The sequence below is a fragment of the Caballeronia zhejiangensis genome (assembly GCF_000698575.1).
Taxonomy (GTDB): Bacteria; Pseudomonadota; Gammaproteobacteria; order Burkholderiales; family Burkholderiaceae; genus Caballeronia; species Caballeronia zhejiangensis.
The window spans coordinates 57,020-112,776 of record NZ_JFHD01000004.1 but is presented as its reverse complement, the minus strand read 5'-3'; the positions used below and the strand labels follow the sequence as shown (position 1 = coordinate 112,776).

The 55,757-nt window shown below is 64.4% G+C and carries 56 protein-coding genes and 1 tRNA gene (2 of these 57 running past the window's edge); 19 read left to right on the top strand and 38 right to left on the bottom strand.

Annotation, left to right across the window (positions count from 1 at the left end; genetic code table 11):
• The 4 genes from BG60_RS08440 to BG60_RS08425 form a co-directional block, all read right to left on the bottom strand.
• Positions 1–122, bottom strand: partial view of a CobW family GTP-binding protein gene (locus BG60_RS08440; RefSeq protein WP_008345613.1) — the beginning only. Its footprint begins 847 nt before the window's first position; 122 of the gene's 969 nt are visible here — the first part of the coding sequence; the start codon lies at positions 120–122; its stop codon lies beyond the left edge, outside the window.
• A 379-nt stretch (positions 123–501) separates the two neighbouring features.
• Positions 502–1,752 carry an acetamidase/formamidase family protein gene (locus BG60_RS08435; protein ID WP_008345615.1) on the bottom strand — a complete coding sequence of 417 codons (1,251 nt, stop codon included), beginning with the start codon at positions 1,750–1,752 and terminating at the stop codon, positions 502–504.
• Positions 1,753–1,791: 39 nt separating this feature from the next.
• Complete coding sequence (locus BG60_RS08430; protein WP_008345617.1) at positions 1,792–3,375, bottom strand: amino acid ABC transporter permease/ATP-binding protein; 1,584 nt, start codon at positions 3,373–3,375, stop codon at positions 1,792–1,794.
• Between the two features lie 18 nt (positions 3,376–3,393).
• Positions 3,394–4,275, bottom strand: a complete 882-nt coding sequence (locus tag BG60_RS08425; RefSeq protein ID WP_008345619.1) for an ABC transporter substrate-binding protein — start codon at positions 4,273–4,275, stop codon at positions 3,394–3,396.
• Positions 4,276–4,565: 290 nt separating this feature from the next.
• Here BG60_RS08425 and BG60_RS08420 point away from each other — a divergent pair, with 290 nt between their 5' ends.
• Entirely contained in the window at positions 4,566–6,923 is a 2,358-nt protein-coding gene (locus BG60_RS08420) for an acetamidase/formamidase family protein (RefSeq protein WP_034471149.1), read from the top strand.
• Between the two features lie 42 nt (positions 6,924–6,965).
• On the opposite strand, the gene BG60_RS08415 is transcribed toward BG60_RS08420, so the two are convergent.
• Entirely contained in the window at positions 6,966–8,249 is a 1,284-nt protein-coding gene (locus BG60_RS08415; RefSeq protein ID WP_034471102.1) for a sensor domain-containing diguanylate cyclase, read from the bottom strand.
• Between the two features lie 204 nt (positions 8,250–8,453).
• Positions 8,454–9,347 carry a LysR family transcriptional regulator gene (locus tag BG60_RS08410; protein ID WP_008345625.1) on the bottom strand — a complete coding sequence of 298 codons (894 nt, stop codon included), beginning with the start codon at positions 9,345–9,347 and terminating at the stop codon, positions 8,454–8,456.
• A gap of 115 nt (positions 9,348–9,462) precedes the next feature.
• On the opposite strand from BG60_RS08410, the gene BG60_RS08405 reads away from it, so the two are divergent.
• On the top strand, positions 9,463–10,347 hold the full coding sequence (locus tag BG60_RS08405) for an SDR family oxidoreductase (RefSeq protein WP_034471100.1): 885 nt from the start codon (positions 9,463–9,465) through the stop codon (positions 10,345–10,347).
• 22 nt (positions 10,348–10,369) lie between these two features.
• On the opposite strand, the gene BG60_RS08400 is transcribed toward BG60_RS08405, so the two are convergent.
• The 7 genes from BG60_RS08400 to BG60_RS08370 all read right to left on the bottom strand — a co-directional run bounded on the left by BG60_RS08400 (position 10,370) and on the right by BG60_RS08370 (position 17,827).
• Entirely contained in the window at positions 10,370–12,202 is a 1,833-nt protein-coding gene (locus BG60_RS08400; protein ID WP_008345628.1) for a sigma-54 interaction domain-containing protein, read from the bottom strand.
• Positions 12,203–12,285: 83 nt separating this feature from the next.
• Complete coding sequence (locus BG60_RS08395) at positions 12,286–13,419, bottom strand: branched-chain amino acid ABC transporter substrate-binding protein (RefSeq protein ID WP_008345630.1); 1,134 nt, start codon at positions 13,417–13,419, stop codon at positions 12,286–12,288.
• On the bottom strand, positions 13,416–14,135 hold the full coding sequence (locus tag BG60_RS08390) for an HAD family hydrolase (protein ID WP_034471097.1): 720 nt from the start codon (positions 14,133–14,135) through the stop codon (positions 13,416–13,418). Before BG60_RS08390 ends, BG60_RS08395 begins: the two co-directional genes overlap by 4 nt.
• Complete coding sequence (locus BG60_RS08385; protein ID WP_033535650.1) at positions 14,132–14,902, bottom strand: enoyl-CoA hydratase/isomerase family protein; 771 nt, start codon at positions 14,900–14,902, stop codon at positions 14,132–14,134. The genes BG60_RS08390 and BG60_RS08385 overlap by 4 nt, the downstream gene beginning before the upstream one ends.
• Positions 14,899–16,248: a phenylacetate--CoA ligase family protein gene (locus BG60_RS08380; protein WP_008345635.1), complete on the bottom strand. Its 1,350-nt coding sequence runs from the start codon at positions 16,246–16,248 to the stop codon at positions 14,899–14,901. Before BG60_RS08380 ends, BG60_RS08385 begins: the two co-directional genes overlap by 4 nt.
• Positions 16,249–16,272: 24 nt before the next feature.
• On the bottom strand, positions 16,273–16,677 hold the full coding sequence (locus BG60_RS08375; protein WP_008345636.1) for a thioesterase family protein: 405 nt from the start codon (positions 16,675–16,677) through the stop codon (positions 16,273–16,275).
• A 241-nt stretch (positions 16,678–16,918) separates the two neighbouring features.
• Complete coding sequence (locus BG60_RS08370; RefSeq protein ID WP_008345638.1) at positions 16,919–17,827, bottom strand: LysR substrate-binding domain-containing protein; 909 nt, start codon at positions 17,825–17,827, stop codon at positions 16,919–16,921.
• Between the two features lie 102 nt (positions 17,828–17,929).
• Here BG60_RS08370 and BG60_RS08365 point away from each other — a divergent pair, with 102 nt between their 5' ends.
• The 4 genes from BG60_RS08365 to BG60_RS08350 are packed head-to-tail and all read left to right on the top strand — an operon-like array spanning position 17,930 to position 21,657.
• The gene (locus tag BG60_RS08365; RefSeq protein WP_051078950.1) at positions 17,930–19,054 is read left to right on the top strand and encodes an NAD(P)/FAD-dependent oxidoreductase; all 1,125 of its coding nucleotides are present in this window, start codon (positions 17,930–17,932) and stop codon (positions 19,052–19,054) included.
• Between the two features lie 2 nt (positions 19,055–19,056).
• Entirely contained in the window at positions 19,057–19,359 is a 303-nt protein-coding gene (locus BG60_RS08360) for a (2Fe-2S)-binding protein (protein ID WP_008345641.1), read from the top strand.
• Entirely contained in the window at positions 19,356–20,816 is a 1,461-nt protein-coding gene (locus BG60_RS08355) for an NAD(P)/FAD-dependent oxidoreductase (protein ID WP_034471093.1), read from the top strand. Before BG60_RS08360 ends, BG60_RS08355 begins: the two co-directional genes overlap by 4 nt.
• A 46-nt stretch (positions 20,817–20,862) precedes the next feature.
• Positions 20,863–21,657 (top strand): ABC transporter substrate-binding protein, encoded by a 795-nt coding sequence (locus BG60_RS08350; RefSeq protein ID WP_008345645.1) that lies wholly within the window; start codon positions 20,863–20,865, stop codon positions 21,655–21,657.
• A 180-nt stretch (positions 21,658–21,837) separates the two neighbouring features.
• Here BG60_RS08350 and BG60_RS08345 read toward each other — a convergent pair whose 3' ends face one another.
• The gene (locus BG60_RS08345) at positions 21,838–23,934 is read right to left on the bottom strand and encodes a hypothetical protein (RefSeq protein ID WP_033535689.1); all 2,097 of its coding nucleotides are present in this window, start codon (positions 23,932–23,934) and stop codon (positions 21,838–21,840) included.
• A 278-nt stretch (positions 23,935–24,212) separates the two neighbouring features.
• The gene (locus BG60_RS08340; protein ID WP_008345649.1) at positions 24,213–25,589 is read right to left on the bottom strand and encodes a DEAD/DEAH box helicase; all 1,377 of its coding nucleotides are present in this window, start codon (positions 25,587–25,589) and stop codon (positions 24,213–24,215) included.
• Between the two features lie 267 nt (positions 25,590–25,856).
• Here BG60_RS08340 and BG60_RS08335 point away from each other — a divergent pair, with 267 nt between their 5' ends.
• Entirely contained in the window at positions 25,857–27,356 is a 1,500-nt protein-coding gene (locus BG60_RS08335; RefSeq protein WP_008345650.1) for an argininosuccinate lyase, read from the top strand.
• 46 nt (positions 27,357–27,402) lie between these two features.
• Here BG60_RS08335 and BG60_RS08330 read toward each other — a convergent pair whose 3' ends face one another.
• From BG60_RS08330 to BG60_RS08310, 5 genes are all read right to left on the bottom strand, one after another.
• Complete coding sequence (locus BG60_RS08330) at positions 27,403–28,620, bottom strand: GGDEF domain-containing protein (protein WP_034471091.1); 1,218 nt, start codon at positions 28,618–28,620, stop codon at positions 27,403–27,405.
• A 104-nt stretch (positions 28,621–28,724) separates the two neighbouring features.
• Positions 28,725–28,964, bottom strand: coding sequence for a DUF3072 domain-containing protein (locus BG60_RS08325; protein ID WP_008345654.1), 240 nt, complete (start codon positions 28,962–28,964; stop codon positions 28,725–28,727).
• An 81-nt stretch (positions 28,965–29,045) separates the two neighbouring features.
• Positions 29,046–29,118, bottom strand: a tRNA-Lys gene (locus BG60_RS08320).
• 189 nt (positions 29,119–29,307) lie between these two features.
• Positions 29,308–29,715 (bottom strand): Hsp20/alpha crystallin family protein, encoded by a 408-nt coding sequence (locus BG60_RS08315; RefSeq protein ID WP_008345656.1) that lies wholly within the window; start codon positions 29,713–29,715, stop codon positions 29,308–29,310.
• 28 nt (positions 29,716–29,743) lie between these two features.
• On the bottom strand, positions 29,744–30,184 hold the full coding sequence (locus BG60_RS08310) for an Hsp20/alpha crystallin family protein (protein WP_008345658.1): 441 nt from the start codon (positions 30,182–30,184) through the stop codon (positions 29,744–29,746).
• Positions 30,185–30,429: 245 nt separating this feature from the next.
• On the opposite strand from BG60_RS08310, the gene BG60_RS08305 reads away from it, so the two are divergent.
• A complete protein-coding gene (locus BG60_RS08305; RefSeq protein WP_033535688.1) occupies positions 30,430–30,813 on the top strand; it encodes a hypothetical protein in 384 nt (127 codons plus the stop codon).
• Positions 30,814–30,935: 122 nt separating this feature from the next.
• Here the strand turns inward: BG60_RS08305 and BG60_RS08300 are convergent, their stop codons facing one another.
• Positions 30,936–31,565 (bottom strand): CGNR zinc finger domain-containing protein, encoded by a 630-nt coding sequence (locus BG60_RS08300; protein ID WP_008345661.1) that lies wholly within the window; start codon positions 31,563–31,565, stop codon positions 30,936–30,938.
• Positions 31,566–31,709: 144 nt separating this feature from the next.
• Here BG60_RS08300 and BG60_RS08295 point away from each other — a divergent pair, with 144 nt between their 5' ends.
• A complete protein-coding gene (locus tag BG60_RS08295) occupies positions 31,710–32,564 on the top strand; it encodes an alpha/beta fold hydrolase (RefSeq protein WP_034471088.1) in 855 nt (284 codons plus the stop codon).
• A 41-nt stretch (positions 32,565–32,605) separates the two neighbouring features.
• On the opposite strand, the gene BG60_RS08290 is transcribed toward BG60_RS08295, so the two are convergent.
• The 3 genes from BG60_RS08290 to BG60_RS08280 are packed head-to-tail and all read right to left on the bottom strand — an operon-like array spanning position 32,606 to position 34,322.
• Entirely contained in the window at positions 32,606–32,854 is a 249-nt protein-coding gene (locus tag BG60_RS08290) for a pentapeptide MXKDX repeat protein (protein ID WP_008345665.1), read from the bottom strand.
• Between the two features lie 47 nt (positions 32,855–32,901).
• Positions 32,902–33,678 carry a molybdopterin-dependent oxidoreductase gene (locus BG60_RS08285; protein ID WP_008345666.1) on the bottom strand — a complete coding sequence of 259 codons (777 nt, stop codon included), beginning with the start codon at positions 33,676–33,678 and terminating at the stop codon, positions 32,902–32,904.
• 14 nt (positions 33,679–33,692) lie between these two features.
• Positions 33,693–34,322 (bottom strand): cytochrome b/b6 domain-containing protein, encoded by a 630-nt coding sequence (locus tag BG60_RS08280; RefSeq protein WP_008345667.1) that lies wholly within the window; start codon positions 34,320–34,322, stop codon positions 33,693–33,695.
• Positions 34,323–34,687: 365 nt separating this feature from the next.
• Between BG60_RS08280 and BG60_RS08275 the strand changes: the two genes are divergently transcribed.
• The 4 genes from BG60_RS08275 (at position 34,688) to BG60_RS08260 (ending at position 36,478) form a co-directional block, all read left to right on the top strand.
• The gene (locus BG60_RS08275; protein ID WP_033535687.1) at positions 34,688–35,233 is read left to right on the top strand and encodes a sigma-70 family RNA polymerase sigma factor; all 546 of its coding nucleotides are present in this window, start codon (positions 34,688–34,690) and stop codon (positions 35,231–35,233) included.
• Positions 35,230–35,871 (top strand): DUF1109 domain-containing protein, encoded by a 642-nt coding sequence (locus BG60_RS08270; protein WP_008345671.1) that lies wholly within the window; start codon positions 35,230–35,232, stop codon positions 35,869–35,871. The genes BG60_RS08275 and BG60_RS08270 overlap by 4 nt, the downstream gene beginning before the upstream one ends.
• A 113-nt stretch (positions 35,872–35,984) precedes the next feature.
• On the top strand, positions 35,985–36,212 hold the full coding sequence (locus BG60_RS08265; protein WP_008345673.1) for a hypothetical protein: 228 nt from the start codon (positions 35,985–35,987) through the stop codon (positions 36,210–36,212).
• Positions 36,209–36,478 (top strand): hypothetical protein, encoded by a 270-nt coding sequence (locus tag BG60_RS08260; protein ID WP_235366133.1) that lies wholly within the window; start codon positions 36,209–36,211, stop codon positions 36,476–36,478. The genes BG60_RS08265 and BG60_RS08260 overlap by 4 nt, the downstream gene beginning before the upstream one ends.
• A 51-nt stretch (positions 36,479–36,529) precedes the next feature.
• Here BG60_RS08260 and BG60_RS08255 read toward each other — a convergent pair whose 3' ends face one another.
• Positions 36,530–38,947 (bottom strand): glucose/quinate/shikimate family membrane-bound PQQ-dependent dehydrogenase, encoded by a 2,418-nt coding sequence (locus tag BG60_RS08255; RefSeq protein ID WP_008345677.1) that lies wholly within the window; start codon positions 38,945–38,947, stop codon positions 36,530–36,532.
• A 58-nt stretch (positions 38,948–39,005) separates the two neighbouring features.
• Positions 39,006–39,422 (bottom strand): hypothetical protein, encoded by a 417-nt coding sequence (locus tag BG60_RS08250; protein WP_008345679.1) that lies wholly within the window; start codon positions 39,420–39,422, stop codon positions 39,006–39,008.
• A gap of 171 nt (positions 39,423–39,593) precedes the next feature.
• Between BG60_RS08250 and BG60_RS36625 the strand changes: the two genes are divergently transcribed.
• Positions 39,594–39,938 (top strand): ElaB/YgaM/YqjD family protein, encoded by a 345-nt coding sequence (locus tag BG60_RS36625; RefSeq protein ID WP_061164684.1) that lies wholly within the window; start codon positions 39,594–39,596, stop codon positions 39,936–39,938.
• A gap of 34 nt (positions 39,939–39,972) precedes the next feature.
• Positions 39,973–40,164 carry a DUF2934 domain-containing protein gene (locus tag BG60_RS08240; protein WP_008345682.1) on the top strand — a complete coding sequence of 64 codons (192 nt, stop codon included), beginning with the start codon at positions 39,973–39,975 and terminating at the stop codon, positions 40,162–40,164.
• A 25-nt stretch (positions 40,165–40,189) separates the two neighbouring features.
• Here BG60_RS08240 and BG60_RS08235 read toward each other — a convergent pair whose 3' ends face one another.
• From BG60_RS08235 to BG60_RS08200, 8 genes are all read right to left on the bottom strand, one after another.
• Positions 40,190–41,221, bottom strand: coding sequence for an SDR family oxidoreductase (locus BG60_RS08235; protein ID WP_034471084.1), 1,032 nt, complete (start codon positions 41,219–41,221; stop codon positions 40,190–40,192).
• Between the two features lie 55 nt (positions 41,222–41,276).
• A complete protein-coding gene (locus tag BG60_RS08230) occupies positions 41,277–42,167 on the bottom strand; it encodes an MBL fold metallo-hydrolase (protein WP_008345687.1) in 891 nt (296 codons plus the stop codon).
• A gap of 8 nt (positions 42,168–42,175) precedes the next feature.
• Entirely contained in the window at positions 42,176–43,033 is an 858-nt protein-coding gene (gene nadE, locus BG60_RS08225) for an ammonia-dependent NAD(+) synthetase (RefSeq protein WP_008345689.1), read from the bottom strand.
• Positions 43,030–43,545 (bottom strand): CinA family protein, encoded by a 516-nt coding sequence (locus BG60_RS08220; RefSeq protein ID WP_008345691.1) that lies wholly within the window; start codon positions 43,543–43,545, stop codon positions 43,030–43,032. The genes nadE and BG60_RS08220 overlap by 4 nt, the downstream gene beginning before the upstream one ends.
• 157 nt (positions 43,546–43,702) lie before the next feature.
• Positions 43,703–43,924, bottom strand: coding sequence for a hypothetical protein (locus tag BG60_RS08215; RefSeq protein ID WP_008345692.1), 222 nt, complete (start codon positions 43,922–43,924; stop codon positions 43,703–43,705).
• Positions 43,925–43,948: 24 nt separating this feature from the next.
• Entirely contained in the window at positions 43,949–44,446 is a 498-nt protein-coding gene (locus BG60_RS08210) for a YciE/YciF ferroxidase family protein (protein WP_008345694.1), read from the bottom strand.
• A gap of 128 nt (positions 44,447–44,574) precedes the next feature.
• The gene (locus BG60_RS08205; protein ID WP_008345696.1) at positions 44,575–45,537 is read right to left on the bottom strand and encodes an alpha/beta fold hydrolase; all 963 of its coding nucleotides are present in this window, start codon (positions 45,535–45,537) and stop codon (positions 44,575–44,577) included.
• Between the two features lie 149 nt (positions 45,538–45,686).
• The gene (locus BG60_RS08200; protein ID WP_034471082.1) at positions 45,687–46,232 is read right to left on the bottom strand and encodes a DUF4142 domain-containing protein; all 546 of its coding nucleotides are present in this window, start codon (positions 46,230–46,232) and stop codon (positions 45,687–45,689) included.
• Between the two features lie 123 nt (positions 46,233–46,355).
• Here BG60_RS08200 and BG60_RS08195 point away from each other — a divergent pair, with 123 nt between their 5' ends.
• Positions 46,356–46,577 (top strand): DUF2795 domain-containing protein, encoded by a 222-nt coding sequence (locus BG60_RS08195; protein WP_008345700.1) that lies wholly within the window; start codon positions 46,356–46,358, stop codon positions 46,575–46,577.
• Between the two features lie 32 nt (positions 46,578–46,609).
• Here the strand turns inward: BG60_RS08195 and BG60_RS08190 are convergent, their stop codons facing one another.
• Positions 46,610–47,776 carry a mandelate racemase/muconate lactonizing enzyme family protein gene (locus BG60_RS08190; protein ID WP_008345702.1) on the bottom strand — a complete coding sequence of 389 codons (1,167 nt, stop codon included), beginning with the start codon at positions 47,774–47,776 and terminating at the stop codon, positions 46,610–46,612.
• 118 nt (positions 47,777–47,894) lie between these two features.
• On the opposite strand from BG60_RS08190, the gene BG60_RS08185 reads away from it, so the two are divergent.
• On the top strand, positions 47,895–48,857 hold the full coding sequence (locus BG60_RS08185; RefSeq protein WP_008345704.1) for a LysR family transcriptional regulator: 963 nt from the start codon (positions 47,895–47,897) through the stop codon (positions 48,855–48,857).
• Positions 48,858–48,872: 15 nt separating this feature from the next.
• Here BG60_RS08185 and BG60_RS08180 read toward each other — a convergent pair whose 3' ends face one another.
• Positions 48,873–49,907 carry a methyl-accepting chemotaxis protein gene (locus tag BG60_RS08180; protein ID WP_008345706.1) on the bottom strand — a complete coding sequence of 345 codons (1,035 nt, stop codon included), beginning with the start codon at positions 49,905–49,907 and terminating at the stop codon, positions 48,873–48,875.
• Between the two features lie 352 nt (positions 49,908–50,259).
• Between BG60_RS08180 and BG60_RS08175 the strand changes: the two genes are divergently transcribed.
• Complete coding sequence (locus BG60_RS08175) at positions 50,260–50,733, top strand: hypothetical protein (RefSeq protein WP_008345708.1); 474 nt, start codon at positions 50,260–50,262, stop codon at positions 50,731–50,733.
• 7 nt (positions 50,734–50,740) lie between these two features.
• Complete coding sequence (locus tag BG60_RS08170) at positions 50,741–53,050, top strand: M48 family metalloprotease (RefSeq protein ID WP_008345709.1); 2,310 nt, start codon at positions 50,741–50,743, stop codon at positions 53,048–53,050.
• On the opposite strand, the gene scpA is transcribed toward BG60_RS08170, so the two are convergent.
• On the bottom strand, positions 53,043–55,130 hold the full coding sequence (gene scpA / locus BG60_RS08165; protein WP_008345711.1) for a methylmalonyl-CoA mutase: 2,088 nt from the start codon (positions 55,128–55,130) through the stop codon (positions 53,043–53,045). The genes BG60_RS08170 and scpA overlap by 8 nt on opposite strands.
• On the bottom strand, positions 55,127–55,757 hold the 3' portion of the coding sequence (locus BG60_RS08160; protein ID WP_008345713.1) for a Pnap_2097 family protein. The gene runs 194 nt beyond the window's last position; only the last 631 of its 825 coding nucleotides appear in the window; its start codon lies beyond the right edge, outside the window; its stop codon occupies positions 55,127–55,129. The genes scpA and BG60_RS08160 overlap by 4 nt, the downstream gene beginning before the upstream one ends.

Genomic DNA, 55,757 nt, shown 5'->3' with positions numbered 1-55,757 from the left:
TCGTTCACGACGATGCCGATCTGCATCGGCCGCGTGGATTCGAGCAGGTGATTCACAAGCGTGGTCTTGCCGGCTCCAAGGAAACCGGTAATGACAGTGGCAGGCACTTTGGCGGGTCGCATGAGGGTTATCCTTCGCGTGCGTCGATTAGGAACGCCTACCCTTTAGCGGCTTCCGTTCCGATTTCCCGCGCTTGGCCGCCATCGGGCGATACTTGGCGCGGCGTGCATGAGCGCATGTCCGTTCTGTTCCGAAGCGACACGGACGGACAAAAACGCACGTAAGGCGACGAAACACATTGGTGCGCGACGCGCATCGCCGAAGTGCAGGCGATGCCCTCTTCTCGCCCGCCGATACGAACGGACGCGACCCGGCATTCCCTTGGCGAGGGTTTCGTGAACGTTATGGATGGATGGACAGGCCGCTCGCCTCAGTCAGGCAAGCGACGCGCGCGTGCGCGCGGATTGACAGGCTATGGATCGATGTCTTGATTCGCGTCGATCAACGCTTCTTGTAGTTCTTGAACACTTCCTTGCGGATCGAACCGTGTACGCCCCAATTCGCGTCGACCACCTGCGTCACGCCGAAGTCCGCCGCTACCGACATCAGCGCAATGGCTTCGTCTTCGCTCAAACCGTGCACCGTCATCAGCAAGCGGCGCAGCTTGCGAAAGGCATCGCGCATGGCTTTGTCGAGGCTCGCATGCTGCGCCACTTCCACTTGCGCGTTGGTCCCGAGTTCGGCCAGATAGTTGGGGAACGTGAAGCCGTACACCGACCATTGCTGATCCGTTTCGAGCAGCGGATGCGTGAGCCCTTCGAGGAGCGTGCCTTCGAGATCCGCTTTCTTGTGCAGGATGAATTCGAAGTCCCCCGTCAACGATGTTTCGATAGCGGTGCCGCCCAGTTCGCTGTCGCCCTGCGCGGCATGCGGGTCGCCCACCGAGAAAAGCGCGCCTTCGACCGCCACCGGGTAATACATGGTCGCGCCCCGGCCGATGCGCCAGTCGTCGATGTTGCCGCCCGTGTAGCTCGGCGGAATCGAACTGACATAGTCCGCTTCGGCGGGCGCGACGCCCATGGTGCCGAAATGCAGTCGCGCCGGCACGCGGATATCCGGCAAGATGTTTTCGCGCTTCGTCACGAGCCGGTGATCCACCTGCACGCCGGGATAATCGATCGTCGCGTGCACGATGCCATCCGGGTCGGTCTGCGGCGTCCACACATAGTTGTAGACCGCGCGCGCATACGGCTCGCCGGAAGTATCGAGTTCGAAGATGGTCACCACTTCGCGCGGCTTCGGCTCCTCGATCAGATCGTGATACTGAAAGCCCCACGACGCGGCCACGTTCGAGCCGAAGCACTTGCCCGCATGACACGCGCTGCAACTCGGCCGCGGCCTGACGTCGAGGATGCGCACTTCGAGCACGTCCCCGGGTTCGGCGCCTTCGATTGCCACCGGACCGGTGAGCAGATGCACGCCCACGCCTTCGCCAGCGCCGAGGCGGAACGGTCCTTCGGTCGGACCCGCGCCGCGCCGCGAAACGGCCTTGTGCTCGCGCGTCCATTCGAACACGCTCTGCGCGCCCGGATCGCCCGCGATCATGCGCTCGTGGTCGTCGTTCGCGTGATGCGTCAGCGTTTCGATGGTGGCGCGGTCGCCCGACTTGAGCGTGAGGCGCGGTTCTACCCGTTTGCTGAAGTATCCCCAATGCACGGTGGATGATGAAACGGGCAGCGTGTAATGCTTCATTGATTCGTCCTCGGCGAGTGGGTGTGTTATCGATGCGATTCAGTGCACGGTTTCGAGCGTGCTGCCCGCGCCCATCACGTTGAGAAAGCGCGCCGTCAACGGATGATGCGGCCGCGTCAAGACCTGATGCGCGGGTCCGTCCTCCACGACGCTGCCGCCGCTCAGGAACACGACGCGGTCGGCCACTTCATCGGCGAAGCGCAACTGATGCGTCGAAATGATCATCGTCAGGCCATCGTCGAGCGCGAGGCGGCGGATCACTTCGAGCACTTCGCCCACGAGTTCCGGATCGAGCGCGGAAGTCGGCTCGTCGAGCAGCAGCACGCGCGGATTCGGCGCGAGCGCACGCGCAATCGCCACGCGTTGTTGCTGGCCGCCCGACAGATGACGCGGCAACGCATCGGCGCGATGCGCGAGGCCCACGCGTTCGAGCAGGGCATCCGCGCGTCGGTTGGCATCGGCGAGCGTCGCGCCGTGCACCCAGACGAGCGGCAATGCAATGTTCTCGCGCGCCGTCAGATGGCCGAAAAGATTGAACTGCTGGAACACCATGGCGACGCCGAGACTCGCGCGCTCCTTCGCAAGCTCGCGCGGATTCATGCGCCGCCCGTCATCGCGAAAGCCCAGGCGCCGTCCGCCCACGCGTATCTCGCCTTGTTCCCACTGTTCCAGATGATTGATGCAGCGAAGCAGCGTGCTCTTGCCCGAGCCGCTCGGTCCGAGCAACGCGACGACTTCGCCCGAGCGGATGTCGAGATCGAAGCCATTGAGCACCGGCTGCTCGCCGTAGCGCTTGTGTACGCCATTGATCTGCACGGCGGTGCCGTTGCGAGACAGCGCGTCGTAGCGGCGTGCGCGGTCGTCGGGTGTGACGCGAGCCGGGACGAAGACCGGCGGCAGATCGGTCGGGCCTGCGGGCTTCGTCGATACGGGCGTGCTCCGGCGTCGTCCCCAGAAGCCGCCGCGCGAGCTGGCGCGGTCCAGATCGAGCGCGCGTTCGATCATCAGCTGAATGGCGGCGATCGCGCCCGTCAGACACAAATACAAGAGACCCGACGCAAAGAAGATCGAAAAGAAGTCGAACGTCGACGAAGCAAGCTGCGTGCTGCGCAAGGTCAGCTCGCCCACCGAGATGACCGAAGCCAGCGAAGAGTTCTTCAACGCGCTGACGGTTTCGTTGCCGAGCGCGGGAATCATCGAGCGAAGGGCCTGCGGCGCGATGATCCGGCGCATCAGCACGGAAGGCGTCATGCCGAGCGCCTGCCCCGCGAGCGTCTGTCCGCGATCCACGCCGAGCACGCCCGAGCGTAATATCTCCGCGATGAACGGCGCTTCGTTCGCGGCGAGCGCGAGGCCCGCCGCGCCGACGGCGCTCAGCTTGATGCCGATATGCGGCAGGGCGTCGTAGGCGAACACGAGTTGCAGAATCAGCGGCGTGCCGCGAAAAATCACCGTATAGCCGCGCGCGATGGCCGCGAGCGGTCCGATTCGGCTCAGTTGCATGGCGGCAAGGACGAGTCCCAGCACGAGCCCGCCCGCGAGTCCGAGCAAGGTGACGGTGATCGTGAAGCGGATGCCGTCGAGCAGATAAGGCAGGCCGAGATAGTGAAGGAACAGGTCCATATGCCGATGCTTCCGCGCTTACTTGGCAACGACGAGTTGCGGCGTCGCGAGATTCTCGACGCCGAGGCCCCACTTCTTCAGCAGTTCGGACTGCGCGCCGCTCTTCTGAATGGCGACGAGCGCGGCCATCACGGCATCGCGGAAATCGGGCTTGTCCTTCGGCACGCCGATGCCCACGAAGTACGGCAAGGTCACGGCGGTCGCTTTCTCCAGCTTGTCCGGATACGCCTTCACCGCCTGGTCGACCGTGTTCACGTCGTTGATGTACGTATCCGCGCGGCCCGCGAGAATGGCCTGGATGCAGTTGGCGTTGTTGTCGTAGAGCTGCACGGTGGCTTCGGGCTTGCCGACCGCCTTGCATTGCGGCGCCAGTGCCTGAATCAGCGGCACTTCCACATAGCCCGTGTTTTCGGCGGCTGTCGTGCCGCACATCGACGTGTTGATGCCGGTGATCTTCTTCGGATTGCCCTTGGCGACGAGTACGCCGTCGAACACCTTCGAGTACGTGATGAAGTCGGCGGCCTTGGCGCGCTCCTCGGTCGCGTAGATATCGGAGATGACGATATCGGCCTGACCGCTCTGCAAGGTCGTGAGCAGCGCGGCGAAGGTCACGGGCTTGTAGGCCATCGTGAAGCCGAGGCATTGCGCGATCAACTCGCCCAGATCGATATCGAAGCCGATGTACTTGCTCGGATCGTTCGGGTCGAGCGCTTCATAGCCCGGCGTATGCGGATTGATCGCATTGGTGAGTGTCTTGCCCTTGAACTGCGGGTACTTCGCCTGCAACGCGCTGCATTCGGCGGGCGCGGCGGCGTGCGCCTGTCCCGCGAAGGCGAACAACACCGCGCACAGCGCGCCAAGTCCTGCGCGAGATAAACGGCCCACGAGATTCCTTTGCATCGATACGCTCCTGACGGCTGATGACGATTGACTTGCGATGCCCAGAGCGTAGGCGACCGAAATCCCGCGAACTTGACTGGCTGCGCACAACTGCTGGTATTGGCGTGCACGCTCGTCCAAGAACGCATGAGGCCGCGCGTCGGGTGATGCGCGCAAGTGCAGACGTGCGCCGCGATGGCGCATGTATGCACTGTCTTCGATACGCGATGCACCCGCCGCCGTAAGCATCGCGATGGCGCGAAGGTTGCTTTTGAAAAGCGCTTGCTGCTTCGCCTATCGTGGAGTTTTCGTTGAACCTGTCGCGCTTCACCACCGAGTCGTATCCCGAGTTCGAGCGCCGGCATGAATGGAACGCGGCGCTCGCACGTCTCGGATGGCGCGGCAAGATCGAAGGCGGCGAACGCGGTTTGCACGGCACGCTGACATCGCGCGTATCGGCGGGCGGGATCGAGTTCACGACCATCGCCTCGGCCGCGCAGACGCTGCAGATGAGCGCGGATCACGCGGACAGTCTCATGCTCGCGCTGCTGATCGATGGCGACGCCACGCTCGTCGCCGATGGTCTGCGCGAGCGCGTGAGCCCGCATGACATCGTCTATGCCGCGCCGGGCCAGAGCGCGTCGCTGGTTTTCGCGGGACGCTTTCGCGCGTTCATCGTGCGAGCGCCCAGGAGCGCCATCAACGCGCGTCTCATTTCGCCGCTCTCGCTGCGCGTGGCCTTGTTGCCGGGCGCGACGGGCATCGGCCACATCTTCTCGGGCTTTCTGCGTTCGGTCGTGGAAAGCCTCGAAACGCTGAGCGCGGAGGAGTTGCGTCCCACCGAACTCGCGCTCGCCGAAATGCTCGTGGCCTGTCTCGCCGGACAGGAACGCAAAGGTTCGTTCAACGGGCTGACGCCGCCGCAGTCGGCGTTGTTCGCGCGACTGTGCCGCTTCATCGAAACGCATCTCGCCGATTCGACCCTGAGCGTGGCCTCGCTCGCCAAAGACGAACGCGTGTCGCCGCGTTACGTGCAGAAGCTGTTCGAACTCGCCGGACAGAGTTTCTCGACGTATGTGCGCTCGCGCCGCCTCGAACGCTGCCGCGCGGAACTGGCCGATCCGCTCTCGGAGAAAGTCTCCATATCCGACATCTGCTTTCGCTGGGGCTTCAACGATCCGGCGCACTTCAGCCGCGTATTCCGCGAGCGTTATGGCGCATCGCCGCGCACGTTCCGGCACGAAGCGAACCTGGAACTCGCGCGCCATCTCGTGCATTCGCTATCGCGCGGGCTGCCGGTGAACGCCGCGAGTCTGATCGCGCAGGCGCGCAGCGAAGAGACGGGCGACACGCTCGTCGCCGTGCGCGACGAAAGCGATGCCGTGCAAGCGCGGCCTGCGCGGACGGGCGGCAGGCCGCGGCATCATTTGCTGCGCGCAACGGCGAACACGGTGCACTGGGGCTATTTCAGCCACGATCTCAAGCCCGTGCTCGAAGTCGCGAGCGGCGACACGGTGACGGTCGAAGCGCTCACGCAGCATGCGTCGGATGACTGGGACCGCATGATCGCGGGCGATCCCGGCGCGGAGAGCGTGTTCCACTGGACAGCCGAACGCAAGAACGTGGACCGTCGCGGCGCGGGCCCGATGAACGCCTCCATCTATGGACGCGGCGCGGGCGAAGGCTTCGGCGTGCATATCTGCACCGGGCCGATTGCGGTGACAGGCGCGGAACCGGGCGATGTCCTGGAAGTGCGCATCGTCGATATTCATCCGCGCCGCTGCAGGAACCCGAAGTTCCACGGCCGCGCGTTCGGCAGCAACGTCGCGGCGTGGTGGGGCTTTCATTATCGCGAGCTGCTCACCGAACCGAAGCCGCGCGAAGTCGTGACCATCTACGAGATCCACACGGACGAAGCGCGCGACGACAGCGCCTATGCGCGCGCCGTCTACAACTACCGCTGGACGCCGCAGCGCGATCCTTTCGGCGTGCTGCATCCGATCATCGATTATCCGGGCGTGCCGGTGGATCACGCGAGCGTCGTCGAGAATCACGACGTGCTGAAGAACGTGACCATTCCCGTGCGACCGCACTTCGGCGTGATCGGCGTGGCGCCGCAGCAGAACGGTCTGATCGATTCGATTCCGCCTTCGGCCTTCGGCGGCAATCTCGACAACTGGCGCGTCGGTCCAGGTGCGAGCGTGTTTCTGCCGGTCGGCGTGGCCGGGGCGCTCTTGTCGATCGGCGACCCGCACGCGTCGCAGGGCGATTCCGAGTTGTGCGGCACGGCCATCGAATGCTCGCTCACCGGCGACTTCGAACTGATCCTGCACAAGAAGCACACGCTTGCCTCGCAGTCGTTCGCGGACCTCACGTATCCGCTCGTCGAAACCGCCGATGAATGGGTGCTGCACGGCTTCAGCCATCCCGACTATCTGGCCGAGTTCGGCACCAGCGCGCAAAGCGAGGTCTATCAGAAGTCCACGCTGGATCAGGCCATGCGCGATGCCTTCATCAAGACGCGGCGGTTTCTGATGTCCACCAAGGGACTCACCGAAGACGAAGCCATCTCGCTGATGTCGGTGGCGGTGGACTTCGGCGTCACGCAAGTCGTCGATGGCAACTGGGGCGTGCACGCGATCATCCGCAAGGCGCGGTTCACGGATTGAGCGCGGTCCCGCGCTTCGTGCAGGCCGGGCTTCTGCCCGCGTTCATCTGACCTCGACACGGTTACGCCCCGCCGCCTTCGCGTGATACAACGCCCGGTCCGCGCGCCGCATGAGCGCATCCACGTCGCGCTCGCCGGGCTCGCGTGTCACCACGCCGATGCTCACGGTGAAAGGAATCGCCTTGACGCGCCAGACATGCTCGACATCCTGCCGCTCCAGACGCTGGCGCAAGGCGTCCGCGATCCGCGGCGCGGCACTCGCGTCCGCGCCCGGCAGCGCCGCGACGAACTCCTCGCCGCCCCAGCGCGCGAACAGCATGGATTCGAGCGGGATCGACTTTCCGACATTCGCGAGCACGCGCAGCACTTCATCGCCGATATCGTGGCCGTAGTTATCGTTGATCGCCTTGAAGAAATCGATGTCGAGAATGAAGACGGACAGGATCTCGTCGGTCGCGAGCAGCTTTTCGACGAAGTCGATGAACTCGCGTCGGTTCGGCAGACCGGTGAGCGCATCGGTGACGGCCTGTTGCTTCAGCAGTTCCATGAGCCGCGCGCGCTCGGTGATGTCGCGAATGACCGCGGTGAACTCGACCACGCCGCCCACGTCGATCTTGGAGATGGCGATTTCCACCGGAATGATGGTGCCGTCGCGATGCCGCCCGAAAACGCTGTTGCTTTCGTCCATGCGCGGCGCGGTCATCGCGCGCAGGTTCGTCATCGGCGAATTCGCGAACTGCCGCACGTTGTCCGCGTGATGCGCACGCGCGCGCTCCGGCAGCAACATCTCGATGCGCCTCCCGAGCGCTTCTGCCGATGTATAGCCGAACAGATTCTCGGCGGCCCGATTGAACAGCGTGATCTCGTGCCGCTCGTCGATGCTCACGATCGCGTCGTACGCCGAGTCCACGACCGCGCGAAAGCGCGACGCGTCGAATTCGACTTCGCGCGTGAGCGGCTTCTTCGGCGTATCGTCGATGCACGAAATCATGACTTCGTGCACGGCTTCAAGCGCGCCCGGCCCCCTGAGCGGTTCGAGCGTGAGACGCCACGAACGCGCGCCGTCGATGAATCGATGCGTGTGCGTCTGGCCGTCGAAGCACGCCTTCAACTTTTCGATGAGGATCGGATGCGCCTCGGCCGGCATCATGGCATCGACCGCGAGGGGAAGCGCGGGCGTGTCCGCTCGCGAGGCGTCCGTCATGCGCATGAACGCGTCGTTGCAGGTCCTGACGATCAGACCGCCGCGCGCATCGCGGCCCACGATAGCCACGCCGATCGTTGCGCCTTCCGTAATCTCCCGCGATGTGTTGGGCAACCCCGACATACTCCTATCCTGCCGCGCCGTCGTCCGGCACCGATAATCATCCACTTGCGTCGCTGACGCCACCATGCGTTTGTTATCGGCAGCGTGGGCAAAGGCTTGAGGGCGAAGCGTCCGAGCGCGATTCACCGCAGCGCAGCTTGTTGCGGCCGGCTCGAAGACGAACGCAACGGCGAGACCCTCGTATCAGCGCATCGGCTGACGCTCCTACCCGTCGATCAACGCCGCCAATTCCTCCGGAGCGCCGGAGGGAAACGATGCTTTGAGGTGATTCAGGAAAGCGGACACGCGCGCGCTCAGAAAGCGCCTTGAAGGGTAAAGCGCCCACAGCGCGATGTCGGACCCGTCCAGCTCGCCCCACTGTGAAAGTCGACCGGCGGCGATATCGCGGCTGACGAGCGACAGCGGCAGGCACGCGATCCCAACGCCAAGCCGGACCGTGTCGCGCACCATGACGAGCGATGACAGTGTGGCGAATGGCTCGACGAATATGCGCTTTCTCCCCTCGGCGCCGGTGACATCCCAGAACGACGTTTGATCGGCCGCTCCACGGATGACTGCCGGCACGCGCGCTTTTCCCTCGGGCGGCTCCAGTCCGGGCTTCGCCACGACGACGAGCCGGTCGTGCAGGATGATCCGTCCAACCAGATTCTCGTCGGGAGCCGGGTTGACCCGTATAACCAGGTCATAACCTTCTTCGATCATGTCGACCGGGCGATCTTCCGTCGTGACTTCCAATCGAACCTCCGGCCACTTCAGCGCGAACGAGGCGACCAGTTTTCCCATGGCGATTTGCGAGAAAAGCGCGGGTGCGCTGATTCGCAAGCGGCCGCGAGGCTGCTCGCTGCTCGATGCTATCGCTGCGGCACTGGCGTTGAGCTCGGCGAGAAGCGCACCGGTGCGCTCATAGAGCGCCAGTCCTTCCTGCGTGAGCTTTACGCCTCGCGGTCCCCGTTCGAGAAGCCGGATTTGAAGGTCGCTTTCGAGTTCGCTCACCCTTCGCGAAAGCGTCGCCTTCGGACGACCCGCGGCGCGAGCCGCCTCGCCGAAGCTTCCGTAACGAGCGACGAGGTTGAAATCAGCAAGTGCAAGAAGATCCATTCGCGCTATTCCAGCGTTCCATTGGTGAGACACGTCGTCTCTTTATAGCATCTTCCGGACCAGATTTGGATCACGTACCTTTGAGTCATCCCAACCACGCTCAAGGAGCAACACCATGACTATTCTCGTTACCGGCGCCACCGGCCGTGTCGGCCGCCAGGTCGTCGACCAGCTCGTGCGTCGCAATGCCGACGTGCGCGTACTCGTGCGGGATCCGTCGAAGGCCGACTTTCCCAGCGCCGTGAGTGTCGTTCAGGGCGAAATGCTCGACATCGACTCACTTCGCCGCGCGTTCGCCGGCGTGCGCACATTGTTCTTGCTCAACGCGGTCTCGGGCGATGAATTCACGCAGGCGCTGATCGCGCTGAATATCGCCCGCGAGTCCGGCGTCGAACGCGTCGTATATCTGTCGGTGATGCACGCAGAGCGCTTCGTCAATGTGCCGCATTTCGCCGTCAAGTCCGGTGCGGAGCATATGATCGAGGCGATGGGCTTCAGCGCCACTATCCTGCGGCCCGCGTACTTCATGGACAACGAACTCATGATCAAGGACGTGGTCATCGAGCACGGCGTCTACCCGATGCCTATCGGAACGAAGGGCGTCGCAATGGTGAACACCCGCGACATTGCGGAGGTCGCGGCCCTCGAACTGATCCGTCGGGACGAGGCGGCCGCTCACCTTCCACTGGAGGTCATCAACCTTGTCGGGCCTGACACGCTGACCGGCCCCCAACTCGCCGCCATCTGGACCGACGTGCTCGGTCGTCCCGTTGGCTACGGTGGCGACGACCCGACTGGCTTCGAGCAGAATCTGGCGAGCTTCATGCCAAAGTGGATGGCGTACGAGATGCGCCTGATGGCCGAGCGTTACGTCAGCGACGGGATGGTGCCCGAACTCGGCGATGCCGAGCGCCTTGTCGGCATTTTGGGCCGTCCCCTGCACGCCTATCGCGACTTCGCCACCGATCTGGCAGAGGGGCAATCGCAGCGCACCATTTGATTGCCGTGAAAAGCCCGCTCGCTCAACCCAGTTGACGAATCGACCGTTCGACGCGAATGCCGTGCCGCTTCATCTTTGCGTAGAGCGCGGGCTTCGACACCTGCAGGAGCTTGGCGCAATGCGTCACATTGAGGTGGCACGCCTTCAACGCACTTTCGATGGCGAGGCGCTCCGCCTCCTTCAGCGACACCGGCTCGCCATGATGCTCGGCCGACCCATCGCGCGCCGGCGAAACCGATGCGCCGCCCAAAAACGCCGATACATCCGCGACAGGCTCGCCTTCGTTGAAGTTGACGATCTTCTCGACGAGATTCTCGATTTCGCGCACATTGCCCGGCCAGTCATGCGCTTCGAGTTGCCGCAGTGCCCGCTCCGCGATTTCGGGCCTCGGCTTGTGCATGCGCGCGCAATATCGATCGAGGAAGAACGCGGCCATCGCGCGAATGTCCTCGCGACGCTCGCGCAGCGGCGCGATCATGATCTCGATGACATTGCAGCGATAGTACAGATCCTCGCGAAACGTCTTCGCGAGCACCATCGAAGCGAGATCGCGATTGCTCGCGCAGATGATGCGCACGTCGACGGGAATGCCGCGCGTGTCGCCGATGCGCGTGACTTCGCGCTCCTGCAGCACGCGCAAGAGTTTCGCCTGCACGTCGATGGGCAACTCCGAGATTTCGTCGAGGAACACCGTGCCGCCGTCCGCCGATTCGAACTTGCCCGGACGGCCTTCCCGCGCCGCCCCGGTAAAGCTGCCGGGCGCGTGGCCGAAGAGCTCGCTTTCGATCAGCGCATGGGGCAGCGCCGCGCAATTGATCGCGATGAACGGCAGCGCGGCGCGCGCGCTCGCATTGTGGATCGCCTGCGCGAACACTTCCTTGCCGACGCCGCTTTCGCCGGACAACAACACGTTCGACGCGCCGCGCGCCGCCTTCTTCGCTGCATCGACCGCGCGCTTGAGGCCCGCGTTGGAGCCGATCACGTTGTCGAAGGTAAAGCGCGCGTGATTGCCCGCGTAGCGCCCCGCCATCTTGCGCACGCGCCGCATCTCGCGAAACGTGTTCACCACCGACACGACTTCGCCGCAACGATTCTTGATCGGGATAGCGGTATCGAGCAGGTGCAAGTGGCGCGCGGGCGAATCGATGATGAGCTCGCGATCGACGTAACCCACACCTGTCCGATAGATCGGCCCGACGATCGGCTCGAAATCGATCACTTCGTTCAGCGTCTTGCCGATGCTCGTCCGCGGATCGATGCCCAGAATGCGTCCCGCGACCGAATTGACGTGGCGCAACACTTGGCCCTGTCCGATCACCATCAGCCCATCGCCGATATGATCGATGATCGCGCGCTGTTCCTCGACGAGCGTGTCGTAGGCGGCCAGGTCGAACGCGCTTTGCAGCAGCACGTCGAGCGTCGCGCCGAGCAGCGTGATCCAGGGCGCGGGGGTCGCTTCATTCGTCGCTTCATTCGTCGCTTCATCCGCCGCCTTCCGCCAGCGCAACGCGACGAGAAAAACCCGGCGACCATGCGCATCGACACGCAGCGCGAACGCCTGCGCGATCGATGCATCGGCGTCCTGCAGCGCCAGCGTCACGCAGCGGCCGTCCGATGAAACGGTGGCGGCTTCGGCGAGCGCGGCGAGCCCCGCCGAAGGACAGCGCGCGAGGAAGGCATCGAGCGCGGCGTCGCCAATGTGCGCGAGCGGTTCGAGCACATGGCCACTGCGATCGAGCGTGAAGATGCACGCGCCGGCCTCGCGCGCGGCCAGGCGGCGCGCATCGCGCCATCTGGGCGACGCGAGCGCGCTCTCGAGTGTGGCGATGCTGGGATCGAGCGCGACGGTGGCCATATCTACCTGCGATGCGGTGGGTCAACGGCTTCGAATGTAACAGGACAAAATCCCGCCGCCCCGCGCATCGCGGCATCGCGCGCTCAGTCCTTCTGTGCGATCGCCGTGAGCGCCCCGCTGTTCAGCCGGTACACCGTGACAGGCGCATCGATCCAGTCGCCGTTGGAATCGAACTTGACGGGGCCCAGAATGCTGTCGAACGACTGATCGCGCAGCGCCTTCACGAAGACCTCCGGTTTCGCCGATCCCGCCTTGCGCATCGCATCCGCGACGACGAGCGTCGCCGCATAGAACGCGGGCGCGTAGGTATCGACATCGGCGCTGAACGCATTCCTGAACTTCGCGCGGAAGGTCTTGCCCTCGGGCAGCGTGTCGAGCGGCGCGCCGCCTTGCGCGCAGAACATGCGCTTGTCCGCGACGCCCGCCGAGAGCTTGTCGAATTCGGGCGAACAGATGCCGTCGCCGCCGACGAGCGTCGCGCTCAGGCCGAGCTCGCTCATTTGCCGCGCGAGCGTCGCGGCCTGCGCGTAATAGCCGCCGTAGAACACGACCTGCGGATTGCGCGATTTGATCTGCGTGAGAATGGCCTTGAAGTCGGTCGCCTTGTCGGTGCTGTACTCGCGCGCGACGATCTGCAAGCCTTCCTTCTGCGCGGTCTTGATGAACACGTCCGCGACGCCCGTGCCGTAGGCGGTGCGGTCGTCGATGACGGCGGCGCGTTGCGCGCCCAGCACCTTCGACGCATAGACCGCCATGCGCCCGCCCATCACGTTGTCGTTGGTGGCGAGGCGGAACACGTACGGATAGCCGAGATGCGTGAGATCCGGGTTCGACGAGGCGCCCGTCATCATCACGACTTTGGCGTCGTTGTAAATGCGCGCCGCCGGAATGCTAACGCCCGAGTTGTAATGGCCGATGACCGCCGACACGCCATCGTCGACGAGCTTCTGAGCGACGTTCACGCCGACCTTCGGATCGCCCTGATCGTCCATCGAAATCAGCTCGAATTTCACCGGCTTGCCGGCGATCGCGAAGCCCTTCGCGTTCAATTCGTCGATGGCGAGTCGCACGCCCCGCTCGTCGTCCTTGCCGCTCGACGCCGCACTGCCGGTCAGCGGGCCGGCCACGCCGATCTTCACGACTTCCTGCGCATGCGCCGCGCCGCATAGCATCGCCGCGCATGCAATGAACGTGATTGCCGTCTTCATCGGTTTCATCGTGATTCTCCCGTCGCAGTGAGTGTCAGATTCTCAAGAAGGTCCCGTACCGGCGACAAGGTGTCGAACTCGAAATCCGGGCGCGGCTGCCACGCGCCGAGCGTGTCCGCGCCGCGATTGATCCATGCGACCGCCATGCCGAGCGGCTTCGCGCCGTCGATGTCGGCCCAGCTCGCGAGCGAGCAGTGCAACACGTCACGCGCCGGCAGCGCGAGGCGGTCGAGCGCCAGCCTGAAGATCGCCTCGGACGGCTTGTACGCCTGCGCCATCTCGGCCGTCGTCACATGCTCGAAGTAGCGGGTGAGCTGCGTGCGCCGCCACAGGTCGCTGTCCATGTTGGTGATCGGCATCAGCGGATAGCGCGACGCCGCCCAGTCGAGAAACGGCTCGGCGTCCTCATGCGCGGGCGACGCCTCGACGAGATGCGCGAGAAACAGGTCGGTCAGCTCGTCCAGCGCGTGGCCCTTGCGCGCGCCGGGCCAGCGCGCATCGAGCACGGCGGCGAGCGCCTCGCCCGCCACGTCGCGGTAACGCGCATACGCCTGCCCGCGATACAGCCGCACATTGCGAATATCCCAGTCGAGATAGATGTCGAACATCGCGTCGCCGGTCTCGATCGACAGACGCCGCAACACTTCCGCGATGCCGAGCGTGCCGCCGCGATCCACATCGACGAGCGTGCCGAAGTAATCGAACGTCAAGGCTTTGGGGTTCATTGCGCGCGCTCCTTTCTCGTGGCGAACTGCTTGACGCGTTCGGCGGCGTCGGGATCGGCGAAGGCGTCGATCGTCGCGTCGAACTCGAGTTCGAGACTCCGTGCGAGCGATTCGCTCAATTGCGTGGTGACGAGGCGCTTCAGCCGCGCGATGGATCCCGGCGATTGCTCCGCGATGCGCGAGGCCAGCGCGATCGACGTATCGAGCATGGCGTCGCGTGGCACGACGCGATTGACGAGTCCCATCGACATCAGCGATTGCGCGCTTTGCCGCTCGCCGAGCAGCCACAATTCCATTGCGCGTTGATGGCCGAGCGCCTGCGGCAGCAAATGCGTGACGCCGCCCGTGACGAACTGGCCCCACGCCATCTCCGGAAAGAACGCGACGAGATCGTCGGACGCCACGACCATGTCGCAATTGAGCATCCATTCGAAGCCGCCGCCGACGGCAAAGCCATGCACCGCGCCGACGACGGGCTTCGCGTTGAACATCAGATCGCGCGTGATGCGCTGAATGCGCTCGATATGCAGACGAATGCTTGCGTCAGTCGCGCTCTGCTCGCCGAACTCCTTGAGATCGTCGCCCGCGCAGAACGCGCGGCCCGCGCCCGTCAGCACGATGACGCGGCACGAGGCGTCGTCGTTCGCTTCTTGCAGCGCCTCGTGCAGATCGTCGAGCAGCGCGCCGCCGATCGCGTTCATGCGCTCCGGGCGGTCGAGCGTCACCACCCGAAGCGGTCCTTCCGTGCGTGTCCTGACGTAGCTCATGCGGGCTCCCTGTCGATCCAGCGTGTCTTGCCTTCGGTGCGCGGAAAGTGCTCGAACGGGACGATGGTCACAGCCGCGCTCGCGCCGATGCGTTCGCGCACGGCCGCCTCGATGCGCGCGGCGGCATCGTTCCAGCGTGCGACGGGCAAGCCGTTCGCGGCCTCGACCGTCATCGCGATGCGGTCGTATGGCCCCGGCCCTTTCAGCACGATGCGAAACATGCCCGAGGCCCATTGCGGCAACGCCTCGACCGCGAGCCGCACCGCGCCCGGGAACACGTTGACGCCACGCACGTTGAACATGTCGTCGGTGCGGCCCGTCACGCGAAAGCGCCAGGCGCTGCGGCCATCGGGGCCGGCGTCGGTGGCCGTCACCGTGACGACGTCGCGCGTGCGATAACGCACGAGCGGCTGGCACTGCTTGCGCAGATGCGTGCAGACGAGTTCGCCCGTCGTGCCGGCTTCGATCGGCAGACGCGCGAGCGTGTGCGGATCGATGATCTCGGCGAACACCACGTCCGCCGCGTGATACAGCAGATCGGTCGTCCAGTCCGTTTGCCCGCCGAGAATGCTCAGCACTTCCGAAAGGCCGAAGTTCGCATTGCGCACCGCGAAGCCCCACTTCTCCTCCATCGCGGCGCGCAACTCCGGATTGTCGAGACCGGCCTCGCCGCCGAAAAGCCCGAGCTTCAGCCCGAGATCGCGCGGCGCGGGGCCGCCGGTCTCGCGCAGCACCTGCTCGATCAGCGCCGGATAAGACGGCGTGCACGAAATCGCGTCGATGCCGAGATTCAGGATCGAATCGATCAGAAGCCGCGTGTTGCCGACGCCGAACGGCACGACGGTCGCGCCGGCGGCTTCGAGAATCGTGTGATCGGTGAAGCCGCCCGTCCACATGCAGTAGTTGAGGCAGTGCACGACGCGATGCTCCGGGCGCAGTCCCGCCGCCCACATCGAGCGCGCGCCGACGCGGGCGATATCCGCGGCATCGCGCGCGCTGTTGGCGAGGATCAGCGGCCGTCCCGTCGTCCCCGACGTACGATGCAGCCGCGCGATGCCGCTCTCCGTGCACGCGACGTAATCGCCATACGGCGACGCGTTCTCCTGGCTTACGCGCAAGTCGTCCTTCTCGGTGAAGGGCATCTCCTGCAGCGTGTCGAGCGTGATGTCGTCGCGGCCGGCCCAGCGCTCGAGCTTCGTGCGATAGAACGCGGACATCGCGCGCAGATACGGCCAGTGAGACGCCCATAACGCATCCTGATGACGCCGCACTTCGTCGAGCGGGAGCGTCTCGAACGCTTCGTCGAAGTAGACGCCGCGCGCCGGCGAATGAACTGCTACGTTCATGTGTGGTCCTCTGTCGTGTTGGCGTTATTCGGCGCGGCGGCGTTTGGCGGCGCGTGCTTCGATCGCGGACCGCTCGACGATCGCCCGCGCGTGGCTCGCGGTGCCGATCGGCCCGCCCGCATCGGTGGCGACGATGTCGAACCAGTACAGCGCGCCGTCGATGTCGCGGAAGGTCGCGGTCGCGGATACTTCGGCGCCGAGCGGCGTCGGCGCGAGATGGTTGAGATGCGTCGTCACGCCGACGGACAGTTGCCCGTCACCGATGGCGTCGCGCAGCACATCGGCAGAAGCGCGCTCGATCAGCGACAGGAGCGCGGGCGTGGACAGCACGTCGGGGTAGCGCTCGTCCGCGTCGCGCGCGTGGGCGGATGCGAGATCCGCGGATGTGACGGTGTGGGTGAGCGTGGCGGCTCGGCCTCGTTCGATCATGTGCGGCTCCGGGTTGTGTAGCCGCCAATAAGGCAAGGTCCGGGCCATATGGGCCGAAGCCCCGTCGGGCGGGGCTTCGGGCGATTTTGCAAGACGTTGGAACGGCGGACCGTTAAGATTCTTGACGTTTCGATTCGCTACGGACGTCTTGGCGGCTGATGCGGCAGTCGCTGCACGGTGACGAGCGTGCGCGGGTCTCGACATCCATCACGGATGAAACCGGGGCGAGTTCCGCATGAAGTCAGACCTCAGCGACAACCCGTCCGAAGGCCTCCCGCACGGCGTCGCAAAACGCGTCGGCCACAACGGGAACGGGCCGGGAGGCATTCGTCACGATATAAAAATGATCGTGCACGGCAGGCGCGAAACGCTTCACCGCCACACGTTGCCGTGCGTAGGCCGCCGTCACCGGGTCGATGAGCGCGACTCCCGCTCGATTGGCGACCAGCGCCACGATCGCTTGCGATAACTGCGCCTCGATCACGAGATTGCGGGTCACGCCCGCTTCCACGAAGACGCGGTCGATCGCGGCGCGGGCGTCGAAGCTGTGCGGAAACGAAACGAAGGGCTCGCCGCGCAGGTCGTAGGGACTCAACGATGCACGGCGCGCCAGGCGATGCCCGCGCGGCACGATACATCGCATCACCGCGTTCGGAAGCCGCTCGCTCTTCACGGCCGGATGCGGGATAGCCTCGGCGGTCAGGCCCACGTCGCACTGGCCGGACGCAACCTTGTCGACCACCGTCGTCGCACTGTGCGCGAGCAGACTCACGTCGATGCCCGGATGCTGCTCGACGAAACGCGCGATCACCGCCGGCAGCAGATCGAGCGCGACGGCGGGCGACCCTGCCACGCGCAGCGAACCGCGTCGCATCGCGCGAATCTGGTGGGCCGCCTGCGTGATCCGGTCCAGTCCGACGAACGCGCGCTCCACTTCCTCGAACAGCACGCGCGCTTCGGCCGTGGGCGCAAGCCTCCCCTGCTGCCGTTCGAACAGCACGAAGCCGACGCGGCTTTCGAGATCGGCGATAAGACGGCTCACCGCGGGCTGCGAGATATGCAGCGACTCGGCGGCGCGCGTGACGGTGTGTCGAAGCATGACCGCGCGAAACGCTTCGATCTGCCGGATTTTGAGCTCGGACATTTCCATAACATTGAATTATAGATGACCGATCATTCGGCATTTGACGGGCGTTTTTTATCCGCCGAAAGTTGCGTCTCGATACATCAATGCAGGCACAAAGCGCAATTCATGCACGTTGATCTCGCCCATAACACATGCTGCCGGTTCGATATCGTGGTCGCGGGCGGCGGACTCGTCGGCATGGCCATCGCCTACGGGCTCGCGCGTGCGGGCCAGCGCGTTGCCGTGTGCGACGGAGCCGACTCCGCGCATCGCGCGGCGCGCGGCAATTTCGGCCTTGTCTGGGTGCAGGGCAAAGGCGGACGATGCCTGCCGTATGCGCAATGGTCGCGCGAGTCGTCGGAGCGCTGGAGCGCTTTCGCCGCGCAATTGAAGCGCGAAACGGGCATCGACGCCGGATTCGAACGGCCCGGCGGCATCGAGTTGTGCGAGACGGCCGAGCAGCTCGAAGCCGGCCGGCAGCTGCTCCAATCGATTCATGCGCAGGACGCATCGCTCGACTACGAAGTGCTCGACATCGACGCGCTCAAGGCGCGTGTGCCTTCGGCATCGGACGAACTTGCGGGCGCGCTCTATTCGCCGCACGATGGCCACGCGAGCCCGCTCTACACGCTGCGCGCCATGCAGCAGGCCTTTGCGTCGCACGGCGGCACGTATCTTCCGCATAGCGAGGTGCGCGAGATTCGCCCTCGCGCGGGCCGCTTCGAGATCGACACGACGCACGGCATGCTGCAAGCCGGACGCGTCGTGCTCGCCGCGGGTCTCGACAACAAGCGCCTCGCGCCGATGGTCGGCATGAACGCGCCGATCACGCCTCTGCGCGGTCAGATCATGGTGACCGAGCGGCTCGCGCCGTTTCTCGACTATCCGACGCTGGTCGTGCGGCAGACGCGCGAAGGCTCCGTGCTCCTCGGCGACTCCGCCGAGCAGGTCGGCTTCGACGACGGCCAGACACGCGCCGTCATGGCCGATATTGCCCGGCGCGCACGCACCGCGTTTCCGGCACTCGCGCATGCGCGCATCGTGCGGGCATGGGGCGCGTTGCGCATCATGACGCCGGACGGACTGCCGGTCTACGAGGAATCGGCGGCGCATCCCGGCGCGTTCCTCGCCATTTGTCATAGCGGCGTGACGCTCGCCGCCGCGCACGCGGACGTCATCGCACCGTGGATCGCGGGCGGCGCACGTCCCGCGATTCTTCATCCTTTCGTCGCCACGCGCTTTTCGAATTAGACATGCCCACGCACTTCGAATCCCTCGCCACGCTGTCGACGCCGCTGGTGTGCATCGACATCGACGGCGCGCATCGGCAGGTGCCGACGCATTACACGGTCGCGGCGGCGCTGCTGGAAAGCGGCACGCTGGCGTGCCGGAACACGCCGGTCAGCGGCGCACCGCGCGGACCGTTCTGCATGATGGGCGTGTGCTTCGACTGTCTGGTCGAAATCGACGGCGTGCCGAACGTGCAGGCGTGCATGACGCGCGTGCGCGAAGGCATGCGTGTGCGTCCGATGTCCGGCAAGGCGAGACTCGCATGACACGGCATCCGGCACAGTCGAAGTGCGATCTGCTGATCATCGGCGCCGGGCCTGCGGGCATGTCGGCGGCGATCGTCGCGCGCCGCGCGGGCCTCGAGGTGTTAGTCGCGGACGAAGGCGAAGCGCCCGGCGGACAGATCTATCGCAACGCGTCGCGGTCTCCGCTCGCGGATGCATCCGTGCTCGGCGACGACTATCTCGCGGGACGCGCGCTGATCGACGCTTTCGAGGCCAGCGGCGCGACCCATCTCGCGCGCTGCGTCGTATGGCAGATCGAGTCCGGAAACGGCCGCGCCGTCGCCATGCTCACGCGCCGCGCGCACGACGGCGAGCCCGGCGGCACGCTCGACGTTTCGGCGCGCGCGGTGCTCGTCGCGACCGGCGCGCAGGAGCGTCCGTGGCCCGTGCGCGGCTGGACCTTGCCGGGCGTGATGGGCGTCGGCGCGGCGCAGACGCTGCTGAAGTCGTCCGGATTGGCGCCCTCGCAAGACGCCGTGCTCGCCGGCTGCGGACCGCTCTTGTGGCTGTTCGCATCGCAATTGCTGAATGCGGGACGCCGTGTGCGGGCCATCATCGACACGACACCGCGCGATGCCTGGCGCGCCGCGCTGCCTCATGCGCTCCCCGCACTCGCCGGCGCCGACTATCTGCTCAAGGGTCTGCGCATGATGCGCGCGGTCAAGCGCGCGGGCATCCCGGTGCATCGCCGTGCTGGCGCTTTTTCGATCGAAGGCGAAGGACGGGTCGAACGCGTGCGTTTCGTCGATGAACAAGGCGCGTCCCGATCGATCGGCACGTCGCTCGTGCTGCTGCATCAGGGCGTGATTCCGTCGACGCAACTGTCGCGCGCGCTCGCTTGCGAGCACGAATGGGATGCGTCGTCGGCCTGCTGGCGGCCTCGCACCGATGCGCGCGGGCGCAGCAGCGTGAAGAACGTGTGGATCGCGGGCGATGGCGCGGGCATCGGCGGGGCGAAGGCCGCCGCGCACGCGGGCACGCTTGCGGCGCTCGATATCGCGCGCGAACTCGGCGCGCTCGATGCGCCAGCCCGCGATGCACGCAGCCGTCCTGCGCGGCTTGCGATGAAACGCCATCTCGCCGTGCGTCCGCTGCTCGATGCGCTCTACGCGCCGCCCGCCGCGCTGCGCCGTCCCGCCGACGACGTAATCGTGTGCCGGTGCGAGGAAGTCACCGCGGGCGAGATTCGCGCGATCGCGGCGTTGGGCTGCCAGGGACCCAATCAGATGAAGGCATTCTCACGCTGCGGCATGGGCCCGTGTCAGGGCCGATGGTGCGGCACGACGGTCGGCGAACTGATCGCGCAGGTGCAGGAGCGCGCGGTCGGCGATGTCGGTTACTACCGCATCCGCGCGCCGATCAAGCCGGTCACGGTCGATGAAATCGCCGAGTCCATCGCGCTCGACGACGACTTCGCACGCGGCGAATTTCCCAGTTGAATCCATCCACGACAGACGAAACGACACCCCACACACGGAGCCCCCAATGAAGACCACCCGCGCAAAGACGATGTCGACCGCCGCCGCGCTCGCCCTGATGGCCGTCAGCACGATGGCATCGGCCAAGGAATGGAGCACGATCCGCGTCGGCGTCGACCCGACCTATCCGCCGTTCGAATCGGTCGCGAAGGACGGTCAGGTCGTGGGCTTCGACGTCGACCTCGGCAATGCACTGTGCGCGAAACTCAAGGCGAAGTGCGTCTGGGTGCAAAGCAGCTTCGACGGCCTGATCCCCGGCCTGCAGGCGCGCAAGTTCGACGTGATCCTGTCATCGATGGCAGCGAACGCGAAGCGCCGCGAGCAGATCGATTTCACGGACCGGCTGTACCGCAACCAGACGCGCCTCATCGCCAAGGAGAGCGCGCATCTGCTGCCCGACGCGTCGAAGCTCGCGGGCAAGCGGGTGGCCGTCGAACAAGGCACGGTGCAGGAAACCTATGCGCGGGAAAAGTGGGCATCGTCCGGCGTCGAAGTGGTCGCGTATCCGAGCTACGACCAGGCGTATGCCGATCTGACGGCGGGCCGCGTCGATGCGGTGCTGATGGATGCCGTGCAGGGCAAGCTGGGTTTTCTGGCGACGCCCGCGGGCAAGGGTTTCGCATTCGCGGGCGATGTGGTCTATGACGCGAAGATCATGGGCGACGGCGACGCCGCCGGCGTGCGCAAATCGGATCCGGAACTGCGTGAGGCGTTGAATGGCGCCCTCGCCGAAATGCTGCGCGACGGAACCTATCGCAAGATCGAAGCACGGTATTTCGATTTCGACATGTACGGGAAGTAATGTCCGTAGCTTGGCGCGTACACAGGGTCGCTCGTGAGGGCGGCCTCGAACACACGCTACCCGGCCGCGGCGGCGTCCTCGCCTAGTCGAAGCGGCGCGGCCAAAAACGTCCAGCAGTGCGCCGAAGAGGCGACTGTCCGTGGTCTTGCCGCGCCGTTGCTTGACGGCTTTTACGCCGCTCTATTTAGCGATGCCCACGCGTTCGCAGTCCGCGATCGCGCCGTTGCTGCCTTGCGTGTACTGCAGCGTGTAGCCGTTCTTGAGACCGCGATTGGACGCCAGCACGATCTGGCCGAGCGTGGTCGTCGTGGCCGCGCGCGTCGAACGTTGCTCGATGATCAGATCGGCGAGTTCGGGGTTCGCGCGCGCCGCGTCCGCATCGATGATGCGTCGCGCGTTCGACACGCTGCCGCGATACCAGCCGTAGAACGGGCGATACGCCGGACCCGCGTAATGGCTGTCGATGATCATGTACGGATCGAGACGCTTCAGCGCGGCCTCGACGTCGTCGTCGTTGAGGATGTACGCGAGATCGCCGCCCAGACGCGAACCCGGCTCGCCGATGTGCGCCGGATCGTAGCGCCAGCCGTCCGGCCCGTTGCGCAACTGCGACCACGTCTTGCCCGTCCACGTGACGACGTGCGACAACGCGATCGTCGACGTCGCCGTTTCGGGCGCCGTCACGCCGTTGACCTTCTTCGGCGCCTGCGTGATATAGAGCAGATCGCCCGGCAACAGCAGCTTCGACGTCGCATCGAAATTGCCGTGGTTGATGTCGAGCAACACGCCCATTTGCTTGACGCCCGCCCATTTCGGCGTCGTCGTGGCGCCCGCGGGCGTCATGCACGCCTGCGTCGTGATGCCGGTTTCGACTTCGCGATTGTCCGTGGTCAAGCCCGCGAAGTTGTAGACCCACGCGGTGAAGTCGGAGCAGTCGACGCCGTGCCACTGAATCTGCGCCGGCTCGAGCGCGGCCGCGTTCGTTTCGCCCTTGCGCTGCACGACCTGCGAGCCGTCGACGCCGCTGCGCTGCGCCGTGCACGTCATGCCGTACTTCTGCGCCGGATCGGTCTTTCCGCCCGACGTGCTGCCCTTGGACGAGTTGCGATATTTCGGATCGGCATCCGACGAATCGTCGAACGGCAGCCAGCCCGGAATATGGTGGTGGCAATAGTTGATGTTCTGATCGACCCAGTAATTCTCGACCGCGATCACCAGTTCACGCTGGAACGTGCCGATATCCGCGCACCCGGCGGGCGCCTGGATCGCGCCGTACTGGCCGGCGAGCGGCCCCCAGCTGCTCGGCGTCTTGAGCGTCGACCAGTTGGTCTTCGTCAGCTTGCCGGTGAGCTTCGCCTGCACGTCGTTTCGGCGGCCATCGAAGAGCGCGAGGTTATCGGTCAGAAGCGCGACGCGGTCGCCGCACGTGCTCGCGCTGCCCTTCGCGGTCTGCACCGCGCCTGGCATCACCGGCTCGATCTGTGCGACCGACCTGATGCCCGAGCGGTTGCGCGGATTCGACATGTACGTCGCCGCGCCCGTCGTGATCGAGCAGTTGCCGCCGCCCGGCGCGCTCACCGTGCCGTCTTCCGCGATGTTGCCCGCGCCCGCGTGACACGACGTCAGCGTGTCGCCGTTGGCCGCCTGCGCGACGATGTCCTGCGTGCTCGCCTCGATGCTGCTGCCGTCGGCCGTGCGGCTTTCGGACTCCGCGCCGAGGGCGAGCGCCATCTTCGCGCCGTCCGTGACCGTCGACGCCGTGCCGGCCGCGACGAGTGCCGGCATGGTTTGCTGCACGTCGATATCGCCGGCGAACGCGTTCACGCGCGCCATAGCCGCCGCGATATTGCCCGCGATAAGACCGCCCGCGGCGCGCGCATCGGCGACGATCGCATTCGAATACGCGGAGACGACCATCTGCGAAGGCGCGCTCAGATAGACCGCGTCGAGTTCGCCGGTGAGCGTCGTCGCCGTGCCGTTCGCTTCTTCCTCGAAGCTGCCGCCCGTCACGCGCACGAGCAGCGGATAGCGCAGCGTGCCCGTCAGCTTGAACGTGCCGTCGCTGCCGGTCGTGGCGATGGCGGAAGCCTTGTCGGCGACGGTGCCGTCGGCCGCGATCTCATGCACGGTCACCGATGCGTTCGCGACCGGGCCCATGTATACGCCGCCCGACGTCGACGGAGTCGATCCGCCGCACGCGGACAGACACAGGGAAAACGCCGCGCTCGCCGCGGCGGTGAAAAGAATGGGCTTCACGATGACCTTACCGATAAGGATGCGGGCGCGGCGATGAACCGCGCTTGATGTGTCCGATGCGGCTTTCGGAAAGCCGACCATCGACGTCATCAGCGTAAGGCAAGCGTCAGCACCGCGATCCGGCGATCAGACTCGAAAACGGCCGGTTGTTCAGCGGATTCGAAAGGCTAAAGAAGAGCGGATCGTGGCCGCGCGGCGCATCCGTGACGTCACGCTCGACCGCCGTGCCATGACAGGGTCTCGCTGATTGCTCTCGGCCACTAGCGGTTGTTTATCGCCACGCTGAGGTTCAGACCGGATCAGGGTCGCCGTTTGCTTCGCCCATCAGCGGATTTACCAGCGGGCTTGCGCGACCCCGCCGCTGGCTTGCCGGCGGATTTGCCGCGTGGCTTCTGCACGCCGAAAGGATTGCTGCCAGGCGAGATCATGCCTTTGTCCGCGTCCGCAACGCGGGACGTCGAGGCCGGCGCGACTTTGGGCTTCTTCGGCTTTTTGGGTTTCTTGATGATCTGGCCCGTCGCGCTGGTTTGCGGCACGCGGTGTTCGGCCTCGAAACCCGGCTCTTCTTCACGCGGCAGCGTTTGCCGGATCAGCGCTTCGATCGCGGCCAGTTGCGGCGCTTCATCGGCACACACCAAGGACACCGCCACACCGCTGGCGCCCGCGCGTCCGGTACGGCCAATACGGTGCACATAGTCCTGCGCGACGATCGGCAGATCGACGTTGATCACCAGCGGCAAGTCATCGATATCCAGCCCGCGCGCGGCTACGTCGGTGGCGACCAGCATGCTCACTTCGCCCGTCTTGAAGCGCTCGAGCGCACGCAAGCGCGCGGGCTGCGGCTTGTCGCCGTGAATGGTGTCGACGGCGTATCCCGCTTCATCCAGCATCGCCGCCAGATAATCCACGCCATTGCGGGTTTTGACGAACACCAGCGCGTGTTCCCAGTTGTTCTCGGCCACGAGATGCATGAAGAGATCAGGCTTGTTTCTCTTGTCCACCGGCACGACCCACTGCCTGATCTTGCTGGCCGTCGCATTGGGCGGACTGACGCTGATATTGACCGGCCCGCGCAGAATGCCCGCCGCCATCGCGCGGATATCGTCGGTGAAGGTGGCGGAGAACAGCAGCGTCTGGCGCTCGGTCGGCAACGCCGCAAAGACAGCGTTGAGTTCGCGCGCAAAGCCGAGATCGAGCATGCGGTCGGCTTCGTCCAGCACGAGCGTCTGCACTTGATCGAACTGCACCGCGTTCTGCCGATTGAGATCCAGCAAACGGCCCGGCGTGGCGACGAGCACATCGACGCCCTTGCGCAACTTCATCATCTGCGGATTGATGCTCACACCGCCGTAGGCGGCCAGATATCGCAAGTCGAGGCCTTTGCCGTATTCGATGAAACTCTGCAGCACCTGTTCTGCCAGCTCACGCGTAGGCACCAGCACCAGAACGCGCGCCCGGTTGCTGGACACCGGCGGACCGTGCTGCACCAGCCGTTGCAACAGCGGCAGCGCAAAACCCGCCGTCTTGCCAGTGCCGGTCTGCGCCGCAGCCATGACGTCCTTGCCGCCGAGCACGGCAGGAATCGCCTTCGCCTGCACCGGCGTAGGTGTCCGATATTCGAGGTCCTGCAGATTACGTAATAACGGACCGATCAGGCCAAGCGAGGCGAAGGACATGCACGTATTCCGGGCTAAAACCGCAATTTTAGCTTTACGAAGCGCGCATCGGCGGCGCGCGCCATCGAAAGCGGCGCGAAAGCTCGGGTTCCAGATTCGCATCGATGAACCCGCCGCGCTTGCGAGATCGAGGAGACACCGCGATGACCCGCTTCATCGATTGCGATGATGGATGAAAAGGCCCGCGTTTAGAATGCGCTCTTCGCTATCGGCGCAACGGCTATTCGAACAAACGCTGTCACTGCAGCGACAAGGACAATCGAGACCATGCTCAGAAAGAAGGTAATTCCGCTCGCTTTCGCGATTCTTCTCCATGCGTTGCCCGCGAGCGCCCAGCAGACGACGAACCGCGACGAGTTTTACTGGCTCGGCGAAATCAACAAGGCTACCGCGGTCATCAATAGTCAGGAAGGGTTGCTGGACAAGGCGTTGGTGCCCGGCATCGCGGCAGGCCTCGCCAAAGTGATTCACGACGGCAATCAACCCGGCGGCAAGCGCCCTTCCACCGTCATCACATTCGAGCCGCTGCTGATTCAAGCCGCAGGAATGGATGTGACGCTGCTGCACGCCGGGCGCTCCAGCCAGGACATGCATGCCACGTATCGCGCCGCCATCTTGCGCGACGATATGCTGCGCCTCGCCGAACAGTTGAACAAGACATCCGCGACGCTCGTGACGCTGGCGCAAAAGCACGAGCGCACCATCGTGCCGAATTACACCAATGGCGTCGCCGCCCAGCCGAACAGCTACGGGCATTATCTGCTCGGTTACGCTGCCGCCCTCGATCGCGACGCGCAGCGCATCCGCGAAGCGTACGCACGCATCGATCTGTGCCCGATGGGAACCACGGTGCTGAACGGCACGAGCTGGCCGCTGGACCGCGTTCGCATGGCGCAATATCTGGGCTTCGCCGACATCGTCGACAACGCCTACGACGCGCATCAGATCGCCGCGGTCGATCATCCGGTAGAAGTCGGCTCGATCGTGACGAGCATCGCGCTTCATGCGGGCAGTTTCATCGAGGACGTCATGACGCAATATGCGCAGCCGCGTCCGTGGATTCTGCTTCAGGAAGGCGGCAACAACACCTACGTTTCCAGCGCGATGCCTCAGAAGCGCAATCCGGGCCTGCTGAATTCGACACGCGCGGATGCATCGACTGCCATCACGCTCGCGATGGGACCGGTCATTCGCGCACACAATCTGCCGCCCGGCATGCCGGACGCGAAGGAAGTCAGGGACAACAAGGAAATGGTGAACAGCGCTATCACCGTCCTGCGCAAATGGGACGACATTCTCAAGGCTTTGGTGATCGATCAGGGCCGGGCGCTGGAGGAACTGAACAGCGACTGGACCGCATCGCAGGAAGTCGCCGACGTGCTGATGCGCAAATACAAGCTGCCTTTCCGATTGGGCCACCACTTCGCGTCGGAGGTCGTGGAATACGCGCGAGCGAACGATATCAAGCCCAGCGATTTCCCCTACGATCAGGCGCAGCGCATCTACGCCGAAACGACCAAAGGCTACGGCAACGGCGTGCTGCCGATGAGCGAAGAGGAATTTCGTTCGACGCTGAATCCGGCGGCTATCGTCGATAACCGGCGTACCGTCGGCGGGCCTCAACCGGCCGAGATGGAACGCATGCTGACTGCGGCAAGAGCGAAGATCGCGCAGCAGGACGCATGGGTGGCCGAGAAGCGCAAGACGATCGATTCATCGTTGGCCGGACTCGATCGTGACTTCGACAAGCTCTTGAGCAGCCGGTGATCGTCCGGGTGTTGCAACGGGCTGCTCGACCCAGGCGAATGAACGCTCAGAGTGCCGTCAGACGGCGGTCCGGCGCATCGTCGAGATTCGCGCGGGCCGTCGCGGCTCGCGCGATTTCAAGCCGGTTGCCGCCGCGCGATTTTGCGCTGTAGAGCGCGCGATCCGCGGCAGCGAGCACTTTTTCCAGCGTGTCTTCATCGGTGCCGATGCGTGCCATGCCGATACTCACCGTCGCCTCGATCTCCACGCCGCCCGCCGTGCGCGTGACGGTCTGCGCGAAGCGGCGAACGACGGCTTCGGCCAGGTCTTTCGCGCGGGCGCTTTCGTGCCCCGGCAACAGCGCGGCAAACTCTTCGCCGCCGATGCGCGCCAGGATCACATCGCGTCCGAGCACGCTGCGCAGAATCTTCGCGAACGACTTCAGTACGTCATCGCCGGCTTCGTGGCCGAAGCGGTCATTGATCGCCTTGAAGCGGTCGAGGTCGAGCGCGAGACACGACGCCGGCGGAAAGGCGTCGCTTTCGCGGATGACGCGTGCGCCTTCTTCGAAGAACCATCGGCGGTTGCCGAGACCCGTGAGGTAATCGGTCTGCGATTCGCGTCGCAGATCGGCGTGGGCTTCGTCGCGCGCGAGGCGCAGGAGCGTCATCGGCAGAACGACGGAATAGAGCACGCCTTCATACATCGTCGCCTGACCGGCGATCGCCAGCAACTGCGGTCCGAACGACGCCGCCAGCCACGGCAGAATCGCGGCCCTGAATGCGTAGAAGAGCGCGTGGCCGCCCGTGACGGCCACGGCGATGTTGCGCGACTGCTTCCATTTCGAATCTTGCGTGCCGAGGAGTCCGCGCGCAGTCAGACCGCACACCACGGCAATGGGAATGGCGCTGATGTACGCCCACATGACCGCTTCGCCGCGCTTGCCCGCGATGGCCCAGGCGAGCGCGAGCATCGACAGGATGCCGACGGCGAACCGGCCGTAGCGGCGTCCGTTCAGGAGCGCGACGCCTTGCAGATTGAGCAGATACCCGCCGACGATGATGAGATTCGACACCGCGGCCCCCACGACGCCGGGGAGGCCGGGCACGCCGTGCCGCATCGACGCGGCGGCGCAGCCGAGCGCGAGCGTCGCATAACCGGCCGCGAGCACGCCGAGTTCGCGCCTGCGCCGCGGATACGACCGGCGCTCCCAGAGCGTCAGCGCGCTGCTGGCGAGGAGCGTTCCTATCGCTAACAGGTAAAGGGTGATGAGGTCGACACGCATGCGCTCGTTAAGCCTTCTTCCGGCCGAAGACGATCTGACATGACTCGTTTACGGCTGCAGAATCGGAAAATTTAGGCACGCGTGCCGGATTCGGACGCGTGCCGTCAGCCTGATTTACCGCGCCCCGTCTTTTGCTGAAGTTCGTCGATGCGGCGGGACGCGTCGGCTTTCGTCAGGGTTTCGTCGAAAGGCTCCTTGGCTTCTTCGCAGAGCGTTTTGAGGTAAGACGCCTGCGCGCCGGTCATCGGCTCATCGCCTGTGGTCCAGTCGGCGGGGTCTTTTTCCGCGTTCGACGTCGGGTGCGATTTGGGGTTGTCTTGCGGATCGGCGGATTTCTGGGTCATGCTGGGATCTCCTTGCAATGCCCCTTGCTGCGCAAAGAATGTGCCCTGCCTGGGCGAAAGCCCCGACGTGTGATGCCGATATGGGCCGTACTGGATTCGAACCAGTGACCAACGGATTAAAAGTCCGCTGCTCTACCAACTGAGCTAACGGCCCGGCTCGCCCGATCTCCGCCCGCCACAAAGGCGCTTCTTGGGTGCCTGCCCTGGCCGATGGCCGGCAATCGCGTGTATGTCCGCGCGAGCGCTCCTTGATGACGGTGCGCATCCGGGTCTGCGCAGTCGGAGGGTGGCGGCAGACGGCCGCCACCCACGTTCTCCTGTCGTTGCTGCCCGCCCGCCGGCCTCAGTTCGTACGCACTTCGATTCGGCGCGGCCGGGCTTCGTCGCGGCGCGGTATCGTCAGCTTCAGCACGCCGTTCTTCAGGTTCGCATCGATTTTCGATGCGTCGAAGTCAGCCCCCAGCGAGAACGCCCGCGCGAAATGAGGCTGGCGGATCTCCGCATGCTGCAGGCGCAGTCCTGCCGGCGTGGGCACCACCGCCTCGGCCTCGATGTACAGGTTGCCGTCGTGGACCTTCACATCGAGCCGGTCCTTCGTCACGCCGGGCAGATCCGCCCACAGAGTGACGCCCTGGCTATCCTCGAAGACGTCGACGGGCGGCGCCAGCGTGATCCGGCGTGGCGACTGCTCGTCGTCGCGCCGAGCCACCGTCGTGTCGTCTTTCCTGGCAAGTTTGGTCGTGTCGTTCATGATGTCCTCCTACGTTCTGCGACGCGTTTCATTGAACCGTGATGGCGCGCGGCTTCGACGTCTCCCGCTTGCCGATGCTCACGGTCAGGCAGCCATTGGTGTACTGCGCCGTGACCTTGTCGGGGTCCGCGTGCTGCGGCAGCTCGATGACGCGCCGGAAAGCGCCGACGAACCGCTCCTGCGCATAGGTACGCGTGTCGTCGCCGGCTTCCGGCTGTGCGCTCCCGCGCTCGCCGCTGATGGTCAGCAGCCCCTTGTCGATCGATACATCGAGGCTGGCCGGATCGACACCCGGCGCGAACGCGACGATCTCGATCGAGTCGTCGGTCGAACCGATGTTGACCTGCGGGAAGGCGCCCGAGCGCCCGGAACGGATGCTGGAGGGGAAACCGCCGAAGAGGCTCGCCATCTGCTGTTGCAGACGGTCGAACTCGCTGAAAAGGTCGGTCCCGAAGTAGAGATCGCTCATGGTCATTTCCTCCTTGAAACCAGCAGGAAGACGAACCGGCCTACGCGCTCCAGTTCGTCTGCCATGCTGCGGGCAAACAAATCGAAACACGCAGCGCGCCGGACTGCTGGCGCGACTGCCTGAGCGGAATTCAAGATAGGATCCCGAGCGGAAATTTCAAGGGGATTTTTGCGACTTTCCGCTCTTGAATTGGAATGCTCGCACCCTATCTTCACGACGCTTCCGACGGACCATGCGAGGACATCATGGAATTCGAATACGATTGGCTGACCCTGGGCCGGCACCGAATCCGGCTGCGCTCGACAAGGGGTTTTCCGACCGAGACGATGCGTACGGCGGTCGAGGTCATCCGGCTGGCGATCGACAGCAACATGAGCGCGCGTGCGCGGCTCGTTGAAGTCGTCTTCCAGCAGGAATCTGCTTACGAGATTGCCGTCGGCACCACGTTCGCCGACGACCGGTTATGTGCGCCGCAACTGGAGGTGGCGATCGCGACGGTCCTCGGCCTGCAGCCCACGAAGATCAATATTTCCGTGACGGTGGTCACGCAGGAAGAGGTCGATCTGCACTTCGGAGTCTACGAGAGAATGCTGGCCGAAAAGCTCGGCGTGGTGCCGCCGATCCAGTGAACCGTCGCACGCGACACCAGAGCTCCAGACCTGCGGCGAACAATGAGTGCGCGACCTTGTCCCGGCGTCCGGTAACCTCGAGCAGGGGCCGGACCTTCGATCTCGCGTCACGCCATTAGAACTCAACCGCCCTTTCCTTCCCTGAGCCGCGCGCGATGCGCGGCGACTTTCGCGCGGTTCCCGCAACTGGCCATGCTGCACCAGCGGCGAGCGTGACCGCGCGTGTGATCGGCGAATAGCAGCGTGCATGTCGGACCTTCGCACGCTTTGACGTAGGTGAAATCCTCTTCGCAGACGAGTTTCGCGAGCGCCTCGACAATCGGCATCAGCAGCGACTCGGCCGTCGGATAGCGGCGCTGCATCGCGAATGCAAGCCCGCTCGAAGCGCTCGCATCCGCGACGATCGCGCCGTGTTGTTCATCGCGCTTCAGCACGGTGTTCAGCGCTTCCAGTTCGCGCAGGTCTTTAGCCGCGAGCGGCCGCCCCTTGTTCTTCTGCACGAACGATCTGAACCATTCGCGCAAGCCGCGCGCCTTCGCCGCGACCTCGTCCAGTTCGGCGGGTGCGATTTGCGAACGCATGTGCGCAAGCACGTCGGCGGGCACGAGGCTCGCCTGTTCGAGCCAAGACAAAAAGCCCTCGCCGTCGGCGAGCCAGTCGACGGGTTCATCGACCGGCGTGGCAACCGAGTTGAGAAAGTCGAGGCCGGGCGCGTCAGCCACGAAGAATGCGGGAAGTGAGCGGTATTCCATTTCTTCGGTCCAGCGGTGTTTCTACGATGACTTCATCGTAACCGCTAAAAACGCACTTGACAAGTTACCCAGTCGATAAGTAACCTTCATCGCAGACGTTTAACGGTTACACGAACGAACGCCCTCACTCGCGGAGAAACAACCATGTCCACCATTGCTCATCGCCATATCGACGTCGACGGTTTCAACGTGTTCTATCGCGAAGCCGGTCCGGCAGACGCGCCGAAGCTGCTCTTGCTGCATGGCTTTCCCAGTTCCAGCCACATGTTTCGCGACCTGATTCCGCTCCTGGCCGACCGCTTTCATATCGTCGCGCCCGATCTTCCCGGTTTCGGCCTCTCCGACATGCCGAGCCGCGACAGCTTCGCATACACGTTCGATAACATCGCCGGCGTGATCGACCGCTTCACGGAACGGGTCGGCTTCGATCGCTATGCGGTCTACGTCTTCGATTACGGTGCGCCGACCGGTTTCCGCCTCGCGCTGAAGCATCCGGAACGCATCGCGGCGATCGTTTCGCAGAACGGCAATGCCTATGAGGAAGGACTGAGCGACGGCTGGAGTCCGATCCGCGCGTATTGGCAGACGCCGACGCAGACGAATCGCGATGCGTTGCGCGCGATGCTCACGAAGGACACGACGAAGTGGCAATACACGCACGGCGTGCCCGATGCGTCGGCGGTTTCGCCCGATGGTTACTCGCTCGACGACTACTATCTGAACCGTCCCGGCGCGCACGAAGTGCAGCTCGATCTGTTCGCCGACTATCGCAACAACGTCGCGCTTTATCCGGCGTTTCAGGCGTATTTCCGCGAGCATCGGCCGAAGTTTCTCGCCGTGTGGGGCAAGAACGATCCGTTCTTCCTGCCGCCGGGCGCGGAAGCGTTCAAGCGCGACATCCCGAACGCGGACGTGCGCTTCTTCGATACGGGCCACTTCGCGCTCGAAACGCACGCGGCGCAGATCGCGGCGGCGATCAAGGAATTCCTCGCCGACTAATCACGGGTAAGCAAGGCCGGGCGCGCACCCGGCCTTCGCTTTTACTGCGACATCGCGCCCGAAGCCGGATGGTCCATGCCCATCGCGTTGTTCTTCTTCATCTTGTCGCTCTTCTTCATCGAGTCGTGCGACATCGCGTCCTTGCTCATCGAGTCGTGAGACATGCTGTTTTTGCTCATGGCATCGTGAGACATGGCGTCGTTGGACATCGCGCCGCTCGCCTGCGCGAACGCGGACGAAGCGCCGAGCGCCATCATGGTTGCAAACACTGCGGTCATCAGTCGCTTCATGGTGCATCTCCTTCGTGGGTTGAAAAGCAAAAAATGCGGTGCGGCGATCAGGAACCGCCGAACCAGTTGTAGCCCTGGTCGACCCAGTAGCCGCCCGGATACGTATTGGTGACGAACATCTCGACGATGTGCTTCGGGTTCTTGTAGCCGAGCTTGGTCGGCATGCGCAGCTTCATCGGATAACCGTATTTCGCGGGCAGACGCTCGCCGTCGTATTCGAACGTGAGCAAGGTCTGCGGATGCAGCGCGGTCGGCATGTCGATGCTTTCGTAGTAGTCGTCCGCGCAGCGAAAGCCGACGTATTTCGCGGTCGTGTCCGCGCCCACGCGACGCAGAAACTCGGAGAACGGCGTGCCGCCCCATCGCCCTATCGCGCTCCAGCCTTCGACGCAGATGTGCCGCGTGATCTGCTCCGCGTGGGGCAGCGCATACAGCTCGGGCAAGGTCCACACACGCTTGCCCGTGACGAGGCCGCTCACCTTCAGCCGATAGTCGCCGCCATCGACATGCGGCACGTCGTCGATGCCGTAATACGCGTTGAACGGAAACGGTCGCGTGAGCTGCGCTTCGGTATAAGTGGGCGCGAAACGCTTCGGGTCGAAGAGCAGCGCCTGCGCGCGATCGTTCAGGCGCGAGACGGCGGTCAGGAACGTGTTGACCGAGTCTTCATCGGTGATGGAGCAGCCGGTCAACAGCGACAGGCCGCCGAGCGTCAGCATGCGCTTGCCGAAGAGACGCCGCGAAGGCATGTCGAGTTCGCGGCGCGCGTCCGCGAGTATCGAGGCGCGGTCGAGCTTCATGATCTTTCTGTCGTTCGTGTTCATCGCGAGTCTCCCGATCAGCGGCCGCGCAGCATGGTGAGCAGCGAACGCGGCACGAGCGCGACCATCGCGACATGCACGACCACGAACGCAGCCATCAACGCCATCGCGCCGAAATGCACGACGCGCGCGCGGTCATAGCCGCCCATCATTTCGCGCAGCAACGGAAACTGCACCGACTTCCAGATCGCGAGACCGGACAGGACGAGCACGATCAGATCGATCACGACGAAGAGATAAGCGAGCTTCTGCACCGCGTTGTATTGACGAAGGTCCGCGTGCGAAAGCTTGCCGGTGAGCGCCGCGATCAGATCGTGCAGGACGGCGCGCGGCGAGAGCGGAAAGAACTTTGCAAGAAAGCGGCCGCTCGCGAGATTGAGCGCGAGATACACGATGCCGTTGAAGACCAGCAGCCACATCGCGGCGAAATGCCATTGCAATGCCCCGCCGAGCCATCCGCCGAGCGTGATCGACGTCGGAATGACGATGCCTGGAAACACCGGCGAAGCGTCGTAGATGCGCCAGCCCGAAAGCATCAAGATCAGCGCGGCGAACGCGTTGAGCCAATGCGTGATGCGCAGCCAGAGCGGATGAATGGGCGGAATGCGTTGCGCGGTTTCGCGCGTCTGCGTGAGTGTCGTTTGCATGTCGGTCCCCGTGATGAAGCGTCGGATACGGGTGAATTCGTCGCGAGTCCGCGTTCGGTTACAGACGGGTTTTTCTTTTTCTGTTTCCCGTCGTGTAACCAATCGGCACGCAAAGACGAACTAGCTCACAAGACATGCAAGGAGTTCGTCATGCGGATACGCACGGCTTTCAACACGCTTGCGCAATGAAAAAGATGGACCGCGACGGCGCCTTTTCGACCCTCGTGAGCGCTATTGCGGCGCATCACGGCTTCGTCTATTCTGAAGCGCCCGATCTGACACACGACGCGTCCGCGCCCCGTACGCGCACGTCAGGCGTCGTGTATGAATCGCCGTCCGGCCGTCTCGCCAATACGGGAACCATCTTGCAAGAAGCGGAAAACCGCCTGAGAGTGCTTTTCATCGCCGGACTCGATGGCGACCCGAACGCATACCGCGATTTTCTGCAGGCGCTTACGCGGCACTTGCGCGGCTATCTGCGCAGACGCATTCCGCAGCATCGCGACGATGTCGAAGATCTCGTCCAGGACATTCTGCTCGCCGTGCATAATGCGCGTCACACCTATCGCACCGACGAACCGCTGACCGCGTGGCTGCACGCAATCGCGCGCTACAAGCTGATGGACTATTTCCGCTCGCGCGCACGCCGCGAATCCCTGAACGATCCCATCGACGACTATGCCGACTTGCTCGCCGTCTCCGACGACGAACCCGCGCAAGCGCGGCGCGACATAGGCAAATTGCTGGAGGACTTACCGGACAAGCAGCGCCTGCCGATCGTGCATATGAAACTCGAAGGCTTGTCGGTGATGGAAACCGCGCGCATCACGGGGCTGTCGGAATCGGCGGTCAAGGTCGGCGTGCATCGTGGGCTCAAGGCGCTCGCCGCACGGCTTCGGGGGTTGCGATGAAAACCGACGACCTCATCGGGCTGCTCTCGAATCAGGTGACGCGCATCGATCGCGGCGCGGTGGCGCGGCGCTTCGCCAGGGCGCTGCTGCTGGGCGCGCTCGGCTCGGTGATCCTGATGGCCATCGTCTACGGCGTGCGGCCGGATCTCGCGAGCATCGCGCGCACGCCGGTGTTCTGGGCCAAGATGGCGTATCCGTTCGTGGTGGCGATCGGCGCGTTCATCGCCGTGACGCGGCTCGGGCGTCCGGGCGTTCGTGCGGGTTATGCGTGGGCGCTCGTCGGCGTGCCGTTCGTCGCGGTGTGGCTCGCGGGCTGGCTGGTGCTCGAGGGCGCCGCGCCGGCCGAACGTCTGCCCATCGTGCTCGGCCAGTCGTGGCGTACGTGTCCGTTCAACATTCTGCTGCTGTCGGTCCCGACTTTTCCCGCCGTGTTCTGGGCGATGAAGAGTCTCGCGCCCACACGCCTTCGCCTCGTGGGCGCGGTCGCCGGTCTGCTCGCGAGCGCGATCGCCACCGTCGCCTATTGCCTGCATTGCCCGGAGATGAGCCCGGCGTTCTGGAGCGTGTGGTACGCAATCGGCATGATGCTGCCCGCGGGCATCGGCGCTTGGCTCGGGCCCAGGCTGCTGCGCTGGTGATCGGCGTCGTGAGGCGCGAGCGTACCGAAGCCGATCCTGCCAGGCCCGATCAATGCTGATGTAAGGAAGCGCGACGTCGCCGCGTCCGATCAGATGTCAGCCGGAGCAACGCCATGGGCCCCACTTCCCTTACTTTCGACATCGATCCCACCCCGCGCCGGGCAGACGGCGAGTTCATGGCCCACGCGCGAATCACCATGCCCGCGGAAAACGGAAGCGAGGGCCAGATCTTCATGAGCGGCGATCTTGCCGGATTCGACACGCGCGAAGACGCGATCGCGTACGCAAGGATCTGGGCCCGCGACTGGATCGACGCTTTCGTGCGGCTCAATACGCGATGACGCGTCCGCACGATCCCATCCCTGATATCGACCACCGAGACGAAAGCATGAACCAGCCGGAAAACAACGCAGCCAATGCAGAGGACGAGCGCGAAAAAGACCGCGCGGCTCGCGAAGCGCTGGACCGCGGCGACAAGGAAAAAATCGACAAAAAGCTCGATGAACTGGACGTATCGACAACCGAGTCCGGAAAAGACCAGTCGTCGAAACCGGACACGGAAGGATCGAATTCATCGAGCAAGAACCTCGACGAGCAAGGCGACTAGCCGGGCTCCGCGTCCCGCCCGAATCGATCGATCAGGCGGGACGAGTCGCGGTCAATGCTTGTCCGGCAGCGCATACGCGATCACGTAATCGCCGAGCTTCGTCAGAAACGAGCCGTGACCGCCCGCCGCGATCAGCACGTACTGCTTGCCGTTCGCTTCGTAGGTCATCGGGGTGGCTTGGCCGCCGGCGGGCAAACGCGCTTCCCAGAGCTTTTCACCGGTGTCGGTGCTGAAGGCGCGCAGGTAATCGTCCTGCGTCGCGCCGATGAAGAAGACGTGCCCGGCGGTCGTCATCGGTCCGCCCAGCATCGGCATACCCATGCGGAACGGAACCGGAATCGGCGATGCATCGCGCGTCGTGCCGATGCGTTTCTTCCAGATCACCTTGTTCGTGTCGAGATCGAGCGCGGCGACATAACCCCACGCGGGTTGCTTGCAAGGCAGACGCAGCGGAGACAGGAAAGGATTCAGCTCCACGCCATACGGCACGCCGTATTGCGGCTGAATGCCGACTTCGGTGCCGGTGCCCGCCTGGCCCGCTTGCGGCGGATCGATCGGATTGCCGGGGCCGCGCGGCACGAGCTTCGAGACGAACGGCAGCGCGATCGGATTGGCGATTGCGATGCGTCGGTCCGTATCGACGGCGAGCCCGCCCCATTCGAACATGCCGAGATTGCCGGGGAACACGAGCGTGCCCTGCTCGGACGGCGGCGTGAACGGCCCTTCGTACTTCAGCCGATGAAAGATCACGCGGCACATGAGCTGGTCGTACATCGTCGCGCCCCACATGTCCGCGTCGGTCAGGTTCTTTGCGGGCCGGAAAGTGAGCTGCGAGAACGGTTGCGTCGGCGAGAGGCGATCGCCCTTGGCCGCGCCTTGCGGGACCGGCTGCTCGGGCGCGGGCACGATCGGCTTGCCGGTGCGACGGTCGAGCACGAAGATGTTGCCGGTCTTAGCCGGTGCGTAGATCGCCGGAACGATGTTGCCGCTCTGATCCCTGATATCCGCGATGGTCGGCTGCGCGGGCAGGTCCATGTCCCAGAGATCGTGATGCACGGTCTGATAGAACCACGCCAGCTTGCCCGTCGATGCGTTGAGCGCGAGCAGCCCGCTCGCATAGCGCTCCTGATCGGGCGTGCGGTTGCCGCCCCAGATATCGGGGGTCGTCACGCCCATCGGCAGATAGACGAGATCGAGCTTCGCATCGTAGGCAGCGGGCGCCCACGAGTTCGGCGAGTTCTGCGTGTAGCTATGTTGATCGTCGGGGATCGCGTTCGGGTCGTGCGCGCCGGGATCGAAGGCCCACAGCAGCTTGCCGGTGTTCACGTCGAAACCACGGATCACGCCCGACGGCTCGCGCGTGCCGTAGTTGTCCGTGACCGCGCCCGCGACGACGATCACTTTCGACGTGACGATCGGCGGCGACGTCGGCTCGTACTGGCCGGGCGTCTTGACCGGCTGCAGATGCTGAAGATCCAGCACGCCGTTCGTCGCGAACTCGGGGCACGGCTTCCCGCTCGCGGCGTCGAGTTCGAAGAGACGCCCATCGTTGACGGGCAACACGATGCGGCGCGCGCACATCGGCAGATTCGTCGTGTTGCCGGCAGCGCGCGCCTGCTCGGCAGCGGGCGTCTCGTAGTACGACACGCCGCGGCAAGTCACGTGCTGGAAACTCGGATCGGGCTTGAGCTTCGGATCGAAGCGCCATTTCTCCTTGCCCGTGGCGCCATCGAGCGCGATCGCATTCTGATGCGGCGTGCAGAAGAAGAGCGTGCCGTCGATGGCGAGCGGCGTCACTTCATCGGTGATCTCGACCGGATCGTTCGGGCCTTTCATGTCGCCCGTGCGAAAGCGCCAGGCTTCCTTCAGTTCGTGCGCGTTGCCCGCGTTGATCTGCGCGAGTTGCGAATAGCGCGTGCCGGTCTGCGTATTGCCGTAAGCGCGCCAGTCGCCATCTTGCTGCGCGGGCGCAGTGGCGGCAGCCGACGGCGCCGCGCGCACCGTGCCGTCCAGCTCCTGCGGATCGTTGAACACCGCATATGCGAGCGCGATGCCCGACAGCACGATGGTCGCACCGAGCGCGAGTGCGCCGGACTGCCGGGGCCACGTAAAGATGCGCAGCACGAATGGCAGCACCATCCATATGCCGACGATGACAAGCACATCGAGACGCGGCGCGAGCGCCCAGAAGTCGAAGCCCGACTCGACGATCGCCCATATCAGCGTGCCGAGCAACAGCGCCGCGTAGAGCCACAGCGCGAGGCCGTTGGCGCGCCAGACGAGCCACGCGATCACGAGCATCGCCACGCCGGCGACCACGTAGTATGGCGAGCCGCCCACCGCGATCAGCCATCCGCCGCCGACGGCCATGTAAAGCCCCGACAGAACGAGAAAGACGATCGTGATCCACTTCGGCACGGACGAAGGCGAACGATGCCGCGCGGGCGGCGGCGAGGAGGATGTGTTCATTCGATGGAAAAAGGATGCGTTGCCGGCAACGCAGCAGTCGTCGTGCCTGTCGTTTGCTTTACTTGGGGACGTGGGCCACGACCGCGCCGGTCGCGTCGACGATTGCGGTCTCGCCCGATGCGCTCACCGATGCCGGCGGCTCGATCGATTCCGCGAGCACGAGTTTCGGCGCGCCCGGGTCCGGCTGCGATGACGTGGCGCCTATTGCATCGATGACATCGGCGGCTGTCGCGGCGATGATCGACAGCAGATCGCTTGCGTACGACAGGAACGCGACCGGCAATGCAGGCTGCGCTTCGCTGGCCTGCGGCGCGCCCCACTGAACGCGCACATCGGCGAGCGCGGATTTCATCGTCTTTTCGTTCAGTTCTCCGAGTTGCCGGAAACCGACCGCAAAACTGGAAGCGGCGCGCAAGCCCGTCTCGAGATTCGTGCGCGCGACGGAGAAGAAAGGCTGCATCAGAACAGGAAACATTTGTACGCTCCATTAGCGATGAAAGTCGGCGAATCATGGAGCAACGGATATGCCATACACGCGGGACTTTCGTTTCGTCAGGACGGCACGCCGATTGCGCCACGCACATGCGCGTCTCTCGACGCGCACCGCGACTTCATCGCATTCAAACGATTTCCAGTGGAGGCAAGCATGGCTGACAACGACCGCGCGCTCGAACCCGTCAACGCTATCAAGACCGAAAGAGCCGACAGCGCCTATGAATTCCCGACGAGCGACAACATGACATCCTCGAATGGAGACCACAGCAGCTTTCGCGAAGCATCGAAGTCATGGGATGCAGGCAACGATGCAACGTCGACGAGCAATCTGCGCTCCGATGCGAAGGCCCGGTTCGCCGACATGCAAGACGCGATGACCCGAAAGTACCGCGCCGCCGCCGATACGACCGACGACTTCGTGCACGAGAATCCGTGGAAGGCGATCACGATGGCCGCGCTGGTCGGCGTGGTCGTGGGCATGCTCGCCGCGCGCTGAGCATCGCTCGTTCGCTGAAAAGGAGGAAAGCATCATGGACGTCCCGGCTAGCGAAGAACAGATTCGGGCACTCGCTTATCGGCTTTGGGAAGAAGCGGGCGGCCCTGAAGGCCGCTCGGACGAGTTCTGGATCATCGCGCAGCAGCAACTGGCGACCGAGCCTGGCATGGGCGGCAACGAATTGCCGGGAGGCGAGCCCGCCGGCGCATCGCCGTCCTCTCGCTGATCTCGAAGATGACTCGACGACGCGCTTACTCGAACCTCGGTTTGCGCGTCGCCCGAAGATAGCGGCGGCCGGCGTCGAGCAGCAGCAAGGCGGCGACGCCCATCGCCACGCCGCGCATGCCGGGCGGATCGATGCGCGCATCGGTGTAAAGGCTTCGCTCGCGCACCTTGCCGTTGCGGCCCGACCGTTCGCGCAGACTGCCCGCCCCTTCATACAACGCGTCGCCTTCGCCATGAGGCTGCCGCGTGAGTTGCGCCTTCACGCCGACGAGACTGACCAGCCTGTCATACAGTCGCGGTGCGCGCTGGCCGAACGACGCCATCGCGCGCGACGCCCCACCGACATGGACATCGCGCTCGGGCACCTCGGCGCAATGCAATATCGCTTTAGCGACCACCTCGGGCGCATAGACCGGTTGCGGCAGCTTCGGCTCGTGCGTGAGATAGTTTCGCGCGTGCTCGACGAAGAGCGTGTCGATTCCCGCAGGCTTGATGAGCGTGACGGACACCGGCGCACGATCGTTTTCCAGCTCGATGCGCAACGCATCGGTATAGCCCTTCACCGCATGTTTCGACGCGACGTATGCCCCTTGCAGCGGAATGGCGACATCCGACAATTCACTGCCGAGATTGATCAAAGCGCCGCCATGCTCGCGCAGATGCTTCAACGCACTGAGCGAGCCGTTCACGATGCCCCAGAAATTCGTATCGAAGAGCTTGCGCTGGTCTTCGAGCGGGACGTCGGTACATCGGCCATAGAGCGATACGCCCGCATTGTTGATCCATGTATCGAAGCGCCCGAATCGCGCGATGGCCGCATCGGCTGCGGCCTGCAACTGTGCCGCGTCGCCCACGTCCGCAACGGCGTAAGCCGCTCGCTGGGTGTCACCGTGCGATAACTCGTCCGACAGCGCCTTGAGCGCCGCTTCGTCGCGCGCCACGAGCATGAGGCGCGCGCCGCGCTTCGCCGCCATTCTCGCGGTGACGAGACCGATACCGCTCGTCGCGCCCGTGATGACGATCACTTGTTCGCTGAGTGGTTTGAGCTGTACTCGCATGATGATCTCGCCGGTTATGGTTGGACCAAACCGGGAGAGCATGCGACATGCCGCGTTACGCCCACGAGCGCGCGGGCCGTATGAAAGCGTCGGCCGGAATGCCCGCCGATCGTCCGGCCATGCGCTCGAATTCGATCGGGTCGTGGCTGCAAAACACGTCGAGCTTGCCGCGCGAATCGACGCTGGCGCACAGCTCACGCAGCCTCGCCTGATTCCTTAGCCGCGCCGCGCGGTCCTTTTCCATCATCCATTGATAGAACGCCAGTCCCGGTGTACAGCGCGGATGTTCGAGATCCATCTCCGTATGAAAGAAATACGCGTCGGCCGCCAGCAGCAGCCAACCGTTTTCCTTGCGTACCGCGATGCCCGCATGACCGAAGGTGTGTCCTCTGAGCGGCACGAGTGCGATATCGTCCAACGAATCCGAGAGCGGCCGCACGCATTCGAAGCCATGCCAGCGGTCGCCGGCGGTGGCATCGTGAAGTTGCCAGTTCGCCTGCGTCGACCATTGTTGAGGTCTGAAGCGCTGCCGATCGAGCCACGTCTGCTGACGCACCGCATAGTCGCGCTCGATGCGCAGCATATGCACCTTCGCGTGCGGGAAATCATCGAGGCCGCCCGCGTGATCGAAGTCGAGATGACTGAGCACGATATGACGCACGTCGCTGGCCGAAAAGCCCAGCCGTTCGATCTGGCGTAGCGCGGTCATCTCCTCGCGAAAGTCCGGCTTGAGCATCAGCAGGAAGAACGCCGACAGGCGGCTGCGCGGATCGGCGACATCGCGCAATCCGAAGCCTGTATCGATCAGAACGAGACCTTCGCCCGTTTCGACGAGCAGGCAATGGCACGTCAGTTCGCCCCGGCGCAGAAGGCCGGGCGTGCGGCCATCGAAGAGCTTGCCGCCGAGCGGACAACTCGATATGCAGTTGAGGTGATGAACACGCACGCCATGCCTCAAGCAGAGCGGTCTTCGCGCGGCACTTCGACCGGCAGCGCGCGCTTGTGGCGCGTCGCCGTATAGAAGCGGCGAATGGTCAGCAGCACTTCTTCGCTGACTTCCTTGCCCTCCAGAAAGTTGTCGATGTCTTCATAGCTCACGCCATAGCTATCCTCGTCGGGGCGTTGCGGCGTAAGCGATTCGAGATCGGCTGTCGGCACTTTCATCACGAGGCGATCCACCGCGCCCATCGAACGCGCAAGCGCACGCACGCGGCGCTTGTTCAGACCGGACAAGGGCAGCACGTCCGCGCCGCCGTCGCCGAACTTCGTGAAGAATCCCATCAGCGATTCGGCCGCGTGATCGGTGCCGATGACGACGCCCACCCGCGCGCCCGCAACGGCGTACTGCGCGATCATGCGCTCGCGCGCCTTGATGTTGCCGAGCACGAAGTCTTCCTGGAAGTCGTCCGTGTACTGCGCGCCACCCTCTTTGAGCGCCGCGAGCATGGCGTCGGATGGGCCCTTGACGTTGACGGTCAGCGTTTCGTCCGGACGTATGAAATCGAGCGCGAGCCGGGCGTCTTCCTCATCGCGCTGCGTGCCATAGGGCAGTCTCAGCGCGACGAAGTGCGCCTCATAACCGCTCGCGCGAAGACGTTCGACGCTCAGTTGCGCGAGGCGCCCCGCCGTCGACGAATCCACGCCGCCGCTGATCCCCAGTACGTAAGTGCGAAGTCCCTGCGATGAGAGATAGCCGCAAAGAAAGTCGATGCGCCGCTCGCGCTCGGCTTCGACGTCGAAATCGCTCGCGACACCCAGTTCGCGAATCACGGCTGCCTGCCAGCTGCGCCAATCGGTAGCTTGCTCGTTCATCGTTTCTCCCTGACTCGCTGTGCGTGCTGCTGATCGAAGTAGTGTTCGATGCGCGATAGCGCATAAAGCGCCGCTTCGCGCCGGACATCGTTGCGTTCGCCTTCGAATTTCTTCGTCTCGCTGAAGGTGACGATGGTGCCATCGCGCGCACGATACGACCACGCGAAGCACTGCGTACCCGATGGCGGCCCGTCGGGCACCGCATCGGCGACGCCCGTATTCGATACCGCGATCTGCGCGCAACATGCTTCCTGCCGCAGCGCGCCCTCCGACATCTCGCGCGCGACGGCTTCGCTCGTCAGCCCATGCTGCTGCATGGTGTCCTCGCGCACGCCGAGGAAGCCGGCCTTGCCAGTCGGCGAGTACGTGACGAAGCCCACGTCGAGACAGCTTCCGCTGCCGGGCACCGACGACACCAGCGAGGCGATGAATCCGCCGGTACACGATTCGGCTGTCGCGAGCATGAGTCCGCGCGAGGTGAGGAATGACACGGCCTGACGGGGAATGTCCATGATTCGGCCTTCCGAAAGGTTCTGGTCTGTTGCGATGCTGTTAGCAGTTCGTATGCCACTGCGGGAGCCCGGCATGTCGTGTGACAGCCGCAAAGAAAACGACGCACGCCGAACCCTGTCGGCGTGCGTCGATGTCGCGCTTACGGCAAGGCGTCGATCAGGACCGGGCTTCCGTTCCTTTGAGATTTCCATGCTTGTGAGCATGCGTGGCGCCGTACTTCAGCTCGAAGTGCGCGCCTTTTCCGCTCCGGGTGGGCGGAAAGTGCTCGCCTTCCACGCAGGTCACTTCGAACGTGTCCTTGCCGTCATCGTGGACCACCGAGTAGATACCCGAGACCTTCACGATCTCGCCCGGCTTGTATGAATTGTCGCCTGCCATCTTCATCTCCAGAGTGAACGAATTTCAGCCCTTCTGCTGCACTTCCTCGGCGAGTTGCGTCTTCGCGAGCTGGGTCAGTTTCTCGTCCGTGGCCTTCTCTTCCTGCAAGGTATCGAGCAAAAGTTTCATCGCGTCCTCGTTGCCGAGTTGCTTCGCGAGCGTCGCCAGCGTGCCGTAGGTCGCGATCTCGTAGTGCTCGACCTTTTGCGCGGCGGCGATCAACGCGGCGTCGCGAATCGGGCCCTGCTCGAAGGTTTCGATTTCGTCCTGCGCTTCCTCGACGAGACCTTCCATCGCCGCACATTTGATGCGCTTCAACTTGACGCCGAAGAGTTCGACCACCTGATCGATGCGCTCGATCTGCCCGTTCGTTTCCTCCAGATGCGTCTCGAACGCCTGCTTCAGTTGCCCGTTGGTCGTCGCCCGTGCGAGCTTCGGCAGCGCTCTCGTCAGTTGCTTCTCGGCGCTGTACACGTCGGAAAGTGCATGAATGAAAAGGTCCTGCAACGTTTTCGATGCCATGATGCCTCCGGTTCGGGATCGGGTTGATGGGACGCGCCGGCTCGACCGGCGCCCGCTTCTCTCCGCGCAATTCGCGTGCCGTGCAATCTTGATCAGCTTGCCTAACGGTTCTGGATGCGCAGTCGCGGCTATTCGAGCGCCATCGTCTCGATGGCGTCGCCGATGCGGCCCGCGTCGTCGTAATGCACCATGTGCCCGAGGCCCGGCATGATCGAAAGCGCGCTTTGTGCGATGTCCTTGTAAAGACGGCCCGACTGCGAGTCCGTATCGACGATTGCGTCGTCGCTGCCGGCAAAAATGCGAACCGGCACGTCGATCTCGCCGTATCGCCCGGACATCGATGCCGCGGCCGGAATCATGCAAGCGGCGTCCTCTGCCGTCGCGCGCATCTGCGACGGGCGCAAGACCAGTTCGCGCGGTACATGGCCGTGAAAGGCATCGGGTACGGCGCGCGGCGCGAACATGGCCTGCACCGTGCGGCCGTACATCATGCGAGCGACGATCGGCGACACGGTGTAGCGCAGCACATCGCCGACGATCGGCATGGCCGCGGGCGCGCTGATCGCAACGTCCGCGCGCGCAGTGGGATAGTAGTAACCCGAGATCAGCGTGAGCCCGCGAATGTCCAGACGTGGTTCGAGCGCCATCGCCGCTGCGACGAGACTGCCGAGCGAATGACCGACGACCACCGCTTGCGTCAGTCCCAGCCTTTTAAGCGCAAGCTGGATCGACGTGGCCTGAGCCTGCGGCGTCCAGATGCGCGCGCGCGGCCGCTCGCTGTGCCCGAAGCCGGGACGATCGAAGGCGATTACGCGGTGACGCCGGGCGAGCCGCTCGAACAATCCGCTCGCCACGAAGTCTTGCGACGCGACCAGATTGCCATGCAGCAGGACGACGACCGGGCCTTCTCCTTCGTCGAGATAGTGGAGGCGCACGCCATCGACGTCGATGAATTGGCCCGTGGGCGGAAAGTCGCGTTCCGCGCGCCGCGCTCGCATGGCCGTCCATGCGGCAAGACCGATCGACGCGACAGCCGCGCCGCCGGCTATCGCGCGGCGCGAGAGCAGGGATCCGGTTCGTGTATCTGACATGCGTTACCCGTTCGGTCTGATGAATCCGGCGAACCCGCGCTGCCTCGTAGACGCGCCAGCGAGCCCGCAAGAAAAAGCAGCCCCGCGTGGTTCCGCGCGGGGCTTCGTCCATCGCTTCGGCTTCGGTGCTCCGAAACCGTCAGCCGGGCTTATTGCACGCCCTTCTTCGCGGCGAGATCCTGCGCCATCTTCAGGTGCTTCTGGATGGTCGGCAGCGCCTTCTGCGCCGCCTTCTTGAGGTCGGCGTTCTGGCCTTCCTGCGCTTCCTTCTGGAAAGCGGCGACGGCCTTCTGATGCCCTTCGACGCCGACCTTCTGAATGTACATGGTGTCGAATTCCTTGCCCTTGAGCGGCTTGAGCGCATCGATAACCGTCGTGTCCGAATTGTCCGTCGGCACTTCGACGCCATGCGGCGCCGCCATCTTCAGCTGCATCGTCAGCTTCGTATGATCGATCATCATGTGATGCGCGAAGCTTTTCACGTCCTTGTCCTGCGACTGGCTGGTCGCCAGCTTGGCCGTGTCGATCTCGGTCGAGCTCGATTCGCTGGCGGCCTGTACGAAAGCCTTGTCCACCGCCGGCAGGTCGTTGGCCTGGGTGGTGCTCGCTGCCTGCGTCTGTGCCAGCACGGTGATAGGCGCCGCGCCGATGAAACCTGCCGCGACGAGTGTAACGAGAGCCGAATGTGCCTTCATGGAAGCCTCCTGAGTAAATGGTCGATCGCGGCATATGTCAGCAATTGCGATGCCGTGCCCCGCGCTGGACAGGCACAACGGCTGCTGTCGAAGGCCATGATTCATTGATCAAGGGAGCGAATCATGGCAAGCAACTCATCCTCCGGCGGTTCCAACAGCGTGTTCATCGACATGCAGAAAGCCTTGAAGGGCGTCGACTATCCCGCCGACAAGCAGACGCTCGTCGAAACCGCGCGCAGCAACGGCGCAAGCGAAGACGTGATGTCCGCGCTCGATGCGTTGCCGGATCAGCAGTTTCAGACGCCCGCGGAGGTGTCGAAGGCAGTCGGTCAGGAAGAAGGCTGAGTCGGTAGACGGCGCGCGCAGCGCATTGCCGCTCAGGTAAGCAGCTTCTTCATCTCGACGATGAGATCGGACTTGCCTTCGAAGCCGATGCCCGGCAGGTCCGGCATCGTGATGTAGCCGTTCTCGACCTTGACGCCGTCGGGGAAGCCGCCGTATGGCTGGAACAGGTCCGGATACGACTCGTTGCCGCCGAGACCCAAGCCCGCCGCGATGTTCAGCGACATCTGATGGCCGCCGTGCGGGATGCATCGGCTCGGAGACCAGCCGTGCTCGCGCAGCATGTCGAGCGTGCGCAGATATTCGACGAGACCGTAACTCAGCGCGCAGTCGAACTGAAGCCAGTCGCGGTCGGCACGCATGCCGCCGTAACGGATGAGATTGCGAGCGTCCTGCATCGAGAACAGGTCTTCACCCGTCGCCATCGGATTGGCATAGTAGTTGCGCAGCGTGGCTTGCAGTTCGAAGTCGAGCGGGTCGCCCGGCTCTTCGTACCAGAAGAGGTCGTATTGCGAGAGCGCCTTCGCATAGCGAATGGCCGTGTCGAGGTCGAAGCGGCCGTTTGCATCGACTGCGAGCTTTTGGCCGTCCTGCAGCACGCTCAGGATGGAGTCGATACGGCGCAGGTCTTCATCGAGCGATGCTCCGCCGATCTTCTTCTTCACGACCGTATAACCCCGATCGATGTAGCTGCGCATCTCGTCCTTGAGCGTTTCGTGATCTTGGCCCGGATAGTAGTAACCGCCCGCCGCGTACACGAAAATCCTGCGGTCCGGCTCACCGTCGCCATAGCGGTCGGCGAGCAGTTGAAATAGCGGCTTGCCCTCGATTTTCGCGACCGCGTCCCAGATCGCCATGTCGATCGTGCCGATGGCGACCGAGCGTTCGCCATGACCGCCCGGCTTCTCGTTCGTGAACATCGTCGCCCAGATCTTGTGCGGGTCGAGATTGTCGCCTGCGTCGTTCATGAGCGAAGCGGGATCGGCTTCGAGGATGCGCGGAATGAAGCGCTCGCGCATCAGCGTGCCCTGGCCGTAGCGGCCGTTCGAGTTGAAGCCGTAGCCGACGACCGGCTCGCCATCGCGCATGACATCGGTGATGACGGCAACCACGCTCAACGTCATCTTGCTGAAGTCGATGTAGGCGTTACGGATGGGTGAGCTGATCGGTACGGTCTTCTCGCGGATTTCGACGATTCTCACGGCAATGTCTCCAGGGTCTTGGCAGGTATTGCAACCCGGCGGCTGCAACGTGGAACGTAGCTTACCCGCGACGAACGCTGCTAAACTGCACTTCCGTTCACATCATTATTCACATCTGGTGAATACCGAAACGCAGACCGCGACCGACTTCGAGTTCTTTATCCTGCTTGCGAAGCTCAGGAGTTTGTCGGGGGCGGCGCGTGCGCTCGATCTGTCTCCGCCCGCCGCGACCAAGCGGCTTGGCGTCATCGAGCAAAGGCTCGGCGTGCGCCTCGTCAACCGGACGACCCGCAGCGTCAGCCTCACGCCTGAAGGGGAAACGTATCTGCGCTACGCGACTCACATCGTCGGACAGGTGCGTGAGATGGAAGAGGCGTTATCGGTCGCGAGCCGCGATCCGCAAGGCCCGTTGCGCATCAATGCAACGCTCGGATTCGGCCGGACGACCATCGCCCCGATCGTTTCGGAATTCGCGAAGCGCTATCCGGGCGTCGAAGTCCAGTTCGAAGTAACGGACCGTCCTGTCGATCTGATCGAAGGCGCGTTCGATCTGGCGATACGCTTCGGCGATCTTCCGGACAGCCGGCTCAGTGCGCGGCGAATCATGAGCAACCGGCGGTTCTTATGCGCGTCGCCGAAATATCTCGAGAAGTACGGCACGCCGGAGCGCGTCGAAGAACTGGCTCGGCATCGCTGCATCATTCATCGACAGAACGACGATGCCTACGGCGTGTGGCGCTATATCGTCAATGACCACATCGAGGCGATCAAGGTCAAGGGCGCGCTGTCGAGCAATGACGGCGATATCGTGCTTCGCTGGGCGCTCGACGGACACGGCATTCTGATCCGCTCGGAATGGGATCTCGCGAAGTACGTGCAAAGCGGAAGGCTCAATCTCGTGATGCCGAACACCGTGCTGCCCTCGGCCGATCTCTTCGTCTACTATCCGCGGCAGAAGAATCAGACTGCTCGCGCGCGCGCGTTCATCGATTTCCTGGTCGGCCGGTTTCAGGCGCCCTTCACGCCGGTCGATACAGGCAGCGAACTTCGCGAGCGCAAGAAGCGAAGTCCGCGCCGTTGAGCGACCGCCGATGTCTCATGCCGGCATCTGGCAGATGACGCCGTACCAGCCCAGACCGCGATAGGTCTCGTAACCGGGCGTCGCTGCGAACGATACGACTGCACCGCCGGCATCGCGGTAGAAGCCCGATTCCTTGCCGCCCGTCTGCAAGCGAAAGCGCTCGTTGAGGATGCCCTTGCCATCCGACGCGGCGATCACCCGAAACGACGAATCCAGGATCAGACAGCGCGAGCGCGCCCACTCTTCGTTGCTCAGGCGAACGCCTTTGACGACGGTCTCGGCTTGAGGCGCCCAGTCGAAGAAGATGATGAGCGCTCCGAGCACGCGACCATCCGGCGCGCCGCCCTCGCGAATCGCCGTCGAATACGTCGCGACCTGTGCGTTGTCGAGCGGCGCGACTGTCTCGACATCCGACGCCACGTATTGCGCGCCCGACGCCGTCTTCATTGCGGCCTTGTACCACTCCGCGCCCGCCACGTTCTGCCCGCGCACCGCGTAAGTCGAGTGACGTCCGTTCGCCACGACCACGCCGTTCGCATCGACGACCCAGAGATCCCGATAAACCGTGTAGCTATCCAGGATGACCTTGAGGCGGCTGCAGGCATGATCGCGCGCCGCCGCGCGCTCATCGGCGAGACATCCGACCAATGCCGAGTCCGTCGCCCACCAGCGCACGTCGCAGGAGCGCTCGTACAGGTTGCGGTCGATGATGTCGATCATGTTCAACGCAAGGTCCGTGTACCGCTGACCGTCGAGCGATCGCATCCGCTCGATCATGCTGTCGCCGAGTTCCGTGAGCGTCGCAAGCGATCCGGCAAGCTCTTTGTTGAGGCCGGCCGTGATGTCGGAGATGCGTGTCGATACATGCTTCACCTGCTTGGCGACGACAGCGAAGCCCTTGCCCGCATCGCCGGCGCGGGCAGCTTCGATCAGCGCGTTCAGTGCCAGGAACGTGGTCTCGCGGTTGATATCGTTGATGTCGCTGATCTTGCCCGAGGCGAGGCGTTTGACTTCATGTGTCAGATCGACGATAGCTTGCGGATTGGACATGTGGCTTCTTCGTAGGGTCGGTTTCGTATCCCGATCAATGCAAGGTTCGCGCCTGTTTGTCTGACGATTGAGTTTTACGAAGCAAACGTTTGGGAAGTGACGCGTGCTTTCACCGAGCACCAGTGAAGCGAAAACATGCCCTTTTTTGAGTCGCGTCAGTCGAGCTAGTCGTGTTATCAGCGAACGGGCTTCAATCGTTAAAACAAACTGAAAGGCGGCGAAACGTGCGGTAGCGCACATTTTGTTCGGAAGTGTTGACCGCAACGGTTCAGAACCGGATGCGCTGCTTCGTCCTTAACGACGAACACTTTTCTTCCACACACGAAGACGCAGCCACGCGTTCAGACAACACATGGACTCGACCGCCGAACACGATCTGATCCGGGGCTTGTCCCGCAATGTCCTGATGCAGCTCGCGCCGAACGAGCTGCCGCTTTTCGCGGCGGCGAGCGCGGCGTGGTTTGCCGATCCGGACGCCGCGATGAGGGCATCGAAAAATCGCGATGCCGCGCTCGGCTTCGGCGCCGAATCGTTCTCGATCCTCTTCACGCCGCTCGTGCTTCAGGTCGTGTCGGAGATCATGCCGATCCTCGGCGGCATCGCGCTCAAGGCGGCGGAAACGGCCATCGGCGAAGAAGTGTCCGCGCGCGTGCGGAAGATGTTCCGGGGCGAAGAACCCGAAGCCGTCGCGATCCTGAGCCCCGAACAGTTGGGCGAAGTCCATCGCCATGTGATCGCGGCCGGCTCGCGCCTGCGTCTCGATCGCGCACGAGCCGCGCACCTTGCCGATGCCGTCGTCGCGCAACTGGCCCTGCCGAAGAAGTGAGCGAATCGTGCTGCAATCCGTCACGACGAACACGGGCAGGCCGCGGCTCAATCCGTTGCCGTTTCCGTCCGACATCGCGCTGAGGTTCGATCTGCTGATCGTGCTTATCGTGTGCGTCAGCATCCAGTTCTATGGGCATTTCTGGGAAAGCCTGCACGTCGAGGCGACGGAAAAGCTCGTCGCGTGCGCGTCGGATATGTTCGCGGGCGTTTTCGATCCGCGATTACTGACTCGGGACGTGCTGTCCGCTTCGGAAATGCGTGTGCAGTTCGCACCGCAATTCGCGCATTGCATGGCGCTTCTGCGGCCGCAAATGGCGTGGAAAGGCGCGGGAATCGTCGCGACGCTCGCGCTCGCCGGTGTCTTCTACTGGCGCTTTCCCGCGTGGAAGCTGATGTCGCAGCGGCTCGTGCCGATCGCAAAGGACGATCCGCCCGGTCTTTTCGATGCCCTCATCGCCCTTTGCGGCGAGGCGCAGTTGAATCCGCCGCCCGCGTTCGTCTGGAATCCGCTCGCGACCGGCCTGCCGGTCACGTTCGGGCGTCGCCGCGACTATTACGTCGCGCTCTCCGGCGCGTTCGTCGCCAATTATTTCTACGCGGATCGCGCCGCCTTCCGCGCGATCGTCCTGCATGAACTGGCGCACATCCGTAACCGCGACATCGACAAGACGTTCATGACGATTGCCGCGTGTTTCGCGTTCGTCATCGTGAGCGTCGTTCCCTTGCTCGGCGTCGCTCTGTTTGCCGGGCACGCGCTGCGCGACACCGCCTGGCTGCTCGCAAAGACCGGGCTGTGGAGCGCGCTCGTGCTGCTGTCAGGCGCGTCCGTGCTGCGCGTGAGGGAGTTTTACGCGGACGTGCAAGCGTCGCAATGGGACGGCTCGCCCGTTCACGTCGATCGTGTGCTCGCGCGGATGCGCGACGACAGCAACAAGCGCGCGCGCACGTTCCTGAGCCTGCATCCGCGCGGCGACGCGCGTCGCGCCGTGCTCGCCGACACCACGCCGCTCTTTCGCCTCGGCAAGTGGGATGCGCTCGGCATCGGCTTCGGCGCGGGCGTCGTCATCGAAACGATGAACGGTCTCGTGCTCGGCCTCGTGCCCGGCGAAGCGCAAGCGGCGGTCTTGCGCGTGACGATCATCGCGTCGGCGGTGGTGCCGCTCGCCGTGATGATCTTCGCGATCGGCGCGCTCACGACGGGCGTCTGGCGCGGCGCCTATGCAGCGGTGCTGAACGGCCGCGATCCGGTGAAGGGCACGGCGGCGGCGGGCGCCGTGTTCGCGCTCGGCTACTTCGTCAATCAGATGCTCCTCGGCGCGGGGCTGCTTTGGGGCGGCCCGGCCCAGCCGCGCATGACCGCCGACACGCTGACGACGGTGCTCGAAGTCCACGCGGTCGCGCTCGTGCTCGCGGCCATCGGATGCTGGATGATCTGCGACTGGATCGCGCGCTCGGCCGCCGCGTGGACTGGCGTCGCCGTGAGAAGCCGCTCGCCGCTTTTCGCGCTCAGGCTGACGAGCGCGGTTTCCATCGCGGGCGTCGCGGGGATGTTCGCGTGGGGCACGTTCGCGTCGATGTCGATCGTGACGCTCGGGCCGCATCAGACGTTCTATACGTCGCTCGTGATGGCCGCGCCGCCGGTGGTCATCGCGGCGTTCGGGTCGTGGCTTTTTCCGTGGGCATCGCGATGGTTCGGCCGCGCGCGCCGCGAGCTCGCGCCGTCGTCGTGGGTCTTTCTCGACGACGCATTCCGCTTGCGTCTTCCCGAGTTCCGACCGGGCCGCGCGCTGTCGACGGGCATCATCGCCGGGCTCGTCTTCTGTCTCTGGATCGAACTGTTGCGGTTTCGCCGCTTCCTTCCGCACGATGCCGAAAGCACGATCTACGCGACGTTCTCCGCGCTGCTGCACGTCGCGCAACGCGCGGGCGAAAGCGGCTTCGCGATCGTCATGCCGATCGCGCTGACGGCGGCGCTCGCGGCGCTGATCGCGGCGTCGCGTCGGGGCGCCTTCAACGCGCTCTACGGCTTGTGCGCCGGATCGATCGCGGGCGCGGTGATGAGCGTGGGCGGCCTCGTGACCATCGACCTCAACGCGCAATCGACGTTCGAGTCGAGCATGACGTCGGTGCTGCTGTACCTCGGCGTGGCGTCGCTGGCCGCCCTTCCCGCTTCGATGATCGGCGCGCTCGCCGGCAAATTGGGCAGGTCTTCGGACGGACATGACCGCTTGTCGATGGTTCGCAAAGCGGTCGTCGCCATGCTCGGGATCGTGGTCATCGCCGGATGGATCAAGTCGCTGAGCGACGTCATCTGAAGTCGGCCTGCGAAGTGACCAGGCGCGATTCGGAGCGCGCGTCCGGGCAGATCAACTTCACCAGCCGTTCGACGATCTCGTGCATCGTCGAACCTGGATTGAATATGTCGGCGACGCCTTTCTTTCGCAGCAAGAAGGCGTCTTCGTCGGGCACGATTCCGCCGACGACGAGCGGCGTGTGCACGTCGCGCTCCGCAAGCTCGCGCAGCAATCGAGGCACGAGCGTGCCGTGCGCACCGGCAAGCGACGAGACGCCGATGACATCGTACGGCCGTTGCGCAGCGAGCTTCGCGGCCTGCGCCGGCGATGCAAACAATCCGGTAGCCGTCACATCGAAGCCTGCATCTTCCAGCGCGCACGCCACGACATTCGCGCCGCGATCGTGTCCGTCGAGTCCCAGTTTCGCGATCAACATGCGTGGCTTTCGGCCGAGCGTTTCGCCGAGTTGCGCAACGCGAGCGCACGCCGCGTGCCATGCGTCGTCATGGCGACATTCACCGTACACGCGTGTCGTATTCGCCGATGCCGGATCATGACGCGGCCACACGGCTTCGAGCGCGCGCGTGCATTCACCCACGGTCGCGCGGGCGCGCATGCAATCGATCGTCAGCGCGAGCAGATTGCCGGCATCGTCGCGTGCGGCGCGCGTCAATGCGGCGAGCGCGGCACGCACGCGAGATTCGTCACGCCGGCGCAGCACGTCGGCGATTCTGTGCGACTGCTGCACGCGCACGCGTTCGCCATCGATCGCGAGACAGGCGGGCGCATCGTCGTCGGCATCGTCGGCAATAAACGCGTTCGCGCCGACGATCGTCTGCGTTCCCGAATCGATGCGCGCCTGCGTCGCCGCCGCACGCTCCTGAATCCGCCGATGAACCCACCCGGTGCGAATTGCTTCGAGCGCACCGCCGCGCGCCTCGATTTCGTCGACGATCTCGCGCGCTTGAGCCGCGACGCTCGCCGTCAGCGATTCCATCATGTACGAACCCGCCCACGGATCGACGACCTCGCACAGCCCCATCTCGTGCTGAAGAATCAATTGCGTGTCGCGTGCGAGCTGCGCAGCGGATGCCGATGGCAACGCAAGCGCTTCGTCATGTGCATTCGTGTGCAGCGATTGCGTGCCGCCGAACACTGCCGCCATCGCTTCGACGGTCGTGCGAACGATATTGTTTTGCGTGCGCGTCGCGCCGAGCGACCAGCCCGACGTCTGGCAATGCATCCGCAGCGCGCGACTCTTCGCCGACGTCGCGCCCTCTTCCTCGGCCATGCCCGACCAGATGAGCCGCGCCGCGCGCAGCTTCGCGATCTCCGCAAAGAAGTCCGCGCCGACGCCGAAGAAAAAGCTGAGTTGCTCGCAGACGGCATCCGCGTTCAGGCCGCGCGCGCGCAGCGCACGCACATACGCGCGGGCGTTGGCGAACGTCAGCCCCAGCTCCAGCGATGCATCCGCGCCCGCTTCCTGAAAGTGATAACCCGAAACGGACAGCGCCTTGAAGCGCGGCATCCGCTCGCTCAAAAACTGCACGACATCCGCGACGATTCGCAGCGACGGTTCCGGCGCGAACACGCAGGTGTTGCGCACCATGAACTCCTTGAGGATGTCGTTCTGCACGGTGCCGGAGAGCGACGCCATCGCGATGCCGCGTTCCTCCGCCGCGACGATGTACGCCGCGAGCACGGGCAGCACGGCGCCGTTCATCGTCATCGACACGGAGACGCGTTCTAGCGCGATGCCTTCGAAAAGACGCGCCATGTCGTCGACGGTATCGATGGCCACGCCCGCAAGACCGACATCGGCGCGCGCTTCATCGTCGGTCGAGTCGTAGCCGAGTTGCGTCGGCAGATCGAACGCGACGGACAAGCCCTGCGCGCCGCGATCGAGCGCCCGGCGAAACGCGAGGTTCGAATCGGCGGCATCGGCGTAACCGGCGTACTGGCGGAGGGTCCACGGTCTCGTCGTGTACATCGACGGATACGGTCCGCGCACGAACGGCGCGGCGCCGGGCATCGAGTCGAGATGCGCGAGACCTTCCAGATCGGCCGCCGTGTAAAGCGGCTTGCGCGGCACGCGGTTCATGCGCGTCTCCGTGTCTTGTGTGTCAGCACGTCGGCGATCTTCACGCCATCGCGCGTGCGCTCGATCTCGCACCAGTGCGCGATGCGCGCATCGTCGATCGACGCGCGCCGAAACGTGGCCCGCAGCCCTTCGCCGACGTTGATGTTGCCGTGATAATGCAGCTCGCGCGACACGAGCGCGGGCAAGTCCGCGAGACGCCACGTTTGCCATTCCGCACGATCGACGAACGCCTGAAAGCTCGCGAAGTACAGAAAGTCGGCGCCGTTGAAGTCGCTGTACGGGCATGGCAAAAACTCGACCGGCGCGCATTCTGCCTCGTGCAAAGCGAATCCGTCGATGCTCGCTCCTGCTTCACGCAGGCGCAGCTTGCGCGCCCTATCCTGCATGTCGGCGATGAGCGGATTCATCGGCGCGATCTCGCCTTTGAGGTTCGCAAAGCTCGCCCGCGCGACCGAGCGATTGTTGCGCGCTTCGGTGCGTCGCACGAAGGTGGACATCATCGACAACGCGGCGATCGTGCCGCCTTTGCCGCTTACGCGATGCTCGCTGAAGTGCCGCACCGGACCCACACGCGAAAGCTCGGTGCGTATGCAGAGCGCGTCGTTCTCGCGCACATCGTGCATGCCT

Coding starts and splice junctions, on each gene's coding strand:
- BG60_RS08435 (WP_008345615.1), bottom strand. CDS start 1,752: ATGAAGCATTACACGCTGCCCGTTTCATCATCCACCGTGCATTGGGGA.
- BG60_RS08430 (WP_008345617.1), bottom strand. CDS start 3,375: ATGGACCTGTTCCTTCACTATCTCGGCCTGCCTTATCTGCTCGACGGC.
- BG60_RS08425 (WP_008345619.1), bottom strand. CDS start 4,275: ATGCAAAGGAATCTCGTGGGCCGTTTATCTCGCGCAGGACTTGGCGCG.
- BG60_RS08415 (WP_034471102.1), bottom strand. CDS start 8,249: ATGTCGGGGTTGCCCAACACATCGCGGGAGATTACGGAAGGCGCAACG.
- BG60_RS08410 (WP_008345625.1), bottom strand. CDS start 9,347: ATGGATCTTCTTGCACTTGCTGATTTCAACCTCGTCGCTCGTTACGGA.
- BG60_RS08405 (WP_034471100.1), top strand. CDS start 9,463: ATGACTATTCTCGTTACCGGCGCCACCGGCCGTGTCGGCCGCCAGGTC.
- BG60_RS08400 (WP_008345628.1), bottom strand. CDS start 12,202: ATGGCCACCGTCGCGCTCGATCCCAGCATCGCCACACTCGAGAGCGCG.
- BG60_RS08395 (WP_008345630.1), bottom strand. CDS start 13,419: ATGAAACCGATGAAGACGGCAATCACGTTCATTGCATGCGCGGCGATG.
- BG60_RS08390 (WP_034471097.1), bottom strand. CDS start 14,135: ATGAACCCCAAAGCCTTGACGTTCGATTACTTCGGCACGCTCGTCGAT.
- BG60_RS08385 (WP_033535650.1), bottom strand. CDS start 14,902: ATGAGCTACGTCAGGACACGCACGGAAGGACCGCTTCGGGTGGTGACG.
- BG60_RS08380 (WP_008345635.1), bottom strand. CDS start 16,248: ATGAACGTAGCAGTTCATTCGCCGGCGCGCGGCGTCTACTTCGACGAA.
- BG60_RS08375 (WP_008345636.1), bottom strand. CDS start 16,677: ATGATCGAACGAGGCCGAGCCGCCACGCTCACCCACACCGTCACATCC.
- BG60_RS08370 (WP_008345638.1), bottom strand. CDS start 17,827: ATGGAAATGTCCGAGCTCAAAATCCGGCAGATCGAAGCGTTTCGCGCG.
- BG60_RS08365 (WP_051078950.1), top strand. CDS start 17,930: ATGCACGTTGATCTCGCCCATAACACATGCTGCCGGTTCGATATCGTG.
- BG60_RS08360 (WP_008345641.1), top strand. CDS start 19,057: ATGCCCACGCACTTCGAATCCCTCGCCACGCTGTCGACGCCGCTGGTG.
- BG60_RS08355 (WP_034471093.1), top strand. CDS start 19,356: ATGACACGGCATCCGGCACAGTCGAAGTGCGATCTGCTGATCATCGGC.
- BG60_RS08350 (WP_008345645.1), top strand. CDS start 20,863: ATGAAGACCACCCGCGCAAAGACGATGTCGACCGCCGCCGCGCTCGCC.
- BG60_RS08340 (WP_008345649.1), bottom strand. CDS start 25,589: ATGTCCTTCGCCTCGCTTGGCCTGATCGGTCCGTTATTACGTAATCTG.
- BG60_RS08335 (WP_008345650.1), top strand. CDS start 25,857: ATGCTCAGAAAGAAGGTAATTCCGCTCGCTTTCGCGATTCTTCTCCAT.
- BG60_RS08330 (WP_034471091.1), bottom strand. CDS start 28,620: ATGCGTGTCGACCTCATCACCCTTTACCTGTTAGCGATAGGAACGCTC.
- BG60_RS08325 (WP_008345654.1), bottom strand. CDS start 28,964: ATGACCCAGAAATCCGCCGATCCGCAAGACAACCCCAAATCGCACCCG.
- BG60_RS08315 (WP_008345656.1), bottom strand. CDS start 29,715: ATGAACGACACGACCAAACTTGCCAGGAAAGACGACACGACGGTGGCT.
- BG60_RS08310 (WP_008345658.1), bottom strand. CDS start 30,184: ATGAGCGATCTCTACTTCGGGACCGACCTTTTCAGCGAGTTCGACCGT.
- BG60_RS08305 (WP_033535688.1), top strand. CDS start 30,430: ATGGAATTCGAATACGATTGGCTGACCCTGGGCCGGCACCGAATCCGG.
- BG60_RS08300 (WP_008345661.1), bottom strand. CDS start 31,565: ATGGAATACCGCTCACTTCCCGCATTCTTCGTGGCTGACGCGCCCGGC.
- BG60_RS08295 (WP_034471088.1), top strand. CDS start 31,710: ATGTCCACCATTGCTCATCGCCATATCGACGTCGACGGTTTCAACGTG.
- BG60_RS08290 (WP_008345665.1), bottom strand. CDS start 32,854: ATGAAGCGACTGATGACCGCAGTGTTTGCAACCATGATGGCGCTCGGC.
- BG60_RS08285 (WP_008345666.1), bottom strand. CDS start 33,678: ATGAACACGAACGACAGAAAGATCATGAAGCTCGACCGCGCCTCGATA.
- BG60_RS08280 (WP_008345667.1), bottom strand. CDS start 34,322: ATGCAAACGACACTCACGCAGACGCGCGAAACCGCGCAACGCATTCCG.
- BG60_RS08270 (WP_008345671.1), top strand. CDS start 35,230: ATGAAAACCGACGACCTCATCGGGCTGCTCTCGAATCAGGTGACGCGC.
- BG60_RS08265 (WP_008345673.1), top strand. CDS start 35,985: ATGGGCCCCACTTCCCTTACTTTCGACATCGATCCCACCCCGCGCCGG.
- BG60_RS08260 (WP_235366133.1), top strand. CDS start 36,209: ATGACGCGTCCGCACGATCCCATCCCTGATATCGACCACCGAGACGAA.
- BG60_RS08255 (WP_008345677.1), bottom strand. CDS start 38,947: ATGAACACATCCTCCTCGCCGCCGCCCGCGCGGCATCGTTCGCCTTCG.
- BG60_RS08250 (WP_008345679.1), bottom strand. CDS start 39,422: ATGTTTCCTGTTCTGATGCAGCCTTTCTTCTCCGTCGCGCGCACGAAT.
- BG60_RS36625 (WP_061164684.1), top strand. CDS start 39,594: ATGGCTGACAACGACCGCGCGCTCGAACCCGTCAACGCTATCAAGACC.
- BG60_RS08240 (WP_008345682.1), top strand. CDS start 39,973: ATGGACGTCCCGGCTAGCGAAGAACAGATTCGGGCACTCGCTTATCGG.
- BG60_RS08235 (WP_034471084.1), bottom strand. CDS start 41,221: ATGCGAGTACAGCTCAAACCACTCAGCGAACAAGTGATCGTCATCACG.
- nadE (WP_008345689.1), bottom strand. CDS start 43,033: ATGAACGAGCAAGCTACCGATTGGCGCAGCTGGCAGGCAGCCGTGATT.
- BG60_RS08220 (WP_008345691.1), bottom strand. CDS start 43,545: ATGGACATTCCCCGTCAGGCCGTGTCATTCCTCACCTCGCGCGGACTC.
- BG60_RS08215 (WP_008345692.1), bottom strand. CDS start 43,924: ATGGCAGGCGACAATTCATACAAGCCGGGCGAGATCGTGAAGGTCTCG.
- BG60_RS08210 (WP_008345694.1), bottom strand. CDS start 44,446: ATGGCATCGAAAACGTTGCAGGACCTTTTCATTCATGCACTTTCCGAC.
- BG60_RS08205 (WP_008345696.1), bottom strand. CDS start 45,537: ATGTCAGATACACGAACCGGATCCCTGCTCTCGCGCCGCGCGATAGCC.
- BG60_RS08200 (WP_034471082.1), bottom strand. CDS start 46,232: ATGAAGGCACATTCGGCTCTCGTTACACTCGTCGCGGCAGGTTTCATC.
- BG60_RS08195 (WP_008345700.1), top strand. CDS start 46,356: ATGGCAAGCAACTCATCCTCCGGCGGTTCCAACAGCGTGTTCATCGAC.
- BG60_RS08180 (WP_008345706.1), bottom strand. CDS start 49,907: ATGTCCAATCCGCAAGCTATCGTCGATCTGACACATGAAGTCAAACGC.
- BG60_RS08175 (WP_008345708.1), top strand. CDS start 50,260: ATGGACTCGACCGCCGAACACGATCTGATCCGGGGCTTGTCCCGCAAT.
- scpA (WP_008345711.1), bottom strand. CDS start 55,130: ATGAACCGCGTGCCGCGCAAGCCGCTTTACACGGCGGCCGATCTGGAA.